Annotated in this window: 41 protein-coding genes and 3 tRNA genes (1 of these 44 only partly in view); 8 read left to right on the forward strand and 36 right to left on the reverse strand. The window is 64.2% G+C overall.

Annotated elements, in window-relative coordinates:
* Nucleotides 1-113: 113 nt before the first annotated feature.
* The 7 genes from HMPREF2874_RS04315 to glnA form a co-directional block, all read right to left on the reverse strand.
* Nucleotides 114-1,481 (reverse strand): hypothetical protein, encoded by a 1,368-nt coding sequence (locus tag HMPREF2874_RS04315; RefSeq protein ID WP_070649062.1) that lies wholly within the window; start codon nt 1,479-1,481, stop codon nt 114-116.
* A gap of 247 nt (nt 1,482-1,728) precedes the next feature.
* Complete coding sequence (locus tag HMPREF2874_RS04320; protein ID WP_070649063.1) at nt 1,729-2,724, reverse strand: HNH endonuclease; 996 nt, start codon at nt 2,722-2,724, stop codon at nt 1,729-1,731.
* 786 nt (nt 2,725-3,510) lie between these two features.
* A tRNA-Val gene (locus HMPREF2874_RS04325) sits at nt 3,511-3,582 on the reverse strand.
* Nucleotides 3,583-3,606: 24 nt separating this feature from the next.
* A tRNA-Cys gene (locus HMPREF2874_RS04330) sits at nt 3,607-3,677 on the reverse strand.
* A 48-nt stretch (nt 3,678-3,725) separates the two neighbouring features.
* Nucleotides 3,726-3,798: transfer RNA gene (locus tag HMPREF2874_RS04335), tRNA-Gly, on the reverse strand.
* A gap of 400 nt (nt 3,799-4,198) precedes the next feature.
* Nucleotides 4,199-7,543, reverse strand: a complete 3,345-nt coding sequence (locus HMPREF2874_RS04340; protein WP_210397971.1) for a bifunctional [glutamine synthetase] adenylyltransferase/[glutamine synthetase]-adenylyl-L-tyrosine phosphorylase — start codon at nt 7,541-7,543, stop codon at nt 4,199-4,201.
* Nucleotides 7,544-7,725: 182 nt separating this feature from the next.
* Nucleotides 7,726-9,066 carry a type I glutamate--ammonia ligase gene (glnA, locus tag HMPREF2874_RS04345; protein WP_070649064.1) on the reverse strand — a complete coding sequence of 447 codons (1,341 nt, stop codon included), beginning with the start codon at nt 9,064-9,066 and terminating at the stop codon, nt 7,726-7,728.
* Nucleotides 9,067-9,368: 302 nt separating this feature from the next.
* Between glnA and HMPREF2874_RS04350 the strand changes: the two genes are divergently transcribed.
* Together HMPREF2874_RS04350 and panB are read left to right on the forward strand one after the other, a co-directional pair.
* Complete coding sequence (locus tag HMPREF2874_RS04350) at nt 9,369-11,186, forward strand: geranylgeranyl pyrophosphate synthase (RefSeq protein WP_070649065.1); 1,818 nt, start codon at nt 9,369-9,371, stop codon at nt 11,184-11,186.
* A 63-nt stretch (nt 11,187-11,249) separates the two neighbouring features.
* Nucleotides 11,250-12,170, forward strand: a complete 921-nt coding sequence (gene panB, locus HMPREF2874_RS04355) for a 3-methyl-2-oxobutanoate hydroxymethyltransferase (RefSeq protein ID WP_070649066.1) — start codon at nt 11,250-11,252, stop codon at nt 12,168-12,170.
* 142 nt (nt 12,171-12,312) lie between these two features.
* Here panB and HMPREF2874_RS04360 read toward each other — a convergent pair whose 3' ends face one another.
* Nucleotides 12,313-12,564 carry a hypothetical protein gene (locus HMPREF2874_RS04360; protein WP_083309839.1) on the reverse strand — a complete coding sequence of 84 codons (252 nt, stop codon included), beginning with the start codon at nt 12,562-12,564 and terminating at the stop codon, nt 12,313-12,315.
* Nucleotides 12,565-12,805: 241 nt separating this feature from the next.
* Between HMPREF2874_RS04360 and map the strand changes: the two genes are divergently transcribed.
* Together map and ppgK are read left to right on the forward strand one after the other, a co-directional pair.
* Complete coding sequence (gene map, locus HMPREF2874_RS04365) at nt 12,806-13,717, forward strand: type I methionyl aminopeptidase (RefSeq protein WP_049332674.1); 912 nt, start codon at nt 12,806-12,808, stop codon at nt 13,715-13,717.
* Nucleotides 13,718-13,816: 99 nt separating this feature from the next.
* On the forward strand, nt 13,817-14,668 hold the full coding sequence (ppgK, locus tag HMPREF2874_RS04370; protein ID WP_049346112.1) for a polyphosphate--glucose phosphotransferase: 852 nt from the start codon (nt 13,817-13,819) through the stop codon (nt 14,666-14,668).
* Nucleotides 14,669-14,791: 123 nt separating this feature from the next.
* Here the strand turns inward: ppgK and nrdR are convergent, their stop codons facing one another.
* The 24 genes from nrdR to dinB all read right to left on the reverse strand — a co-directional run bounded on the left by nrdR (nt 14,792) and on the right by dinB (nt 46,703).
* On the reverse strand, nt 14,792-15,247 hold the full coding sequence (gene nrdR / locus HMPREF2874_RS04375; RefSeq protein WP_049332672.1) for a transcriptional regulator NrdR: 456 nt from the start codon (nt 15,245-15,247) through the stop codon (nt 14,792-14,794).
* A 207-nt stretch (nt 15,248-15,454) separates the two neighbouring features.
* Nucleotides 15,455-18,997, reverse strand: a complete 3,543-nt coding sequence (gene dnaE, locus HMPREF2874_RS04380) for a DNA polymerase III subunit alpha (protein WP_070649067.1) — start codon at nt 18,995-18,997, stop codon at nt 15,455-15,457.
* Nucleotides 18,998-19,148: 151 nt separating this feature from the next.
* The gene (locus HMPREF2874_RS04385; protein WP_070649068.1) at nt 19,149-20,123 is read right to left on the reverse strand and encodes an RluA family pseudouridine synthase; all 975 of its coding nucleotides are present in this window, start codon (nt 20,121-20,123) and stop codon (nt 19,149-19,151) included.
* A 79-nt stretch (nt 20,124-20,202) separates the two neighbouring features.
* On the reverse strand, nt 20,203-20,850 hold the full coding sequence (gene lspA, locus HMPREF2874_RS04390; protein ID WP_070649069.1) for a signal peptidase II: 648 nt from the start codon (nt 20,848-20,850) through the stop codon (nt 20,203-20,205).
* 265 nt (nt 20,851-21,115) lie between these two features.
* A complete protein-coding gene (locus tag HMPREF2874_RS04395; protein WP_049346121.1) occupies nt 21,116-21,649 on the reverse strand; it encodes a DivIVA domain-containing protein in 534 nt (177 codons plus the stop codon).
* A gap of 325 nt (nt 21,650-21,974) precedes the next feature.
* Nucleotides 21,975-22,274 carry a YggT family protein gene (locus tag HMPREF2874_RS04400; RefSeq protein WP_049332665.1) on the reverse strand — a complete coding sequence of 100 codons (300 nt, stop codon included), beginning with the start codon at nt 22,272-22,274 and terminating at the stop codon, nt 21,975-21,977.
* 10 nt (nt 22,275-22,284) lie between these two features.
* Nucleotides 22,285-23,091: a cell division protein SepF gene (locus HMPREF2874_RS09615; protein ID WP_070649070.1), complete on the reverse strand. Its 807-nt coding sequence runs from the start codon at nt 23,089-23,091 to the stop codon at nt 22,285-22,287.
* A gap of 225 nt (nt 23,092-23,316) precedes the next feature.
* Nucleotides 23,317-24,168, reverse strand: a complete 852-nt coding sequence (locus tag HMPREF2874_RS04410) for a YggS family pyridoxal phosphate-dependent enzyme (protein ID WP_070649071.1) — start codon at nt 24,166-24,168, stop codon at nt 23,317-23,319.
* Between the two features lie 20 nt (nt 24,169-24,188).
* Nucleotides 24,189-25,040: a purine nucleoside phosphorylase YfiH/LACC1 family protein gene (locus tag HMPREF2874_RS04415; protein WP_070649115.1), complete on the reverse strand. Its 852-nt coding sequence runs from the start codon at nt 25,038-25,040 to the stop codon at nt 24,189-24,191.
* A gap of 141 nt (nt 25,041-25,181) precedes the next feature.
* Nucleotides 25,182-26,363: a cell division protein FtsZ gene (gene ftsZ, locus HMPREF2874_RS04420; RefSeq protein ID WP_049332658.1), complete on the reverse strand. Its 1,182-nt coding sequence runs from the start codon at nt 26,361-26,363 to the stop codon at nt 25,182-25,184.
* A 198-nt stretch (nt 26,364-26,561) separates the two neighbouring features.
* Nucleotides 26,562-28,073: a cell division protein FtsQ/DivIB gene (locus HMPREF2874_RS04425; protein WP_083309840.1), complete on the reverse strand. Its 1,512-nt coding sequence runs from the start codon at nt 28,071-28,073 to the stop codon at nt 26,562-26,564.
* Nucleotides 28,074-28,082: 9 nt separating this feature from the next.
* Nucleotides 28,083-29,585, reverse strand: a complete 1,503-nt coding sequence (gene murC / locus HMPREF2874_RS04430) for a UDP-N-acetylmuramate--L-alanine ligase (RefSeq protein WP_070649073.1) — start codon at nt 29,583-29,585, stop codon at nt 28,083-28,085.
* Nucleotides 29,585-30,685 carry an undecaprenyldiphospho-muramoylpentapeptide beta-N-acetylglucosaminyltransferase gene (gene murG / locus HMPREF2874_RS04435; RefSeq protein WP_070649074.1) on the reverse strand — a complete coding sequence of 367 codons (1,101 nt, stop codon included), beginning with the start codon at nt 30,683-30,685 and terminating at the stop codon, nt 29,585-29,587. Before murG ends, murC begins: the two co-directional genes overlap by 1 nt.
* 174 nt (nt 30,686-30,859) lie before the next feature.
* Nucleotides 30,860-32,863, reverse strand: coding sequence for a putative lipid II flippase FtsW (ftsW, locus tag HMPREF2874_RS04440; RefSeq protein WP_083309841.1), 2,004 nt, complete (start codon nt 32,861-32,863; stop codon nt 30,860-30,862).
* 175 nt (nt 32,864-33,038) lie between these two features.
* A complete protein-coding gene (gene murD, locus HMPREF2874_RS04445; RefSeq protein WP_070649075.1) occupies nt 33,039-34,628 on the reverse strand; it encodes a UDP-N-acetylmuramoyl-L-alanine--D-glutamate ligase in 1,590 nt (529 codons plus the stop codon).
* Nucleotides 34,628-35,833 carry a phospho-N-acetylmuramoyl-pentapeptide-transferase gene (gene mraY / locus HMPREF2874_RS04450; protein WP_070649076.1) on the reverse strand — a complete coding sequence of 402 codons (1,206 nt, stop codon included), beginning with the start codon at nt 35,831-35,833 and terminating at the stop codon, nt 34,628-34,630. The genes murD and mraY overlap by 1 nt, the downstream gene beginning before the upstream one ends.
* A gap of 6 nt (nt 35,834-35,839) precedes the next feature.
* Nucleotides 35,840-37,450 carry a UDP-N-acetylmuramoyl-tripeptide--D-alanyl-D-alanine ligase gene (murF, locus tag HMPREF2874_RS04455; RefSeq protein WP_070649077.1) on the reverse strand — a complete coding sequence of 537 codons (1,611 nt, stop codon included), beginning with the start codon at nt 37,448-37,450 and terminating at the stop codon, nt 35,840-35,842.
* Nucleotides 37,443-39,188 (reverse strand): Mur ligase family protein, encoded by a 1,746-nt coding sequence (locus tag HMPREF2874_RS04460; RefSeq protein ID WP_070649078.1) that lies wholly within the window; start codon nt 39,186-39,188, stop codon nt 37,443-37,445. The genes murF and HMPREF2874_RS04460 overlap by 8 nt, the downstream gene beginning before the upstream one ends.
* A gap of 168 nt (nt 39,189-39,356) precedes the next feature.
* A complete protein-coding gene (locus HMPREF2874_RS04465) occupies nt 39,357-41,222 on the reverse strand; it encodes a peptidoglycan D,D-transpeptidase FtsI family protein (protein ID WP_070649079.1) in 1,866 nt (621 codons plus the stop codon).
* A 54-nt stretch (nt 41,223-41,276) separates the two neighbouring features.
* Complete coding sequence (locus HMPREF2874_RS04470) at nt 41,277-42,287, reverse strand: cell division protein FtsL (RefSeq protein ID WP_070649080.1); 1,011 nt, start codon at nt 42,285-42,287, stop codon at nt 41,277-41,279.
* Nucleotides 42,288-42,349: 62 nt separating this feature from the next.
* Nucleotides 42,350-43,408 carry a 16S rRNA (cytosine(1402)-N(4))-methyltransferase RsmH gene (gene rsmH, locus HMPREF2874_RS04475; RefSeq protein ID WP_070649081.1) on the reverse strand — a complete coding sequence of 353 codons (1,059 nt, stop codon included), beginning with the start codon at nt 43,406-43,408 and terminating at the stop codon, nt 42,350-42,352.
* 165 nt (nt 43,409-43,573) lie between these two features.
* A complete protein-coding gene (gene mraZ / locus HMPREF2874_RS04480) occupies nt 43,574-44,005 on the reverse strand; it encodes a division/cell wall cluster transcriptional repressor MraZ (protein WP_049332640.1) in 432 nt (143 codons plus the stop codon).
* Nucleotides 44,006-44,645: 640 nt separating this feature from the next.
* Entirely contained in the window at nt 44,646-45,047 is a 402-nt protein-coding gene (locus HMPREF2874_RS04485; protein ID WP_049332637.1) for a DUF3040 domain-containing protein, read from the reverse strand.
* Between the two features lie 267 nt (nt 45,048-45,314).
* Nucleotides 45,315-46,703 (reverse strand): DNA polymerase IV, encoded by a 1,389-nt coding sequence (dinB, locus tag HMPREF2874_RS04490; protein ID WP_246823775.1) that lies wholly within the window; start codon nt 46,701-46,703, stop codon nt 45,315-45,317.
* A 283-nt stretch (nt 46,704-46,986) separates the two neighbouring features.
* Between dinB and HMPREF2874_RS04495 the strand changes: the two genes are divergently transcribed.
* The gene (locus HMPREF2874_RS04495; RefSeq protein ID WP_371440544.1) at nt 46,987-48,069 is read left to right on the forward strand and encodes a polyprenyl synthetase family protein; all 1,083 of its coding nucleotides are present in this window, start codon (nt 46,987-46,989) and stop codon (nt 48,067-48,069) included.
* 225 nt (nt 48,070-48,294) lie between these two features.
* On the opposite strand, the gene HMPREF2874_RS04500 is transcribed toward HMPREF2874_RS04495, so the two are convergent.
* Nucleotides 48,295-48,663: an Rv2175c family DNA-binding protein gene (locus HMPREF2874_RS04500; RefSeq protein WP_049332634.1), complete on the reverse strand. Its 369-nt coding sequence runs from the start codon at nt 48,661-48,663 to the stop codon at nt 48,295-48,297.
* A 166-nt stretch (nt 48,664-48,829) separates the two neighbouring features.
* On the opposite strand from HMPREF2874_RS04500, the gene HMPREF2874_RS04505 reads away from it, so the two are divergent.
* Entirely contained in the window at nt 48,830-50,605 is a 1,776-nt protein-coding gene (locus tag HMPREF2874_RS04505; protein ID WP_083309843.1) for a serine/threonine protein kinase, read from the forward strand.
* Nucleotides 50,606-50,853: 248 nt separating this feature from the next.
* Here HMPREF2874_RS04505 and HMPREF2874_RS04510 read toward each other — a convergent pair whose 3' ends face one another.
* Together HMPREF2874_RS04510 and HMPREF2874_RS04515 are read right to left on the reverse strand one after the other, a co-directional pair.
* Nucleotides 50,854-52,227: a class II 3-deoxy-7-phosphoheptulonate synthase gene (locus HMPREF2874_RS04510; RefSeq protein WP_070649083.1), complete on the reverse strand. Its 1,374-nt coding sequence runs from the start codon at nt 52,225-52,227 to the stop codon at nt 50,854-50,856.
* Nucleotides 52,228-52,400: 173 nt separating this feature from the next.
* The gene (locus HMPREF2874_RS04515) at nt 52,401-53,159 is read right to left on the reverse strand and encodes a lysophospholipid acyltransferase family protein (protein ID WP_070649084.1); all 759 of its coding nucleotides are present in this window, start codon (nt 53,157-53,159) and stop codon (nt 52,401-52,403) included.
* 275 nt (nt 53,160-53,434) lie between these two features.
* Between HMPREF2874_RS04515 and HMPREF2874_RS04520 the strand changes: the two genes are divergently transcribed.
* Both HMPREF2874_RS04520 and HMPREF2874_RS04525 read left to right on the forward strand, forming a co-directional pair.
* Entirely contained in the window at nt 53,435-54,364 is a 930-nt protein-coding gene (locus HMPREF2874_RS04520; RefSeq protein ID WP_070649085.1) for an alpha/beta hydrolase, read from the forward strand.
* A gap of 82 nt (nt 54,365-54,446) precedes the next feature.
* Nucleotides 54,447-56,645, forward strand: coding sequence for an AMP-binding protein (locus HMPREF2874_RS04525; protein ID WP_070649086.1), 2,199 nt, complete (start codon nt 54,447-54,449; stop codon nt 56,643-56,645).
* Nucleotides 56,646-56,788: 143 nt separating this feature from the next.
* Here the strand turns inward: HMPREF2874_RS04525 and HMPREF2874_RS04530 are convergent, their stop codons facing one another.
* Nucleotides 56,789-57,671, reverse strand: the 3' portion of a protein-coding gene (locus tag HMPREF2874_RS04530; protein WP_070649087.1) for a mycothione reductase. It continues 578 nt past the right edge of the window; only the last 883 of its 1,461 coding nucleotides appear in the window; the start codon falls outside the window, past its right edge; the stop codon is at nt 56,789-56,791.

Genomic DNA, 57,671 nt, shown 5'->3' on the forward strand with positions numbered 1-57,671 from the left:
GCGGGGGCGGGTTCCCTGTAGGAACGAGGAGGAACACCGCCCCTCAAGCATTCCAAGCCGCTTGAGGAAATACTCGGCGCACCGCCCTCAAGCGCCTCAGCGGGGAGAAGCGTTTAGGCAGCCGCCTCGCAGAAAGTTACCGTCACCGAACCGTTACCGCGCTCGCGCATCCACTGCGGCGCGTTCTCAGCCGAAACAATCGCACCCTCGCTCACCGACGGTGCAATGTACGAGCCGCCCGCGCCACCGGCGCCGCCCTGCATCGTGTAGCCGAGGCCCTGACGCACACCGGTCGGGCTGTTCAGCCACTTCTGGGTCAGCACAATCGAGGAGACGGACTGGGCCGCGCCGGAACCGCCGCCGCCGTAGCCTGCGCCGCCGCCGCCGGACACCACGGACTGGTAGCCGTTGAAGTTCTGTGCGTACGCACCTTCGTCGTTGTAGACGTCCAGGTCCCAGTTGCGGTCCTCGTAGGTGCCCTTCTCGTGCACGCTGGCGGGGTTCTCGTCGAGCTGGTAGGAGTACGCGCCCGCGCCGTCGCCGCCGTTGCCTGCGAAGCCGCTCGTGCCCGCGTTGCCGGCAACAAACTGGCTGAACAGAACCTGGTTGTTGGTGCTCTCGAAACCGATGACGGGGCCGCTGACCGGCAGGGTACCCGCCGCGCCGCCTGCACCGCCTACGCCCGCTGCGCCGCCGGAACCGGAGTTGTAGGTCAGCACCTTGGAGCGTTCAGCCCTGTAGATTTCGTAGCCGGGGGTACCGTTGGAGCCCGCCGCTGCGGAGGCGCTACCCGCCGCACCGAACTGCGGGGATGCATCCGAGCCGAGGGCCGCCACGCCGGCGTCGATCTGGCCGTCGAGGTTGGAGTACCAGGGGTCCGCGTAGGACACGCCGGAGCTGGTCATGCCCGCGCCGCCACCGCCGCCGGCGACAGCAACCACGGTGCCGTCGATGAGCAGCGCGGAGGAGCCGCCACCGGATGCGGCGTAGACCTGGCTCTTGGAGTTTGCCGGGTCAGCGTACTTGGCGTCGACCTGCGCGGTGACGTTGGCGGGGATGGTGTAGGCGGGCACGGAGCCGCCGTTGCCGTATCCTTCACCACCGGCGGTGGGGGTGAGGGAGCCGTCACCGATACCGCCTGCCGCGGCGATGATCTGCACGGTGGAGCCGGGGGTGACGGGGATGATGCCGCTGACCTTCGCGCCGGATCCGGCGGGGGTCATGCGGTTGTTGGTGCCGCCTGCGCCGCCGACCAGTTCGAAGCGGAGCTTGTAAACATTATTGGGAACGGCGAAGCTCTGCACGGTCTTGGCGCCCTCGTCGGTACCGGAGATGCTGTACGCCGGGTTTGCCGCCAGGATGCAGTCGTTGGTGGCGGCGACGGATGCCGCGTAGGAGGGGATGGTTGCCGAGGCTGCGACGACCGGTGCCGCCCAGGCTGCGCCAGCGACGAGCTTGCGGCGGGTCAGGGAAGTAGACATGGTATGCCCTTTATTCAGGTGGGGTGATGTGTTTGCGGCGCGACTTTATTTGAATCCAGGCAAGCCTCGAATTGCTTGCTTTGGAAAGAAACTCGGCGCCGTTCAAAAGAATACCCTTAACCTCAGCCTTAACATAAATCCCTGGCTTAAGCACGGTATGGGAGCTCTTGGCCGCCTCGCACCGCTCCCTTCCTGCGCTTCTCCTGCGCTCCTGCAGGGGAACCCGCCGCACCCGGAAGGTGCGGCTTTATGCGAGCCGCAGGTTCCGCCCGCGCACGCAACGCCAGCAGAGGGTCTGCAGGTTCTCGGGCTCATTAGTACCGCCGTTAGACAGCGGGACCTTGTGGACGACCTCCAGGACGAGGATTCGTTCACGCATGATGGAGTTGCCGCATCCGGGGTTTTGGCAGGTGTAGTTATCGCGCGCCTTGATGCGTTGACGCAGCTGCGCGGTCATGAGGGTGCGTTCGCCGCCTTCAGGCCATGCCCAGCGTATTTTGCGTTCGAGGGTTTCGGAAAGCGCGTCAAGGGTCGGAGTGTCGAGGGTGACGGTGACGGTACGGTTTTCTTTGCGATCTGCTGAGGTGTATTCGAAGCGGTAGACGGGGTACGGCACGCTCAGCCCCACCTGGTAGACATTGAGTTTTTTCCAGAACTCGTCGGCGTACTGTTTGATGATGAACTGGGGCGGGTTGATGTGTGCAAGTATGTCCTCTTCACGGCGTCGCACGTTGTCGACGGCCGTTTCGAGGCGTGCGATATCGTCGGAGAGGCGCTGCACGTCTTTGAGGGTTTGCAGATCGGCTTCGATGTGGAAGTACTTGGTGAGGCTGCCGATGGGGTCCCGTTCGGCTTCGAGAACGACCTGTTCAGAGGATTTATAGACATGCGGGGGACGTTCGTCAGTTTTCTTCCGCAGCAGCGTCTGCCAGGTTTTAGGTTGCTGAGCCTCGACGGTGGCGAGGTGACCGTACATGCCGTTGGTGGAGGTGCCGAGTTCGTAGATTCCGCGAGTGTAGATGTCGTGCACGTAGCTGGCGATTTCGTTGTATTCACTGGCGAGCGTGGCGGTGCGTTGCCGGTGCATCTGGAATTCGGGGGATGCGAAGTACCGGTTTTTGCGAATGGTTAGGATGATGCCCAGGATGAGCACGATGATAAAGGCGCCGATGACGACGTACCAGAGGGAGAAGACGAAGCATACGGCGAAGAAGATGCTGAGCCCTTTGAGGAAGGATTTCACGGGTGTTCCTTTGTGATACGGCGGTGTATCTGTGAGTGTAGATTTCCTCCATTAGGGTATCGGAGGTAGGGGCGGTGCGCAAAGCTTTTGGTCGTATCGGTGAGCTATTGAAGAGATTCGGCGGCAGACTTACACCTTCCGGAAGCGCACTCAGGGTGCCCGAAGCGAAGCGAGGGCGGGTTCCCTGCGACGGCGCGGAGGAAGTGTGTAAGATGCACGCCCTACAAATGTAGACCCGGCAGAGCCAGCAGAAGACTGAGAAAGGCGACAGCCCCTCCCCCTTAAGTTCGTTATGTCGGTATCGCGTGCACAAGCCCTGCCCTTACTGAACCGGGGTCGAGTGTTTTTCCTACGGGGCGGAGGGATGGTAGCCTCCGCCGCGACATCGAGAACGCTGAGCGGTGCGAGCCTCACGAAACAGACCCGGCGAAGCCAGCAAAAGACTGAAAGGGCGACAGCCCCCTCCCCCTCCAGTTCGTTATGCCGGTATCGCGCACACAAGCCCCGCGCTTACTAGACCAGGGCTGAGTGTTTTACGCAGGGAGCGGGAGGGATGGTGTCCTCCGTCGTGACATCGGGGACACGGAGCGGGGCGAGCGTATTTTCCGGAAGCGCCCTCAGGGTGCCCGAAGCGAAGCGAGGGCGGGTTCCCTGCGACGGCGCGGAGGAAATATACGGAGCACCGCCTCCAGAACAAACACAAGTCAGCTGAGGAGCACCATCCCTCCTTAAAACCAAAAGATTAAACACAAAAGCCCTGATTCCGAAGAATCAGGGCTTCATCTGTGCGCGATACTGGGATCGAACCAGTGACCTCTTCCGTGTCAGGGAAGCGCGCTACCGCTGCGCCAATCGCGCTCACAAAACAGTTGTTTTGTTGCGAGGTGAGGACGGGATTCGAACCCGCGTACACGGCTTTGCAGGCCGCTGCCTAACCACTCGACCACCTCACCGCATACGCTCCCCGAGGGGAACGCGTTCGAACTCTTGGAGTCCTTACGAGCGGTTGACGAGACTTGAACTCGCGACATCCACCTTGGCAAGGTGGTGCTCTACCAACTGAGCTACAACCGCATATCAGCGTATTCAATTTGAATCATTCCGAGGAGTTTTTCGCTCCGTCGTGCTGACAGGTAAATACTATACGGGGTTTTTGAGTGTTTGCCAAATCCTTCGCACAACACCCCGAGTTCCGCGAAATTCCGGGCTAAAACAGGGCATTTTGACTCATTTTCGACGGGGGTCAACAAAATTTATTTTCATGGTGCCAGTCACATTTATGCATTTCGAGGCCGGAGCAGTTCTGCCCTCACCAACACTCGATGCGGAACACTCGCGGAAAATTCTGTCACCTCGAAAGACTTCTGCGGGGCGCGTAAAAGGGGCGAGGAACCAATTTTGATTCCCAGCCCCTCCCCTATGAAAACCGCAGCAACGAAAATATCAGGCTGGTTTTTCTAGGACTCGTTCCTTTCTAGGCTTCGTCAAAGAAGAGCCGCTCGTAGACCTTGCGGGCGTTGCGGGTCTGGCGCAGGTAGTCCTCCTCGAGGGCGCGGGCGCTGCCGGCGGGGTATCCGCACCAGCGCGCGATGGCCTCAAGGTCGGCGCGACCCGAGGGCAGGGTGTCGGATTGGCGCACGCCGCGTAGCACGTTGCCGCCGCGAATCTTCGTGGCGAGCAACCATGCGCCGCTGAGCACCTCGGCGTCCTCGGCGGTGACCAGGCCCGCCTCGACCGCCGCATCCAACGCTTTCAGCGTGGAGGTGGTGCGCAGGCCCGGCACCGCGTGCGCGTGCCGCAGCTGCAGTAGCTGCACGAGCCACTCAACGTCCGACAGGCCGCCGCGGCCCAGCTTGAGCTGACGGGTGCGGTCGGCGCCGTGAGGCATGCGTTCGTTCTCCACGCGCGCCTTCATGCGGCGAATCTGCTGCACCTGCTCGGGCGTGAAGGTTGCCGGGTAGCGGTACGGGTCGATGAGCTCCACGAAGGCCTCGCCGAGCTGTGGGTCGCCGCCGATGGGGCGGGCGCGGGTGAGCGCCTGGAACTCCCAGGTTTCGGCCCAACGCTCGTAGTAGGAGCGGTAGGAGTCCAACGATCGCACGATGGCACCCTGCTTGCCTTCGGGGCGCAGGTCGGCGTCCACTTCGAGGGGGCGTTCGGCGCGAATCGGGGGCTTGACGGGCTGCTTGAGCAGGGCGAGGGTGCGGTTCACGATGCGCGCGGCCTGTTCCTGCGCGGCGTCCTCGTCGACCCCTTCGAGAGGTTCGTGTACGAACATGACGTCCGCGTCGGACCCGAAGCCGTTCTCGGCCCCGCCCAGGCGACCCATGCCGATGATGGCGATGCGAGTGAGTAGTTGCTCCCCCGCCGTCTCCCCGGCTTCGGATTCTTCCGCGGTGCTCTGGAGCTCGCGCAGAGCAATCCGCAGCGCCGCGTCAATCGTGCACTCGTCAATAGCGGCCAGGCCGGCGCAGGTGTCCTCGATGTCGACGATGCCCAGCGTCCAGCCCATGGCCGTACGCAGGGTTTCGCGGCGGCGCAGGTAGCGCACGGCGCGCATCGCCTCGACGGCGTCCTCGTGGCGCGCCAGCAGCGAGGAAATCTCGGATTCAAGGGCCTCCTCCCCCAGCGCTTTGAGGTCGTCGACCTTGTCCAGCCAGGCGATGGAGGCGGAGGCATCCTCCAGCAGGTCGGTCATGAGGCGCGAGCTGGAGAGCAGCTGACTCAGGCGCTCAGCGGCGGCCGGCGAGTCGCGGAGCATACGCAGGTACCAGCTGGTGCTACCGAGCGACTCGGAGACGATGCGGAAGCCGAGCAGGCCGGCGTCCGCATCCACACCGCGGGCGAACCAGCCCAGCAGCACGGGCATGAGATGCCGCTGAATATCTGCGCTGCGGGAAAGCCCCGTGGTGAGGGCCTTGATGTGGCGCATGGCCCCGCGCGGATCGCGGTAACCGAGGGCGGCCAGACGGTCCTGTGCCGCCTGCTCGCTGAGGACCACCTCGTCACGGCTGAGCGTGGAGACGGCGGCGAGTAGCGGGCGGAAGAAGATCCGTTCGTGCAGAGAACGGACGTTTCGTTTAATTTTCTGCCACGCCTTGAGCATCTGCTCGGCAGAGAGCGTGCCGTTGCGTTCCGGAGAGAGAATCGAGCGGGCAAGAGCGCGCTGTTCGGCTTCCTTATCGGGCATCAGGTGGGTGCGGCGCAGCTGCTGCAGCTGGATGCGGTGCTCCAGCACGCGCAGCTTCTTGTAATCGCGGCTGAACGCCTCGGCGTCGGTGCGGCTGATGTAGCTGACCGCCGTCAGCGCTGCGAGAGAGTCCACCGTGGACTTGGTGCGCACCGCGGGGTCGGTGCGGCCGTGCACGAGCTGCAGCAGCTGCACGGTGAACTCGATATCGCGCAGGCCGCCCGGGCCCAGCTTAATCTGGCGGTCCACCTGGTGCGAGGGGATATTGTCGGTCACGCGGGCTCGCATGGCCTGCACGGATTCCACGAAGGATTCACGGGCGGCAGACTCCCAGACGAAGGGGTCAATCGCACGGGCGTAGCGGGCACCCAGCTGCGCCGAACCGGCGATGGGACGCGCCTTGAGAAGCGCCTGGAACTCCCAGTTTTCGGCCCAGCGCTTGTAGTACTGCACGTAGGATTCGACGGTACGCACGAGCGGGCCGTCCTTGCCCTCGGGTCGCAGGTTCGCGTCGACCTCCCAGAGGGCGGGCTCGGGCGCGGGGCCCATGATGGCGCGGGTGAGGGCGTGCACGAGTTCCGTGCCGATGGTGGAACATTCGTTCTCGGTGAGCTTGAGTGGGGCGGACTCCTCGTCTACCCCGGCGCTGGGTGCGGTGCCAGCGGCGGCGGGTTCCACGGGCGCAACCACGTACACCACGTCGACGTCGGAGATGTAGTTCAGCTCGCGGGCGCCGCACTTGCCCATGCCGATAATCGCCAGGTCCAGGGCGTCCACGGCCTCACCGCGGCGAGGAGCCGCCAGGCCCGGGCCCAGCCCCTCCGCCACCTCGGTGCGCGCGATGGCGAGCGCACCCTCCAGCGCGGCGGCGGCCGAATCGGCGAGGTGGCGGCCGATGGTCGGCATCATCTCTACCGGGTCTTCGCAGCACACGTCAATCATGGCGATGCGCGCCAGGGCGGCCCGGTAGGCCACGCGCAGGGTCACGTAGCCGTCCTTGCCGGTCTGTTCGGCGGCCGCGCGCGGACGCTCCGCGTGCGGGTCGGCGCCCAGGGCAGTGAGGATATCGCGGCGGTAGGGGGTGTCCAGCGGCGCGATGGGGGTTAGGAACTCCCCGTCGGTCTCCGGCAGAATCGAGGCCGGATGCTGGGAGCGAATCAGGGCGCTCTCGGCCGGGTACACCTGCGTGTCGAAGAGCGGGTCGATCAGCTCGGGACGGCGGTAGAGGAAATCCCCCACCGCCTGGGAGGCGCCGAGTATGCGGTACATGCCGAATTCTTCCTCACCGCGGTTGGCGCGCTCGGCCACCGCCGGATGCTTCTCGATGAGGCGCACGAGGGCCGGTAGCGCGGTGTCCGGGGAGGGCGAGAGGCGCAGGCCGCTCAGGAGCGCATCCTGCGAAACCGAGGCCAGTTCGGGGGCGTTGAGCCAGCGTTCGGCCTTGGAGGGGTCGTGGAAGCCCGCGGCAATCATGCGGGTGCGCAGGCGCAGCTGGGCCTTGCGTTCGGCTTCGGCGCGCTGGGCTTCGTCGAGTACCTCGGGGGCGATATCGCTGATGGGTTTGGGTTCCTTGGCCGGGTCGACGATGCGAATCAGCCCGGTGGGCGGGTAGTGTGAGCTGTCAGTCATAGCGTGAGAACTGTGGGTAGAAATCCGTGGGTAGAAAACCTTGAGTGGGGAGTAAAGATTCGGCGGTAAAAATCGGTAGTGAAAAGTGAAGCTGATAGGTGCGGCCGATAGGCCTATGGGCGGTACCCGCCGGTATGTCACCGGTAGCGGGTACCGCCCTGTTCCGTCAGCGGTCGTTCAATTTAGAGGATTCCGAGGTTGTACTTGAGCTCGTAGGGGGTCACCTGTGCCTGGTACAGATCCCAGTCGGCACGCTTGTTGCGCAGGAAGTGGTCGAAGACCTGCTCGCCCAGGACCTCCGCCATGAATTCGGATTCCTCGGTGATGTTAATGGCCTCGCGCAGGGATGCGGGCAGCGGGTTGTAGCCCATCGCGCGACGCTCGGCGTTGGTCATGGCGGCGAGGTCTTCGGTCACGGCGGGCATAAGCGGGTACTCGTTTTCGATACCCTTCAGACCGGCAGCCAGGATCACGGCGTAGGCCAGGTAGGGGTTGGAGGCCGAATCGAGACCGCGGTACTCGATGCGGGCGGACTGCATCTTGTTCGGCTTGTACAGGGGCACGCGCACGAGGGCGGAACGGTTGTTATGGCCCCAGGAGACGTAGGAGGGTGCCTCGCCACCGCCCCAGAGGCGCTTGTAGGAGTTGATGAACTGGTTGGTCACCGAGGTGAATTCGGGGGCGTGCTTGAGGATGCCCGCGATAAAGTGGCGCGCGGTCTTGGAGAGCTGGTACTCGGCGCCGGCCTCGAAGAAGGCGTTGGTGTCGCCCTCGAAGAGGGAGAAGTGGGTGTGCATGCCGCTGCCGGCGTACTTGGTGAAGGGCTTGGGCATGAAGGTGGCGTACATGCCCTGCGAGTAGGCGACCTCCTTGATGACGGTGCGGAAGGTCATGACGTTGTCCGCGGTCTGCAGGGCGTCGGCGTGGCGCAGGTCGATTTCGTTCTGGCCGGGGCCGGTTTCGTGGTGGCTGAATTCCACGGAGATGCCGACCTCTTCGAGCATGGTCACGGCCTTGCGGCGGAATTCCTGCACGATGCCGCCGGGGGTGTGGTCGAAGTAGGATTCGTGGTCCACGGGCACGGGGAAGCCGTCGGCGCCGAGTTTGGAGGACTCCAGCAGGTAGAACTCGATTTCGGGCGAGGTGTAGCAGGTGAAGCCCATCTCGGCGGCCTTGTTGAGCACGCGCTTGAGCACGCCGCGGGTGTCGGAGGCGCTGATCTCGCCGTCGGGGGTGAGCACGTCGCAGAACATGCGGGAGGTGATGTCTTCCTCACCACGCCAGGGCAGAATCTGGAAGGTGGAGGGGTCGGGCTGCAGGAGCATGTCGGATTCGTAGACGCGGGAGAAACCCTCGATGGAGGAGCCGTCAAAGCCCAGGCCCTCGTCGAAGGCGCTTTCAACCTCGGCGGGTGCGAGCGCGACGGACTTGAGGGTTCCGACCACGTCGGTGAACCAGAGGCGGATAAAGCGGATGTCGCGTTCTTCGATGGTGCGCAGTACGAATTCCTGTTGGCGGTCCATGGGTGGCCTCTCGCTTGGGGTGCCGGTGCGTCGGGGTGCTTCCTTGCGGGGCGCGAGCACCGGGCGTCTGTTCCTTGTCTCTCTAGCCTATCGGGTTCGGCGGCGTAAGGGGCGGGCGCGAGGTTTCGTTTGTGTAAATTCTCGTAGCGGGGCTCTCCAGTCAAGGCCAGGTGCCTCGTGCGCTCCCCTCCCCCGCTCGGCCCGTCTCTTCCGGTTTTCCCCTTCGAGGCTCGTCCGAAATACCGGCAAATGACCGTCCGCGCGGTGCCCCCCCCCCACGTTCCCCTTGCCATAATGGACGTATGCTACATTCCCTTCCTCTCTCTTCAGCCGCGCAGATTCCGCTGGCGGCCGGCATCGTGGGTGCCGATCCCACCGGTTTAGAGTGGCTGCTGCTGGTCGCGGCACCGATTGTTTTCTTCGTCATCTACCTTGCCTGCCTCATGGTGGTTGCCGCGTTTGGCCCGCTGGTCATGAGGAACAACAAGTCTGGCGGCACGACCTACCTGCTGGATCGGCCCTCCCGCATTGCGTTTAAGACTCGTACCGTGGCGCTGTTTGCACTAATTGGTGCGGCCGTGGAGCTCTATTGGCTCGGTTACACGGGCCGGGTGGGATCGATTGCGGTGATTCCGATTGTTCTCTTCACCTGGTCGTGGAAGTTCGCGTTCTTCTTCCTGCCCCTTCAGCTGATTCGCTCCTGCTACGTGCAGGCGACGCGCGGCAAGTACGACGCGCTCTCGGCCGAGGGTGCTCAGCGCCGTGAGAAGCTGAACGGGAAAAGCGCCTACGCGGTGTCGAAGATGATTCAGCGCAACCCGCAGCAATTCGCGATGAACAAGGAGCTGCATACCCAGGCGCGCGCCCAGAAGATTGCGGCGGTGCGTCCTTTCCAGAATCTTGACGAGGCTGGCAAGAAGCGCCGCACGAACTACACGGTGGAGCTGGCGCTGGCTCAGATGCAGCTGCGCCAGATGAACCCCGGCAATATTCCCTCGGAAGCCTTTGGCGAGAGCATCCTGGGCGTCGGCACCCCTGCCTATTCGCCGAAGTCGGTGGAGCAGACCTGGCTGACGCTGTGCACGGAGCGAGTGAACGCGGTGGATGCTCCGAGCTACCCGGATTCGCTGTACCCGGTGTCGGCTCGTTTTTCGCTGTTTACCACGATGTCGCTGTTGCAACCGCTGATGGGTCGCCCCTATTCGCCGTTTACCGCCGAGGACGCCCGCCGTTTTACCCCGCGCGATTTCTCGGCGAATACCGTGCGCCTGAAGGCTGAGGAGCTGGGCAAGAAAGCTCTGGCGCAGAGCGCGATTTTCCGGCAGATTCACGAGCGTCTTCTGCCTCTGCATCAGCAGCAGCCTCAGCTCGTGGATCGCCGTGCCTTGGCCTATTGCGGTGCTCTACTGCTGAGCGTGGCGAAGGCTGAGGCCGAGAGCCAGCGCTTGACTGCCCAGGTGCTGGCGGCGGTGGCCTCGGAGCGAGGCGTGCTGCCCTACGGCCTGTTCTCGCAGGTAGCCGAAGACTACCAGCGTGTTCAGCGTCTGCTGAATCTGATAGTGAAGGCAACCAATGATGTTCAGCGCTTCGTGAATTCCGTGGACGCCCTCGTGCAGATTTACGCGCAGGCTGCGCAACCCTCCGGTATGGCCCACGAGAAGGCGCAGATGGAGTACATCGCCGCCCTTCTGGACGTTATTGTCTTCTCCTCGCACGCCCCGCTTGCCGGTTCCATCCAGGCGTCCTACGCCCTGCTGAAGGCAGACTATGAGGCGTTTACGTTCAATAGCTCGGATGAGCTGAGCCGCAGCTACTGGTTGCATTACTCGAAGAACGCGGTGAGCGCCTGCGATAAGGGCCTCTCTCAGGGCTACGAGGGATTCTTCGGTCCGGAGGATGAAGCATTAAAGGCATGGGAATCGTACGCCGCGGACGTGGTGCAGGAAGTCTGCAACTACTCGGTCATGCAGGTCTACTGGGATGCCATGGTGCAGCAGGCACTCCTTCAGCGCGATTTGCCGCGCGAGTTCGAGGAGGCCGCCCTCGCCGTTCCGGAGCTTCTGCGCAAGAACACGAATGCGTCGTTCCCGACCTACTACATCAACCTCATCTGGAACTAGGCGTGGTTCCTGTACGGTGAGCGGTGCGCCGGGTTGGAGCCGTGCAGAGTTAGAATAGTCAGCATGACTACTGAGCGTTCTTCCGAGATCTCTTCGCCCTACGCGGCGCAGCCTGCCGCTACCTCCGCGGCTGCTCCCGCGCCCGCTTCTGCTAACGCGTCGAAGCCTTTTGACCTGGATACCGTCAAGAAGGTGCGTACCGTTCACCTGGCGCAGGCTAAAGCGACCGGGCAGAAGTTCTCCATGCTGACCTGCTATGACGCTCTGACCGCGCAGGTCTTTGACCGCGCCGGTATCGACATGCTGCTGGTGGGCGATTCTGCGGCGAATGTGGTGCTCGGTTACGAGTCGACCCTGACCATCACCCTGGATGAGATGATTCCGCTGGTCGCGGCGGTTTCTCGCGGTGCCTCCCGCGCCATGGTGGTCGCCGACCTGCCGTTCGGTTCCTACGAGCAGTCGCCGCAGCAGGCGGTTGCGAGCGCGGTTCGCCTCATGAAGGAGGGTGGCGCGCACGCGATCAAGATTGAGGCCGATGCCTCGATGACCGAGTGGGTTCGCGCCCTGGTGCGTACCGGTATTCCGGTGGTGGCTCACGTCGGTTTCACCCCGCAATCGGAGCATGCCCTGGGCGGCTTCCGCGTGCAGGGTCGCGGTGAGGCCGCCGAGCGCGTCCTTGCGGATGCCGTTGCCCTGGCTGAGGCCGGCGCGTTCTGCGTGCTCATGGAGATGGTGACCGCGGAGGTTGCGCGCCGTGTGGATGAGGCCGTGGGCGCGGTGCCGACCATCGGCATCGGTGCTTCGAACGTGACGACCGGTCAGGTGCTGGTCTGGCAGGACATGATGGGTCTGCGTTCCGGCCGCGTGCCTCGTTTTGTGAAGCAGTTCGCGCAAGTCGGCAAGGTCATGGAGGACGCCGCCCGCGCCTACCGCGAGCAGGTTCGTTCGGGCGAGTTCCCGGCGGCTGAGCACACCTTTGAGTAGGCTTTAGCTTGAGAAGATAGCTTGAGACAAAGCGAAGACCCCCGCATCCGGTATTCCGGGTTCGGGGGTCTTTCTGTATCTGTTTTCTGCCTCTGTTAGAGGGCTCTGTTAGAGGCACGCACGCAGAACGTTCGGCTGGGCTTTAGAGCAGGCCGCCGTCCTTGTCCCACGCCTCGTTGCGTTCGCGGGCGCGGTCCATGGCGTGTGCCGCCTCCTCGTAGGTCTTGAAGGGGCCCCACAGGGAGGTGACGGCGCTCTGCTGGCCACGCTCAACCTCACCGGTGGCAAGGTTGTACCAGTACTCTTCGCCCTGAGGGCTGGTAGCTTCGGTGGCGGCGTTCAGGGTCTTTTCGACTGCCGATTCGATGGCTTCGCCCAGGTGGTTCTTGCTCATGGTGCTCCTTCGACGGTATTGATTCAGTATGTCTAGCATCTCACACGCGTACACGTGTAGCAACGAGGCAGGGGCGGCCCCACGCACCGCGCGTCCACGGCCTCTCCCTAGCTCCCTGTCCCGGCGCCGGCAGCCGTGAAATTTTATTCACAATCTGGGAAAAAGGTACGGGTTTCGGTTCGCCCGATTTTCCGCGTCCCCGCACCGGACAGATACCCCCTAAGCCCGGTAAGATGAAGCTATGTCTTCAACCAAAAAGAATACTTCGCACAACCTACCCGCCGAACCCGGTCACGCACCCGTCGGTTGCCTGACCCCCGGACGCGTCAGCCCGATGCGCCCGGTCCCCTCGCACATCGTTCGCCCCGAGTACGTGGGTAAGCCCACCGCCAACGAGGGTAACGACTCGAACATGTACACCCCCGAGGAAGTTGAGCGGGTCCGCGCCGCCGGCAAGATTGCCGCCGGCGCCATCGTTGAAGCATCCAAGATCTGCGTGCCCGGCACCACCACCGACGAGATTGACGTGCTGGTCCACGAGTACATCTGCGATCACGGCGCCTACCCCTCGACCGTTGACTACCGCGGCTACCCGAAGTCCGTGTGCACCTCCCTGAACGAGGTCATCTGCCACGGTATTCCGGACACCACGGTGCTGGAGGACGGCGATATCCTCAACCTGGACGTGACCGCATACCTGGACGGCATGCACGGCGATACCAACAAGACCCTGCTCATCGGCAACGTGGACGAGGAGTCCCGTCTGCTGGTCGAACGCACCGAGGAGGCCCTCAACCGCGCCATTAAGGCTGTGAAGCCCGGCCGCCAGGTGAACGTCATCGGCCGCGTCATCGAGAAGTACGCCGCCCGCTTCGGTTACGGCGTGGTCCGCGACTACACCGGTCACGGCGTGGGTCGTGAGTTCCACTCGGGCCTCATCATCCCTCACTACGATGCGGCACCCGCCTACGACACCGAGATTCGCGAGGGCATGATCTTCACGATTGAGCCGATGCTGACCCTCGGCACCATCCAGTGGGATCTGTGGGATGACGACTGGACCGTCGTCACCCGCGACCGCAAGCGCACCGCCCAGTTTGAGCACACCCTCGTGGTAACCGCCGACGGCGCGGATATCCTGACCCTCCCCTAGGTCAGCCCAGTTCTTTCGGCGAACGCGCCGAATCGATTCATTATCACTCGTTATCACAGACACGTGCCTCCGCGAGCGCGGAGGACAGAAAGGGAAATCATGGCTAACTACGCCGAGCCCGGCGTCATCACCGAGCTGCCCGCCCCCACCCCCAAGGACCTGCAGATTGGTGTGGACATTGGAGGCACCGGCATTAAGGGCGGCATCGTTGACCTGCGCACCGGCGACCTCGTGTCCGACCGTTTCCGCATCGACACCCCCAAGCCCGCAACCCCCGAGGCTGTGGCTGAGGTCGTACGCCGCGTAGTCGATGAGCTGCAGGGCCGCGACCTGGCTCCGGATCCCGAGTCGGCCGTCGGCATCGACTTCCCCGCCGTGGTGAAGAACGGCATGGTCTTCTCCGCAGCGAACGTGGACGACTCCTGGATTAACACCGACCTGGAGCAGGTCATGAGCGAGGCGCTGGGCGGCCGCACCGTCTACGGCCTCAACGACGCTGACGCAGCCGGTCTGGCTGAGGCAACCTACGGTCAGGGCCGTAACCGTGACGGCCTGATTGCTGTCATCACCCTGGGTACCGGCATCGGCTCCGCCCTCATCAACGACGGCGTGCTGATCCCCAACACCGAGCTGGGTCACCTGGAGCTCGACGGCCACAACGCCGAGTCTCAGGCTTCTGCCCGCGCCCGCGAGGTGCACGAACTGTCCTGGAAGAAGTACGGCAAGCGCCTGTACCGCTACTTCGAGCACGTTCAGATGCTCTTCTCCCCCGACCTGTTCATCATTGGCGGCGGCATCTCCAAGAACCCGGAGAAGTTCATGCCCTACTTTGAGGATCAGATTCGTACCCCCATGGTCATGGCTGCTCTGCGTAATAACGCGGGTATTGTGGGTGCCGCACTGTGGGCCGGCGGTATGCTGCCCGAGCGTAAGCGCCGCGGCGAAGCATAAGAGTTTGCTTCCTGCTATCCGCCTCGGATAGCGCTTCACATACGTACAGAAGGGGCCGCCTTCCGAATGATTCGGAAGGCGGCCCCTTCTGTACGTCTCTTGAAGTCTCGGCGCTACTCTGCGCTACGGGTTAATGCGGTCCTCACGCAGACGGGCAATTGCCTCTTCAAAGTCCTCAAGGTTCTCGAAGGCCTGGTACACGCTCGCGAAACGCAGGTAGGCGACCGCGTCCAGCTTCGACAGCGGCTCCAGAATGGTCAGGCCCACCTCGTGAGCGTTAATTTCCGCCAGGCCGCGGGCACGAATCAGCTCCTCGACCTCCTGGGCCAGCTTGGCGAGGTCGTCCTCCCCCACGGGGCGGCCCTGGCAGGCCTTGCGCACGCCGGCGGCAATCTTGGAGCGGTCGAAGGGCTCGGTCACGCCCGAACGCTTAATCACCGAAATGGTGGTGGTTTCGACCGTGGTAAAGCGGCGAGCGCAGGAGGTGCACTGACGGCGGCGGCGAATGGCGGCGCCGTCATCGGTGGTGCGGGAGTCGACAACGCGCGAATCGGTGTGCTTGCAATAGGGGCAGTACATGCGTTTCTCCTTGGCTGGGCGCTCGGTGTGGCGCCCGTATATACAGCGCTCAAGAATATTTATACCCATTCTAACGCGATAGACGGCGGTTGAGCCGAATAGTGACGTTGAATATACGCAAATATACGCTCAGGGTGGACTCCAACGTTTAAGAACGTTCGGAATCCGCCCTGAGCGTTGCCCGCCCCTCGCGGAGGTCTTCTTCTTTTAGCGACGAATACAGCTCGGGCCGAAAATCGTCTTGATTTCGCCGAAGAGGCTCGGGTTCGGCTCCACGCGCACGCTCGAATCCAGCAGTACCAGCTGTTCCTTATCGCGGGTACGGATGAGCATGCGCACGTCCGCGGTACCCTTGTGGTCGCGCAGGGTCTCCTTCAGCTCGCGCAGCTTCGCCTCGGTCACCAGGTACTCGGGCACCGCAATCGTGATGGGTGCGGCGCGGCCGTCATCGCTGATTTCCAGGATCTGCAGTTCCTGGGCGCTCATGTTCACGCTGCCGTCGTCGCGGCGCTGCACGCGGCCACGAATCGAGCAGATGAGGTCGTCCGCCAGGGCGGCCCCCATCGTCTCGTAGGCGCGGGAGAAGAACATGACCGTGATGGTCGCGCCCGAGGGGTCCTCCAGCTCCACCGAGGCGTACTGGTTACCGCTGGACTTGGCGATGCGGCGCGAAACGCCGGTGAGCATGCCGGCAATCGTGACGGTTTCGCCGTCGCGCACGTGCGAGTCCTCGCTGATGATGTCGTGCACCGAGTGCGAGGCGGCATCCGAGAGGGCGCGCTCCAGGCCGCGCAGCGGGTGGTCCGAAACGTACAGGCCCAGCATATCGCGCTCGAAGTTCAGCTTCTCACGGCGATCCCATTCGGGCACGTCCGGGATGGTCACGGTCAGCTCGTCGCCCAGGGCGTCGTCCATGCCGAGGGAGCCGAAGAGGTCGAACTGGCCCGCCGCCTCCTTGCGCTTGACGGCCACGGCCGCATCCACCGCCGCCTCGTGAATGAGGGACAGCGAACGGCGGGTGTGGCCCAGGTCGTCAAAAGCGCCCGCCTTAATGAGCGATTCGATGGTGCGCTTGTTGCACACCTGTAGCGGCACCTTCTTCAGGAAGTCGTTGAAGGACTCGTAGCGGCCCTTCTCCTCGCGGGCGGCGACCATGCCCTCGACCACGTTCGCGCCCACGTTGCGAATCGCGCCCATGCCGAAGCGGATATCCTCACCCACGGGGGTGAAGGTCAGGGCGGATTCGTTGACGTCCGGGGCGAGCACGGTAATGCCCATGGCGCGGCACTCGTTCAGGTACAGCGCGAGCTTGTCCTTGTTATCGCCCACGCTGGTCAGCAGCGCGGCCATGTACTCCTGCGGGTAGTGCGCCTTCAGGTAGGCCGTCCAGTAAGACACCAGGCCGTATGCGGCGGTGTGCGCCTTGTTGAACGCGTAGTCCGAGAAGGGTAGCAGAATATCCCAGAGGGCCTTCACGGCGCCCTCGGAGTAGCCGTTAGAAATCATGCCGTCGTGGAAGGTGGCGTACTGCTTATCCAGCTCCGCCTTCTTCTTCTTACCCATCGCACGGCGCAGCAGGTCTGCTTCACCGAGCGTGTAGTTCGCGACCTTCTGGGCAATCGCCATCACCTGCTCCTGATACACGATCAGGCCGTAGGTGGTGTCGAGGATGTCCTTGAGCGGCTCGGCCAGCTCGGGGTGAATCGGCTCGATCTCTTGCTTGCCGTTCTTACGCAGCGCGTAGTTGGTGTGCGAGTTCGCACCCATCGGGCCGGGTCGGTAGAGCGCGAGCACTGCCGAAATGTGCTCGAATTCCTCGGGCTCCATGAGCTTGAGCAGCGCGCGCATGGGGCCGCCGTCGAGCTGGAACACGCCGAGGGTGTCGCCTCGGGCCAGCAGACGGTAGGATTCGGGGTCGTCCAGCGAGAGGGACTCCAGCTCCAGGTCAATGCCTCGGTTGTTCTTAATGTTCTCGATGGCATCGGAAATAATCGTGAGGTTACGCAGACCCAGGAAGTCCATCTTGATCAGGCCCAGGCCCTCGCAGGTGGGGTAATCGAACTGGGTGATGACCTGGCCGTCAGCCTCGCGGCGCATCACGGGAATCACGTCCACCAGGTTCTTGCTGGACATAATCACGCCCGCGGCGTGCACGCCCCACTGACGCTTCAGGCCCTCCAAGCCCTTCGCGGTCTCGAACACCTGGCCGTAAATCTTATCGACCGGGTCCTCGATGAGGGCGCGCAGGTCGGCGGCCTCGGCGTAGCGCTTATCTTCCTCGTTGTACACGTTGGCCAGGGCGATGTTCTTGCCCATGACGTCCGGCGGCATCGCCTTGGTGAGGCGCTCGCCCACCGAGTACGGCTGGTCCATCACGCGGGAGGCGTCCTTGAGCGCCTGCTTCGCCTTAATGGTGCCGAAGGTGACGATCTGCGCGACCTTGTCCTCGCCGTACTTATCGGTCACGTAGTCGATGACCTCGCCGCGGCGACGATCGTCGAAGTCCACATCGAAGTCGGGCATGGAGACGCGGTCGGGGTTGAGGAATCGCTCGAAGATCAGGTCGTGGTCGAGCGGGTTCAGCTCGGTGATGCGCATCGCGTAAGCCACCATCGAGCCCGCACCCGAACCACGGCCGGGGCCCACGCGAATACCGTTGCGCTTAGCCCAGTTGATGAAGTCCGCCACGACCAGGAAGTAGCCGGGGAAGCCCATGGAGGTAATGACCCCCACCTCGTACTCGGCCTGCTTGCGCACCCTATCGGGAATACCCTGCGGGAATCGGTAGTGCAGGCCCTTCTCGACCTCCTTCACGAACCAGGATTCCTCGTTCTCGCCCTCGGGCACGGGGAAGTTCGGCATGTAGTTCGCCTTGGTATTGAACTCCACGTTGCAGCGTTCGGCAATCTCGAGGGTGTTCTCGCAGGCGCCGGGAATATCGCCGAAGATCGAGTACATCTCCTCGGGCGAGCGCAGGTAGAAGTTATCCGCGTCGAACTTGAAGCGCTTGGGGTCGGTCAGGGTCGAGCCGGACTGCACGCACAGCAGCGCCGCGTGGGCGGTGTGGTCTTCCTGCCGGGTGTAGTGCAGGTCGTTGGTGGCCACGTAGGGCAGGTTCAGCTGCTTGGCCAGGCGGTGCAGGTCCTCCTGCACGTTGCGTTCGATGTCGAGGCCGTGGTCCATGACCTCGCAGTAGAAGTTGTCCTTGCCGAAGATATCGCGGAAGTCGCTGGCGGCCTGCAGCGCCTCGTCGAACTGGCCCAGGCGCAGGCGGGTCTGAATCTCGCCGGAGGGGCAGCCGGTGGTTGCGATCAGGCCCTTCGAGTAGGTCTGCAGCACCTCGCGGTCCATGCGCGGCTTGTACAGCTGACCCTCGAGCGAGGCGATGGAGGAAGCACGGAAGAGGTTGTGCATGCCCTCGGTGGTCTCGGCCCACATGGTCATGTGGGTGTACGCGCCACCGCCGGACACGTCATCGCGCGAGCCGTCGCCCCAGCGCACGCGGGAGCGGTCGGTGCGGTGCGTGCCGGGGGTCAGGTACGCCTCCACGCCGATGATGGGCTTAATGTCGTGGGCCTTGGCCTGGCGCCAGAAGTCGAAGGCGCCGAAGAGGAAGCCGTGGTCGCTGGTGGCCATGGAGCTCATGCCCAGCTCCTTGGCGTAGCTGAAGAGGTCGCCCAGGCGCGCGGCACCATCCAGCATGGAGTACTCGGTGTGCACGTGCAGGTGCGCAAAGTCTTTGGTTGCCACGGATATCTCCTGAAGGTGTGGGGGGTGTTCCGACCGATTCGTTTGACGGTCGGCGGGGCGGGGCGGTCCCGGGGTAAGCCGTGCGGTACCGGGGTAAGCCGTGCGGTACCGGGGCCCGGACGGCTCTCTGACTGAGCTAGGTATGCGGTACCTACCCGAGCTGCACGCGGCCCTCGCGCAGGGCGTCAAGCGCGTAGGCCAAATCCAGCGGGTACTCGCTGGTGAAGCTCATGCGCTCACCGGTGGCAGGGTGGTCGAAGCTGAGGCGGTGGGCGTGCAACCACTGGCGGGTCAGGCCCAGCTCGGCGCTGAAGCGCGGGTCGGCACCGTAGGTCAGGTCGCCGCAGCAGGGGTGACGCATCGCCGAGAAGTGCACGCGAATCTGGTGGGTTCGTCCGGTCTCCAGGTGCACCTCCACGAGGGAGGCCGGGCCGAAGGCCTCGATGACGTCGTAGTGGGTGATGGAGTTACGGCCGCCCTCAACCACCGCGAACTTCCATTCGTTGCCGGGGTGACGGCCAATCGGCGCGTCAATCGTGCCGCGCAGCGGATCGGGCAGGCCCTGCACCAGCGTGTGGTAAATCTTGTCGACCGTACGTTCCTTGAAGGCGCGCTTGAGCTCGGTGTAGGCGCGCTCGCTGCGGGCCACGACCATCAGGCCGCTCGTGCCCACGTCCAGGCGGTGCACGATGCCCTGGCGTTCGGCCGCGCCAGAGGTGGCCACGGAGATGCCCTCCCCCATCAGCGCGGAAATCACGGTGGGGCCGTGCCAGCCGGGTGAGGGGTGCGCCGCCACGCCGGCGGGCTTGTCCACCACGACGATATCGTCGTCCAGGTACACGATGCCGAAGCCGTCCACCTTCTCGGGTCGAATATCGGCCAGGTCGCGCGGCGCGGGGGCGTCCACGACGACCAAATCTCCGGCGGAGAGCTTGTAGGATTTGCCGACTTTCACGGCACGCCCACCGTTGGTGATGCTCACGTGCCCGTCGCGAATCCACCCGGAGGTGCGGGTGCGGGGCGCGTCGAGGGCTCCGGCGAGGGCAGCGTCCAGGCGCACGCCGGCCAGGGCGTCCTCAACGGTGAATTCGGCGCGGATGCGCTCCGCGGTGGTTTCCTCGCTCATGATTCTCTCCTCGCGCTGCGGTCTGTGCTGTGGTCTATGCTGTGGGTTGGCGGTCTGTGCTGTGCGTCGTGACGTACCGTTAGGAGCCGGTGTTCTCGCCGTCGGCTTCCGCGCTCTTTAGGGTCTTAGCCTTCTTCGAGGCGCTCTCATGCGGAGCCTTCGTGCCGTTGAGGTTCAGGCCCATGAAGTTTAGGAGCACGACGAGTGCCATGCACACGCAAATCGCCGAGTCCGCAACGTTGAAGATGGCGAAGTTCGGTACCGAGATGAAGTCGACCACGTGCCCGGAACCAAAGCCGGGCTCGCGGAAGAGGCGGTCAAAGAGGTTGCCGCAGATGCCGCCGAGCAGGCCACCCAACGCAAGGGTCCAGGCCAGTGAGCGCGTGCGGCGCAGCAGGTAGAGCACCACAATCGCGGCGGCCACCATGACGAGGGTGAAAATCCAGGTTACGTTCTCGCCCATGCTGAACGCGGCCCCCGAGTTGCGAATCGAATACCACCACAGCAGCCCGTCGATCACGGTGATGCGCTCCCCCAGCTGCATCTGGGTGACGACCAGGTACTTGGTGCCCTGGTCGATGGCGAACACGACGGCGGCGAGCACCAGAGCGCTCAGCCAGGCGGTGCGTCCGCTCAGGATGCGCGATGCGCGGCCGGTGCTCTCGGTAGCGGTTTCCGCGGTGCGTACGGGGGCCGAGGATTCAGCGTGATTCGGGGTGGTGGGCAAGGCTCTCCTCGGGTCGTGTGAATAGTGGCGCCGACAGCGGGGCGGTCCCCGCGACGACGCACTACGGTGCCCCTCTAGCTTAGCAAATGAGGGGAAATTCTCGTGCCCCGCTCGTCGCCTCGCGAACGGGGTCCACGGGGTTTCCGAGCCCTCCCGAGAGCGCAAAATACCGCCCGGTTCCTTATCCGCGGCTTAGGCTGAACCCGTCAGAACGGGCCGATAAGAATCCGGACGGTAGCGCCCCTCGGCGGGGTCGCGCGGTGCTTTAGGCGGAAGCCTCGATGGACTTGAGGTTCTTCAGCTCCTCCACCTGGTTGTTCAGGTGGTCCAGCAGCTTGGTGCGGTAACGGCTCTCGAAGCCGCGCAGTGCCTCCACGGCAATCTCCAGCTCTTCCTTCTCGTCGGTCAGGCGGGCCAGGACCTCTTCGCGCTGCTGGCGAGCCTCGCTCACGAGGGCGTCGGCCTTCTTCTCTGCCTCGTCCAACAGCTCGGCCTTGGCCTTTTCGCCCTGGGCCACGTAGTCGTCGTGCACCTTCTGGGCCATGGCCAGCAGGGCTGCGGCGTCCTGGGCGCCGGCGGCGGAGGGAGCCTCCTGGGAGACGGCGGCGGCCGGGGATGCGGGAGCCGAGACGGAGAGCTGCTCCACCTGGCGCTCCAGGGCGTCGCGCTCGGAGTACAGGGCACGCAGCTCAACGACGAGCTCGTCCAGGAAGTCGTCGACCTCGTTGCGGTCGTAACCGGACTCCTCGGTCACGATCTTAAAGCTCTTCGTAATCAGGTCTTCGGGGGTGATGGCCATGTGGCTTCTCCTCTAGTACGGGTTGGGTTCGAAGTTGAGTGCGCCGATGGGGCAACCCGGCGGGAGCGTTCGGCCCCCGCATCGGGCGCGGTGTGCCGCATCGCGCAGACAGTCGTTGGCACCCATTTTACTATCATTGGACCTCGGCTCCGGGGTTTCTGTCGTACAGACAACAAAATATGCGCATGGCGCAACGGCCCCGGCCCCCGCTCCCCCGGAGCGTTTGCGCACGTCCGTGGCCCGTTAAGCGCGTGTATCCCGTTAAACGTGTGCGCCCCGCGGAATGTTGAGTAACATTCCGCGGGGCGCATCCAGGCTCCGGTCGTTAGGAGAATCGGGCGGTCAGGCTCATCATGGGGCCCAACAGCATCGAGACGACCACAATCAGGATCAGAAAACCGGTATCCAGCGCGACGTTGCCCACGCGCACCGGGGGAATCACTCGGCGCAGCTTCTCCATGGGCCAGTCCGTCACAGCGTAAACGGCGCTTGCGCACAGCAGGGCAATCCCCTTGGGACGCCAGCCGGGTGCGAACATGCGTACCCAGTCGAAGAGCATGCGCAACAGCATGAAGACGTAGAACAGGTACAGCGCAATCGTCACGAGAGCGAAAAGATAACCCATTAATCAGTCCTTAGCCCTGGTCGAAGGGGAATTCACCCTCGGAGTTGAAGTCTGCGGTGTTCTCGGAGTTGGCGACGCCCAGCACCTCGAGGTTGGAGGGGGTCAGCAGGAAGACCTTCGAGGTCACGCGCTCGATGCGACCCTCCAGCGCGAAGGCCAGACCGGAGGCGAAGTCCACCAGGCGCTTGGCGTCGGCGTCCGGCATTTCCTCGACGTTCATAATCACGGGGATGTTCTCGCGGAACGCCTCACCGATAATCTTTGCGTCATTGTAGGAGCGGGGGTGGATAGTGGTGATACGACGCAATTCGTCCTCTTCTTCCTCGTAACCGTAGGTGTATCCGTTGGTCTCTTCGGGCTCGTAGCCCTGGTCGTAGTAGCCGTCGTTCGAGTAGGTGTCGGCGTACTGCTCGGTGTATTCGGTGTTCGGCACCGGGGCGTCCTCCCAATGGTCTGCGGGTTCGCTCGCGGGCTCGTGCCGGGGCTCATCGCCTCGGTGATCCTCGCGGGGTTCCTCCGCCTCGTCTGTGGTTTCGGGTGTGTACGGGTGTGCGACTGCGGGCGCACCGTGCTTGGATGCGGTGTGCTCCCCCAGCGAGCGGTCTCGCGCGGCGCGGTCGTCGGCTCGAGGCTCTTCGGCGCGGGCCTCTACACGGTGGGCCTCCGCGCGGTGGTGCTCCCCGCCGCGACCCGACTGCTCGTGGGAGCGGGGCTCCTCGGGCGCGGTATCCGCGGTATTGGAGTCCTGGGCGTCAGAGTCCTTGGCGTTGTAGGGCTCCAGGCCGAGGAAACCCGCCAGGCGGCTTTGCTTCGGCATGTTTCTCTCGCTTCGCTAGGGTACAGGGACAGGCTACTGAACGCGGGCGGCCGCCTGTTGCGGCGGTGCCTCTCGAGGAGCACCGCGGGCGGGCCCCTCGTTCAGAAGGTTCGGTCGCACGTCAAAACGTCGTGCACCGGCATGTATATATTACCAGCGTACGGGCTTTTCCAGCCGGTAGAACAGCGTCCGGCTTCTCACAGCGCGGCATATCCGCCCGCCGCTTTAGCGTGCGGGGCGTCGGCCCATGATGTCGCTGCCCACGCGCACGCAGGTGGAGCCCCAGCGAACAGCCGCCTCCAGGTCGCCGCTCATGCCCGCCGAGATTTCGGTCGCGTGCGGCAGGTGCTCGCGCAGCCGGGCCGCCAGTCCATAAAGCTTCTCGAAAGCGGCGTCCGGGTCCGCGTCCAGGGGTGCCACCGCCATTACGCCGGCGCACCGCAGGTTCGCGTGGTTCTCGATGCGTTCGGCCAGCTCCAGAAGCTCCGAGGCGCTCGTACCGCCTCGCGCTCCCTCTGCGGCGTGGCCGGCCGTCGCCTCCTCGGCCAGGGAGACCTGCACCAGGCAGTCCAGGCCGCCATTTTCCAGGGCCGCGGGGGCCGGCGCCTCCCCCGCCTCATAGCGGGTCAGCTGGTTCGCGTAGGCCTTCGCCAGCGCGTCGGCCAGGGAGGGGCGGTCCACCGAGTGAACGCTGGAGGCGTACTTCACCACGGACTTCGCCTTGTTGGTCTGCAGCTGACCGATAAACGCCCAGTGCGGGGGTTGCACCGCACGCTGCTCGCAGTAGGCGGCCAGCTCGCGGGCCTTCGCGCTGGCCTCCTGGTCGCGGTTCTCGCCGAAGAGGGTCACGCCGCCGTCCAGCAGGGCCGCCGCGTCGGAGGCAGGGAAGAACTTGGTCACCGTCACCAGGCGCACGGGCGCGCTCTGCTCGGTGCGCACCCCGCTGCGGTCCTGCTCCGCCGCTCGAATTCGCTCGAGTACCCGGCGGTAGTTCTGCAGCAGCTGCTCGGCGCGCTCGGGAGTGTACTTCAAATCCTGCGCTTCGACGTTCACGTCAGGTCCCTTCAGTTCAGACATTTTGTTCTCCTTCAGCGACTCTATTCGGCGGGTTCCGCCAGCTTCTCAACCCACACCAGACCCGCGATGCGCCCGGGCTTCTCGCCGCGATTCGTAAACCCGCGGTGCGAGTACACACTCGGTTCCTCGTACGTGCAGCGGGCGCACTCCGTGGATACCTCCACTCCGGCGGCCTCCAGCACCGCGCGAGCGCCGGCCGGCAGGTCCAGACCCGGGGTGTTCGCGCCCGTCACCGAGTGAACCTGCGGGATCAGCTCGGTCGATTCGGCTCGCATCGCCTCGGGCACCTCGTAGCAGGCACCGCAGATGCTGGGGCCCAGCCACGCGGTGATGCGCGCAGCGCCCAGCTCCCGCATGCGCGCCACGGTGGTCTGCAGTACCCCGTCCAGCAGGCCGCGGCGGCCCGCGTGAGCCACCGCCAAAACGGGCACGGTCTTCTCACCCTCGACGGAACCGACCAGCACCACGGGGATGCAATCGGCCACCATAATCGCCAGCGGGCGACCCTCGACGCTCACCGCGGCATCGGCCACGGGGGCCAGCTTCGCGATGGCGCGGGCGCGCTCGACGGTGCGTTCTGCGGGGGTGCCCGGCGCGTAGGAGGCCGGGGCGTAGTCCTCGGGGCGGGCCACCTCAACGCCGTGCACCTGGTTCAGGTAGAAGAACGGCCCCGCACCCAGCGCCTCCTCGAGCGCCGCACGGTGGTTGAGGGTGCGCACCATGGAGGCATCCACGCCACCACCCAGCTCGTCGTCCACGTGCAGGCCCAGGTTCCCCGCCTCGCGGGAGGTAAACCCCACCCGCACGCGCCAGGGACCCAGGATGCGGGTGTCGGCGGTGGCCAGCAGCGGAGTTTCGGGGGCGTTGCTCATCATTATGCCTTTCTCGGATGGCTGTACGGGGTGCTCGGGGCGAAAGCGGGTAGCGCGAAGGGGAGCTGAGAACAGTTGGACTATTCTCAGCTCCCCTCCATCAAAACCCTACGGGGCGGCGTGCTGACGCACGCGGCGCGACTACTTCAGGAAGTCGGGGACGTCCAGGGTGTCGCGGCGAGCCGGTGCTTCCTCAACGACCGGGGGCAGATCAACGTCGAAGCCAGCGGCACCGGTGGAAGCCGGAGCGGCGGCGGGAGCGTTGAAGCCGTAGCCGTTAGAAGCCGGAGCGGCAGCGTTCGAGCCGCCGAAGGAGCCCTGTGCACGCTGGGGCTGAGCGGAAGCCGAAGCGTTCGAGTTGGTCTCGGGGTTCACGGCGTCAAAGCCAGCGGCAATCACGGTCACGCGAGCCTCGTCACCCAGGGCGTCATCAATGACGGCACCGAAGATGATGTTGGCGTCGGGGTGAGCCACTTCCTGAACCAGGCGTGCAGCCTCGTTGATCTCGAACAGACCCAGGTCGGAACCACCCTGAATCGACAGCAGCACGCCGTGCGCACCGTCGATGGATGCTTCCAGCAGCGGGGAGGCGATAGCCAGCTCGGCTGCCTTCACGGCACGGTCCTCACCGGATGCCGAACCGATACCCATCAGAGCCGAACCGGCACCCTGCATCACAGACTTAACGTCAGCGAAGTCAAGGTTGATCAGGCCCGGGGTGGTGATCAGGTCGGTAATGCCCTGAACACCGGAGAGCAGCACCTGGTCGGCGGACTTGAAGGCGTCCAGCATCGACACGTTGCGATCCGAAATCGACAGCAGTCGGTCGTTCGGGATCACGATCAGGGTGTCGACCTCGTCGCGCAGAGCGGCAATACCGGTCTCGGCCTGGTTGGAGCGACGACGACCCTCGAAGGTGAAGGGGCGGGTCACAACACCGATGGTCAGAGCGCCCAGGGAGCGGGCGATGCGTGCCACGACGGGTGCGCCACCGGTACCGGTGCCACCACCCTCACCAGCGGTCACGAAGACCATATCTGCGCCCTTGAGGACTTCCTCAATTTCCTGCGAGTGATCCTCGGCTGCCTGACGGCCAACCTCGGGGTTTGCGCCCGCGCCAAGACCGCGGGTCAGCTCACGACCGACGTCCAGCTTGACGTCTGCATCGGACATGAGCAGAGCCTGGGCGTCAGTGTTAATAGCAATGAACTCAACGCCGCGCAGGCCAACCTCAATCATTCGGTTGACTGCGTTGACGCCACCGCCGCCGATACCAACGACCTTGATGACTGCCAAGTAGTTCTGGGGAGTTCCAGCGTCCATGTAATCCTCGATTGTTCCGTGTTCCAGCTTCGGAAGACCCCCAGCTCGATCTAAGCCTAAAGGTTTCCTCTAAAGAATGACTTTATCTGTTAGGATACCAAACTGTTTTTGGTGGTTCCTAGCTACACAGCGCAATTACCCCCTCTTTTTGCGTAATTCACACAAAAAGGGGAGGAAAAGCGCCCATGAGTAGTTCCCCTAACGGGTCACCGGTACGCGCGGGGCCGACACGTCATAGACGGTCACCTTCTGCGCCTGGGCACCTGAAGAGGCTTCTTCCTGAGCCCGTTGAGCTACCGCCTGTCGGAGCGACAGAAGCACCTTAGCCTTCAGCTCGCTCTCCTGGGCGGTACCCCACTGCACCGTCGTATTATCCCGCAGCGTGAGGGTAATACTCGAGGTTGAGGTCGCGCTCGCTTCCTTTACCTGAGCCAGAAGCTCAGCCGGCATCGCTGACAAGGCCGTCGAAATCGTGCGGAACTCATCCGAATGCTGCGGGTCATCACCATTCAATCGTACCAGGGGAACCGAGGTGCTCGGCTCGGAGGAAGACTCCATCAGGCTCACCCCGTCGGTGTCCACTGTATGGTAGGTCTCCCCCACCTTGACGATTGCAATGGCGGCGCGTTCCTTCAGGGTCACCACCAGCTCGTGCGGCGGGCGGCTCTCCACCTGAACGCTGCGAAGCACATTGTCCTGACCAATCAGCTCGCGCACGCGCTTCTCGTCGATGCGTGTCAGCGGAACCCCGCGCAGGGGCTCCAGCTTCTGCTCCACCTGGGTGGTTTCCAGCAGGGAGGCACCGCGTACCGTGATGGTCTGAGTGGCCAGCAGGGGCGAGAAGAAGACCAGCACCACGTACAGCACCGCCACGAGGGCCAGCGCAATCGCCGTGTACAGCAGCTTGCGGGCCCGGGTGAGCGGGGTGCGCTCCTTGCGCGGACGCTCCTCGGCACGCAGGCCGTCCAAGCCGGGATCCTTCAGGATGCGCTCGTGCTGCGCCTCCCGGCGCTCGCGCTCGCGTTCCTTCTCGATCTCGGCGGCGCGCTGTCGTTCTCGCTCCACGCGCCAGCGGCCGAAGCGGCTTGCGGGGCGGGCCTGCTCGGCGGGCTCTGCGGGCTCGGTCTCAGCGGAATCGTCCCCCGCCGACGGGGAGTCGGCGGAAGTCTTCCGCTCGGAAGAAGCATCACCGTCGCCGGTCTTTTCGGCCCGGTCGGCGCCCTTTTCGGTCTTCTCGCCGTGCTTCTCCCCCGCCGCGTCCTTCGCATTTTCAGTCCGCGCGCTTTCAACCTGCGCCGACCGGCCGGATACCTTCTCGGTCTCCTTGGGAGAATCTTCGAAGGCCTCCACGTCGAAGAGCTCCTGCGGACCGGAGGTAGCCGCGGGCACGCGACGAATCGCGCCGTCCACAAGGGCCACGCTCTCGGCACGAGCCGGGCTGGTGGGGCGAATCGTAGCCCCCGAGGGGCGACGACCCACGGTGGAGGCGGTGCCCGAGTGAGAACCAGAGGTCTGAGACTCAGACCCGTGAGATTTCTTCTGCTCGGGGGCACCGGCCGCGGGGGTCTGCGCGTCAGCGGTGGGCTGCGCCTCCGCCGCGTGCTGAACCGCAGGCTGTTCCTGCGCAAGCTCCTGGGCGCGCCGACGAGCACGCGAGCGCGGGGCCTTCGGCGCGCGCGAATGCCCCTCCGACGGGGGCATGGGACTCATCGGCACAGCCTAAGCCTCCGACTTCTTGGTCAGGTCGCCGTCGTGACGAATCTGCAGGGCCTCCAGCAGGCGCGGGCCCAGAGCCGTCACGTCGCCGGCGCCAACGGTCATCACAATGTCGCCGTTCTGAGCGTACGAGGCGATGTCCTCGATAGCGCTCTCCGCGGTCGCGTAGCGCACCTCGGAGAAGCCGGCGCCCGTAATCAGCTCGCTGGTCACGCCCTCAATGGGCTGCTCGCGAGCCGGGTAGATATCCAGCACGTAGGCGCGATCGGCCATCGACAGGGACTCCGCAAACTCCTTCGCGAACTCGCGGGTGCGCGAGAACAGGTGCGGCTGGAAAATCACGTACAGGTTGTGACCATCGGCCACGGTGCGGCCGGTCTGCAGGGCACGGAACACCTCGGTCGGGTGGTGTGCGTAGTCGTCGAAGACCTTCACACCCGCGACCTCGCCGCGCAGCGTAAAGCGACGGTCAGCGCCCACAAACTCGCCCAGGGCGGCGGCGATTTCGGGGCCCTGAGCACCGGTCAGCAGCGCGGTGATGAAGGCGGCCGCGGCGTTCAGCTGATTGTGGATGCCGGGAACCTTCAGCGCCAGCTCCTGCTTGCCCTCGAAGCGCTCACCGCGACATTCGAAGGACCACTCCACCGTCGACGAGGAGGAGGAACCCGCGCTCGTAATCTCGCGGATGCGCAGGTCGGCATCCTCAGACTCGCCGTAGGTCACGACCGGCACGCCAGCCGCGCGGGAACGGGCGGCCAGGGAGGCTGCACCGGCGTCATCTGCGCAGGTTACCAGCACACCGCCGGGAGCCAGCGAACCCACGAAGCGGTTGAACGCCTCAAAGACGCGCTCATCGGTCTCGTAGAAGTCCAGGTGGTCGGGCTCAACGTTCGTCACCACGGCAATAGCCGGGCGGTAACGCACAAAGGAGCCGTCCGATTCGTCGGCCTCGGCCACAAAAATCGAGTCGGGGCCCTGCGCGCCCAGGTGCGCGTTCGTGCCGCGACCGGCGATTACGGTGCCCACGGCGAAGGAGGGGTTGCGGCCCAGCTGATCGAACATCACGGAAATCATGGAGCTGGTCGTGCTCTTACCGTGGGTACCGGCCACCGCCACCACCTGCGAAAGCCCCATCACGGCGGCCAGCGCCTCGGAGCGGTGCAGAACCGGAAGGCCCTGCGCGCGGGCAGCGGCCAGCTCGGGGTTATCCTCGCGAATCGCGGTGGAAATCACCACGGTATCGACGTCAACGATGTTCTCGGCGGACTGGGGCACACTCACGTGGGCACCGGCGGCGCGCAGCGACTCAACGGCCGAAGATTCCGCACGGTCCGAGCCACTCACGGTCACGCCGGCCTGCAGCATCAGCGCGGCGATAGCGCTCATACCCGCGCCGCCGATGCCGATGAAGTGCACACGGCCCAGCGCGTCCATCGCGTGGCGCTCGGGGAACGGCGGGGTCAGGGGTGCCGGCAGCACCATCTCAAGATTCATCAGTTCAGTCATTAGTTCTCAGCTGCCTTCAATACTGCTTCGGCCATAACGCGAGCCGCGTCACGGATACCAAGTTTATAGGCTGCAGCGCCCATGCGCTCCAGTTCCTCGGGGTTTGCCATCAGCTCCGGAATCTCACGGGCAAACCACTCACCGGTGACTTCTGCGTCCTTCACCAGCAGGGCCGCGGAGGCCTCCACCAGGGAACGAGCGTTCAGGGCCTGCTCACCGTTACCAATGGGGAGCGGCACAAAAATAGCGGGCACACCCACCGCGGCAACCTCGCTCACCGTGGCCGCACCGGCGCGCACCAGCAGCAGATCGGCGGCGGCGTATACGTCCTGCATGCCGTTGCTGAACTCGATCTGACGATAGTTCGGGGCGCTCAGGGGCTCGCCGTTCTCGTCCAGAACGGTCTTGCCCTTACCGGTGATGTGCAGAATCTGGAAGTCCCACTCTGCGAAGCGATCACGGCAGGCCGACACGGCGTTGTTCAGGCTCAGCGCGCCCAGCGAACCACCGGTCACGATAACGGTGGGCTTTTCCGGGTCCAGGCCCAGGTTGCGGCGGGCCTTCGAACGGTGCGCGTCGCGGTTCAGGTAGGCAATCTCGTCCTTCATGGGCATGCCCACCAGGGTCGCGTGCGGGAAGGGGGTATTGGGGAAGGCCACACCCGTAAACTTCGCGAAGCGGCCGCCCAGACGGTTAGCCAGGCCGGGCTTCGCGTTCGCCTCGTGAATGACCACGGGAATCTTCGAGAAGAAGGCAGACAGGTACGCCGGCGGGCACACGTAACCGCCCACGCCCACCACGACGTCGGCCTCGGCGTCCTTAAGGATGCGGCGGGTCTTCGACAGGCCGCCCAGGAACTTCGCGGGGAAGGCAAGTGCCGCGCGATTAATGCTGCGGGGGAAGGCCGCGCGGGGAATGAACTCGATATCGAAGCCGGCCGCCGGAACCAGCTCGGCTTCCATCTTGTCGGCGGTGCCCAGCATCAGAATCTTGGCGTTCGGTTCAAGGTCGCGAACGGCGCGGGCAATCGCAAGCATCGGATTAATGTGACCGGCGGTGCCACCACCGGCGAAGACTATAGAGGGTGCCTTCTTCGTCATAGGTCTCTCTCCCAATACATCGGTACAGCATCATTTTACGCTATCGCCCCGCACCGCAGAGCTCGGCGGAACGCCCCCGACCTCGAGCTGTAGCTCAGGTCGGGGGCGTTTTGGAGGAACGCGGGGCCGAGAGGTAGAGCCGTTCTCGACCGCTGTCCACCTCGGAAAATCTCTCTACCGCTCTCCCCCACCGGGCTGACGGCGCGGCGACTGACCGTGCTGACGCTGCTGACGCTGAGCTCGGCGGGCGCGGTCCTCGGGATGTAGGGGTTGCAGGCCGGCGGGTAGACCACCGCGCTGATTCTGCGGACGACGACGCTCCCCCTGCCCGGGACGCCGGCCTCGGGCCTGCTGCTCCTTCGAGCCCTGCTCGGCCGGACGCTGAACCGGACGAGCGGGTCGGGGCTGCTCGGCCTTGCCGGGTGCAGCCTTGCGGGGTGCAGCCTTGCCGGGGGCTCGGCGCTCTCGGGCCTTCTGCTCTCGGGTTTCCCTCGTGCGGGCCGCCTTCTCGCGGTCCGTCTTCTGCCGCTCGGCCTCCTCCCGGGCCTTCTGGCGCTCGGCCTCCTCCCGGGCACGGCGAGCCAGCTTCTGCCTCTCAGCCTTCTCGCGGGCCGCTTCCTCACGAGCCAGGCGCGCCTCCTCACGAGCCGCACGGGCCTCTTCGCGGGCGCGCTCCGCCTCACGCTGCTGCTCGATGCGCTTCAACTCGCGACGCTGCTCCGGTTCAAAGCCCAGCCAGCGCCGGACAAAACCGCTCAGGCTGCCCAGCTTCGACAGCGGATGCTGTTCCGGCATCAGGTGGCCACCGGCCTCGGCACGCTCCGCGGCCTCCTGCTCCACCACAGCCTGCAGGGGCAGGCGGCGCTTCCAATCGGCGTTTGCGCGGCGAATCTCGCGAGCGCTCTGGTTCTCAACGCTCGACGGGGCTGTCGCGCCTCGCAGGGGCGTCTGCCGGGCAAAGGCCAGCAGCAGGCCCGCCGCGCACAGCGAAGACAGCAACGAGGAACCACCGTAGGAGACAAAGGGCAGCGGCACGCCAATCACCGGCAGAATACGGGACACCATGCCCATGTTGATGATGGCCTGCGAGGTCAGCCACACCATAATGCCGCCCGTCGCCAGGCGCACCAGTGGATCGGCGGTGCGCAGCATGATACGCACCGCACAGTACACCAGACCCACGTACAGCAGTAGAACCGCCATCGTGCCCAGAAGGCCCAGCTCCTCGCCAATAATCGCGAAAATGTAGTCGTTGTGGGCCTCTGCCAGGTAGTTGTACTTCTGTCGCGACTGGCCCAGGCCAACGCCCAGGAAGCCACCGGTCGCCAACGCCACCTCACCCGAGTTCGCCTGATCGCAGTTAGCGTTCGTGCACGCACCCCAGATGCCGAAGATACGGGCCACGCGGTTCGGGCTACTCAACACGCCCAACAGGGCCAGTGCGGCAACCGCGCCGCCAATCTGCAACATTGACCGGCGTGAGGCACCGGCCATCCACATCATGCCCAGGAAAATGAAGCCGTATACCAGGGCCGTACCCATATCGCCGCCGACCATAATCAGCAGAATCAGGGCGCCCACGCCGTAGATGGAGGGGAACAGGGTACGCCAGAGGCTCCGTGAAATATCGCCCTGGCGGTTATACACCCACGCCAACCACATCACGATTGCAAGCTTCGAGAACTCCGAAGGCTGCATCTGCACGGGGCCCAGCTTAATCCAGTTACGGTTACCGTTCACCTCGACGCCGATAACCACCACCGCCAGCTGCAGCACCAGGGCCACAGCAAGCATCGCGTTTACCACGGCCTGCTTGTGATACCACCCCACCGGAATATTCGTAATGACGGCCATCGCCACCACACCGAGCACTAGGAAGAGAATCTGCGAGGACACCTGAGAAAACGGCGACTGGCCCTGCGAAATCATGGTGACGCTCGAAGCCGAGAGCACCATGATACAGCCGAAAATCGCCAAGCCCAGGGTCGTCACCAGTAGCATGACCGGCACATCCCACAGGTCAGCCTTCAGACCGCGGCGGTACAGGCGCTTGCCGAACGAACGGGCCGGTGCCGTCATCTCCTTCAGGGCAGTCCACGGGGACGAGGCGTGCCCGGTCTGTTCGGAACGGCCAGCCCGCGAAGACGCAGAACGCTTCGAGGATGCGCTGGTACTCACATGCCCTCCTAAGGCTTGGAACGCCACAACCCACAGCGATGAATCGCGGCGGCGATAACAATTGGGAAAAGAGGCGGGGGTGGAACCCAAAACGTCCCACCCCCGAGAGCGCGGCTTAGGCGGCACGGGCCGCGAACGCCGCTACGCGCTAGGGTACCGGCCGGGGCCGAATAGGCTACGACTGGGCCAGCTGATCGGCCACGGCGTTCGCAAACGCCTCGCCGCGCACCGCGTAGTTCTTGAACTGGTCCATCGATGCCGCGGCCGGTGCCATCAGCACCGTATCACCCGGCTGAGCGATCTCGGCGGCCTTCGCCACCGCGGCGTTCATGACGGCGATGCCGTCCGAGGGGTCGGCCACCGAGGCGGTCAGGTTATAGGTCGGAACCTGCGGGGCGTGGTTGGCCAGGGCAGCCTTGAGGCCTGCGGTATCCGTGCCGATGATGAGCACGGCCTTCAGGCGCTTAGCGTGATCGGTAATCAGCTCGTCGTACTCCACGCCCTTCGACAGGCCACCGGCAATCCACACCAGCGAGGGGTAACCGCTCATCGAGGCGTTGGCCGCGTGCGGGTTCGTGGCTTTCGAGTCGTTCACCCACATGATGTCATCAGCGTACCCCACCAGCTGGTTGCGGTGCGCACCGGTCTTGAAGGAACGCAGACCCGCACCCACGGCCTTCGGATCGACGTCGGCGGCACGGCACAGGGCGGCCGCGGCCAGGGCGTTCTCGACCGTGTACTGGGCCGGCATCTTGCCCGGCGCGGGGGCCAAATCCTGCACGACGCCCAGCTCGAGCGCCTCGTTGTAGCGGTTCTTCAGGAAGGCCCGGTCCACGATGATGCTCTCGGCCAGGCCGAGCATCGACACGGCAGGCATCTGGGTGGCGCTGAAGCCAATCGCGCGGGCGCCCTCCACCACGTCGGCCTCCTCCACCATGCGCAGGGTGTCGGCGTGGTCGGTGTTGAAGATGCAGGCCACCTGGGTGTTCTCGTACACGCGGGCCTTATCGGCCTTGTAACGCTCGAAGGAACCGTGCCAATCCACGTGATCCTCGGCAATGTTCAGCACGACCGAGGCGTAGGGCGACAGGGAGAAGGTCCAGTGCAGCTGGAAGCTCGACAGCTCCACCGCGAAAAACTCGTAGGGCTCGTCGTCGGCAATCGCGTACACGATCGGCATGCCCACGTTGCCCACCTGAATGGACTTCTTGCCCGCGGCCTTCAGAATCGAATCCGTCATGCCCACGGTCGTGGTCTTGCCGTTCGTGCCGGTCAGGCACAGCCACTTGGGGCTGGGGCGGCCGGCACGGTCGTTGAGGCGCCAGGCCAGCTCCACGTCACCCCACACCTGGATACCGCGCTCGTAGGCATCCAGCATCACGGGGTGGTCGGGGCGAATACCCGGAGAGGTCACGACCAGCTCGGGGTCCTCCCCCTCAATCTGCGGCAGGGCGAGCATGTGCTCGGGGCCGAACAGGCCGCTCACCGGTCCGTACGCGTTACGGTAAACCTCGATGCGCTCACGCTTCTCGGGGGTGTCTGCCCCGTCGATAACCGTGATGCGCGCACCCAGCTGCGCGAGCACATCCGCGGCGGCGTCACCGCTGGTGCCCATCCCCACGACCACGACGCGCAGACCGGCCCAGGGGGCGTCCCAGCTGGTCAGCTGCGCGAGGCGCTCGTTCTCGTACACCGGGTTGACGGCAATCGCCTGGGCGTTTGCCTCGCGGCGGGCGCGCAGTGCGTCCTGTTCCATAGTTGACATTAGTGAATCACTCCAGAAGTCTGAGAGAACCAGTCGCCGAAGAAGAGAGCCAGGGCCACCAGCACGCACAGGGCGTTGACAACCCAGAGGCGGAACACGGAGTTCACCTCGCCGCTGCTGACGGTGCCGGGCTCCAGGCCCTTCTTATCGATTGAGTACTTGCCGTTCAGACCGGTCTTCTCCATGTGGTGGTGGAAGGGGGTCATACGGAAGTAACGGTGCGCGTGCAGGGGCTTCTCCCCCGCCGCAACCGAGCGCTTGCGGCTGACCTTGAAGACAAACTTCTGAACGATTACGGAGAAGACCTCCAGCACCGGAATCAGTGCCATGACCAGCAGCAGGAGCTCGGTGCGGGTGAACAGGGCGAAGGCAACCATCGCACCGCCCAGGGCCAGGGAGCCGGAGTCGCCCATGAAAATCTGCGCCTTCGAGACGTTCCACCAGAGGAAGCCGGCCAGGGAACCGATCAAGGATGCGGCAATCAGCGCCAGTGAACCCGGGTCGCGCACGTCGTAGCAGGCGGTGCCGGCGCCCGCGGTGCAGGCGTGCACGTACTGCCAGATGCTGATGGTCAGGTAGCCCGAGAAGATCGTCATCATCACGCCACCGGCCAGGCCGTCCAGGCCGTCGGTGAAGTTCACGGCGTTCGTGCCCGACAGGGAGATGAGGGTAATCCACACGGCCACCAGGATGGACCCAAACACCGCACCGGCGGCAAAGAGGTCAATCGGCAGGTCGCGCACGAAGGAAATCGCGGTGGATGCGGGGCGCGCGCCGGACTCGTTGGGGAACTGGAAAGCCAGGAAGGCGAAGGGAACGGTCACCGCGAGCAGGCCGATGGTCTTCTGACGCTCGGTCAGGCCCTCGTTGCCCTTGTGGCGGAACTTCATGATGTCATCCGCAGCACCCACGCCAAGCATGCCCAGGGTAAAGGCGATGGTCAGCCACGCGGTGGCGCTCGGCAGCGGCGAGGTGCCGAAGGAGACGGCGCTAATGCCCATGGTCAGCAGGTACGCAAGAATCGCCGCCGGGATGAAAATCAGGCCGGCCATGGTGGGGGTGCCCGCCTTGTACTGGTGGGCGGCGGGGCCCTCATCGCGAATCAGCTGACCGAGCTTGAGGGACTTCATCTTCTTGATGAACACCGGAAGCGCGGTCAGGGAGATAAGGAACCCGAGGATTCCTGCAATCAACACGGTAATCATGAAGCGTTACCCTTCGTTGGTGGTCTGTGCGGAGGTGCTGGACTCGGTACCGTCCAGGTGGGCGGCCAGGTGCTCGCTCAGGTCGGTAGCCTCAACAAAGTCGCCGGCGGAAAGCCAGGTCGGGGCCTCGTCCTCGGCGGAGCCGAAGCTCTCCTCGGCGAAGGCGAATTCGTCGCCCAGCAGGCCCAGCTTCGCGCCGTTCGAGGACTTGAAGAGCACGATATCGCCGGGACGCAGCTCGGCACGCAGGATCTGGGCGGCCTCCTGCGGGGTCTGAACCCAGGTCGCCTCATTGCCCCAGGAGCCTTCCAGGTGCGCGGCGTTGTAGATGGGCTTAGCGATGTCACCGACCGCGATGAGCTTCGAAATGTTCATGCGCACCACGAGGCGGCCGAGGTGATCGTGTTCCTGAACGGACACATCGCCCAGCTCCAGCATGGCGCCCAGCACGGCCCAGGTGCGGTGCGGCTGACCGGTCGCCGGGTCAACGGTGCGGCCCAGCTGCGCCAGAGTGCGCAGTGCCGCTGCCATCGACTCGGGGTTCGCGTTGTATGCGTCGTTAATGACGGTCACGCCATCAGCACGGTCGGTGCGAGCCATACGCCACTTCGAAGCCGCCGCCGCCTTGTTGAGCGCGCGAGCGATTTTCTCACCCGAAATACCGCTGTTGTAGGCAATCGTCGCCGCAGCCAGCAGGTTGTGCACGTGGTGCTCACCGATCAGCTGCGAGGAGATCTCGTACTCGCTACCGTCGGGCAGGCGCAGAGTGAACTCGGGGCAACCAGCGTCGGTGGTGCGCAGGTTCAGCGCCGCCACGTAGCGTTCGTAGGGCTGACCGTTCGCGCCGGTCTTCTCACCCACGCCGAAGTAAGTAATGGGGGCAACCGAACGCGACGCCATGCGCAGCACGCGCTCATCGTCAGCGTTCAGAGCCAGGGAGCCGGTCGGCTGAACGCCCTCAGCCAGCTCACCCTTAGTACGCTCAATATTGTCCACGCCGCCGAACTCGCCAGCGTGCGCGGTACCAACCTTCAGGATTGCGCCGTGATCGGGGTGCGCAATATTCGCCAGGTACTCGATGTTGCCCACACGGTCCGCACCCATCTCAATGACCAGGTAGCGGGTGGACTCATCCGCACGGAAAACGGTCAGGGGCACGCCCACCTCACTGTTGTAGGAGCCGACCGGGGCAACGGTCGGGCCCTCCGGGGTGAAAATGGCGGCAAGAAGGTCCTTGGTGGTGGTCTTACCGGCAGAACCGGTAATACCGATAACGGTCAGCTCACCCTGAGCGCGCATCTGCTCAATGGAATAGCGCGCCAAATCGCCCATCGCCAGCACCACATCGGGCACCTGGATGCTCGGGTAGGGCACGCCCTGCTCGTCGAGTACTTCACGCTCGACCAGCGCCAGGGTCGCGCCCCTCTCAAACGCCATGGGGATGAACCTGTGGCCGTCAGTGACCGCGCCGGGCTTCGCCACGAACAGGGTACCGGTCTGCACCTCGCGGGAGTCGGTGGTGGCGAAGTCTGCGTACACCTGCTCCTCACGGCCCTCCAGGCCGATAGCGGTGCCGCCGGTTGCCTCAATAATCTGGGCGGCGCTGAGCTTAATCATTCTTCACCATACCTTCAGCGGTCTTAGAGTCACTTTCATCGAGCATGCGCTGGTAATCAGGCAGAATCTCGAAACCGTGCGCACGCAGGGCACGGGCGGTTTCAACGCGGTCGTCCAGGGCGATATCCACGCCGTCAACATCCTGTTCGGTTTCGTGGCCGCGGCCAGCAATCAGGATGGCGTCGTGCTCGCCCGCCAGGGCAATTGCCGCATCAATAGCGGCGGCACGCGGAGAAATATTCAGGATCTGGGTGGCTCGGCGGTTCTCAGCCTTCTGCGCGCCCTCCTCAACGGCGGCACGAATCGGCTCGGGCGCCTCACCGTGCGGGTCGTCATCAGTCACAACCACAATATCTGCATACTGTGCCGCAATCGCACCCATAATCGGGCGCTTGAGCTGGTCACGCTCACCGGTCGCACCGAAAACAATCATGACCTTACCCCCACCGGGGCGGTCCATCGCCTCCAGGGCACGGGTCAGACCGTCCGGGTTGTGTGCAAAGTCCACAATCGCGTGCGGAGCCAAAGAAATCAGCTGCATACGGCCCGGTACCACCGGAGTCAGAGCCGAACCGGACGCCAGCTCAGGGAGCAGATGCGCACGCTCAGCGGAGTCAGTGTCCAGGTACGCCATGAGAGCCGCCAGTGCAGCATTCGAAACGTTAAAGTCAGCGGGCAGACCGGTGTAGCATTCAACGCTCTCACCGGCGCCATTAGCCACGTGGAATCGGTGGCCCAGACCCTCACGCTGAACCTTCACCACAGCCCAGTCGCGGGCACCAAACTCTGCGGGCACCTCAGCCAGACCGGCACCGCGCGCAGTCACCAGGCGGTGCACCTGCTCAGCGCCCATCTGCTCGCAAGCGGCGGAGAACATCTTCTCGCCCCACTCATCATCAGCAGTAATCACAGCCAGCTCGGCGCGTTCGGGAGTGAACAGCTGAGCCTTCGATTCGAAATAATGCTCCATGGTGCCGTGCAGATCCAGGTGGTCTTGGGTCAGGTTCGTGAAGCCAGCAACCGCATACTTCACGCCGTCCACACGGTGGTAATCAATCGCGTGCGATGACACCTCCATTGCGGCGCAACGCACCTGATGCTGACCCATAATCGTCAGCAGAGAATGCACGTGAGGAGACTCCGGGGTGGTCATCTTCGAAGGAACCGACACACCATCAATCAGAATCTGAATAGTGCCAATCAGACCCGTCTTCACACCCAGGCCGGTGCGGAACACCGACTCCAACATGTAGGTGGAGGTGGTCTTACCGTTCGTACCGGTCACCGCGTAACGGTGAGTAGCGGGGAACGAAGCCGAACCATAAATCAGCGCAGCCAACGGACCGACATACTCGCGCAGGTTCTCAGTCACCAGGACAGGCACCGGCGCCTCACCCAGCAGCTGCGCACCGGCAGCATCCGTCAAAATAGCGGAAGCACCCAGATTCAACGCGGCCTCAGCAAACTGCGCACCGTGCACCTTCGCACCGGGCAGAGCCACGTACAGGTCCTGCGGGCGAACACCTCGGGAGTCCATGCTAATACCGGTAACCTCAACAGAATCACCGGATTCAGAACCCTGAACGCCACTAGCCAGCTGGGAACTCACCTGAGCACCCAATCCCTGCAGATGTTCGCGAAGGTGCGCCAAACTCACCGGGCGCACAGAATTCGGGCGCAGAGTCTGAGCGTCGCCGCCCAGCAGGTTCTGGCCGGGTGCGTGAGATGCGGTATCCATCGTCCTTCTTTCCTCTCCGCTGTCCGAAGCGGTGAGCTCTGTATGGTCAATGCGCTCAAGGCACACAGGGTCATTCAATATTCTACGGTCTTTAGGCTTCGACAGGTGTTCAGTCCCGGGGCTTCTTCATCACGAATCAGCTACCGGGAACCTCTCCCCCGCTCGCCTTTAGCTCGTCTTATTGGGGCTATCCTCAGCAAAAAGCGGAATCAACTCCGGTTCACCGGTAGAACGCGGCACATTATAGGTGTGCAGGGTCTTCTCCATAATCTTGGAGAACTCAGCCGTCGTACCGTTCGCACCCACGCTACCCTCAGGACGCTGCATGGTCACCGCCACCAAGAACTGCGGGTTCTCAATCGGCGCCACACCAATAAAGGACGTCGTGTTGCCGTCGTAGCCGCCCTTCTCACTCGGAGTTTCCGCAGTACCGGTCTTACCGCCCACGCGGTAGCCGGTCACCTTCGCCGGACGGGCGTGGCCTTGCTCCACCACATTCTCCATGAGAGTCAGGCAGGAAGCGGCAGTCTCCTCGCTGACCATGCGTTCGCCAGGCTCTACGGCACGCTTATGTTCGGTACCGTCGGCGTCAATGATCGCGTCCACAATGCGCGGCTTCAGACGAACGCCCTTATTGCCCAGCGCCTGGAAAATCATGGCGGTCTGCAAAGGAGTCTGCGCAACACCCTGACCGAACAGCACAGTGTACTGCTGACGGCCATCCCAATCACGCCAATCAGCGATTATACCCTGCTCCTCACCGGTCAGCTCAATGCCGGTAAACTCGCCGACGCCGTACTTCTTCAACCAGTTGTAGCGCTCTTCCTTGCTGAGCTTCTGACCGACCAGCACCGTACCGGTGTTCATCGAGTCATGAATAATGCCCGAGAAAGTACGCCGCTGCGCCCCGTGCTCAAACGCATCCTTGAAAGTCTGGCCGTCAATCGTGAGGGTCGCGGGCACGTCATACACGCTCGTCGGGGTGGTCAGGCCCTGCTCAATCAGCGCCGAAGCAGTTAGCATCTTCTCGGTCGAACCGGGCTCCACGCTCTGCGAAATAGCGCGCGGGGTCATGTCCGCCGCGTCCTCAATGGTTGCCGCGCCCGGGTCCATCGTGGAGGAATCAGCAAGAGCCAAAATGGAGCCGTCACGCACATCCATAACAATGGCGGTACACCATTCAGCTTTCAGCTCCTCGGCGCGGGCACGCACCACCTGCTGCGCAAAATACTGCACATCACGGTTAATGGTTAGGCGAATATTCTTACCGTCCACCGCCAGGCGCTGCTCTTCCTTCGCTACGGGGATACGCACGCCATCAGCGCTAATCTCGTAGGTGCGCTCACCGGGGGTACCGGCAAGCTCCTTCTCAAAGACACGCTCAATGCCCACGGAGTAGTTACGGGACACCGTACCGCCCGTACCGTTGCCGTCTGCCTCTTCAACAATGTTGTACTTACCGACCACGGAACCGCCCACACTACCGTTGGGGTACAGGCGCTGAGAGAACGCCTCACCGTAGATGAAGGGCGCACCCAGGGCATCAATCTTATTGAAAATTTCCGGGGTGATATTTGCTTTGATCACCGAGTACTTTGAGGTGCCGTCCAGCTTGGACTTGATGAACTCGTCGGTAATGCCCGGGTCAACGGTCTTGAGAATATCGACCATCTCGTACACCAGCTGGTTGGGGGTGACCTCAATCTTCTGGGTGCGGTCCTCGTTGTAACGCTTGAAGGTGGCGACGGCCGTCTGGTCCGCGGTGAGGTTGTAGCGCTGCACCGAGCGGGCCATGACGTTGCCGTTAACGTCGAGAATCTGCCCGCGCGCTGCGGGAAGCACCTGCGAGCGCAGGCGCTTCTGGCGCGAGGCGTTGGCAACCCCGCCGGGGTCGAAGCCCTGGCGCACGAAAAGGTTTACGCCGATGACGCCCAGGGCACCGGTGGCGGCCGCGCCGGCCAGGAAGCCTCGGCGGGTCAGGTCCGGCTTCCCGGATGCCGGTTCGTTCGCGTGATGGCGCGCGTCGAAGCTCATTCGGGGATATCCTTTCGCGGTTCTCGTGCTGTGTGGGGTGTCGGTTGGGGGCGGCTAGCGGGTGGCCTGGCCGTTCTGTGCGGTGCCGTTAGCGGCACCGTTATTCGTGTTCGCGGCGTTCGCAGCGGCGGAGGCGCTCGGCTGGGCGGACTGCTGCGCCGCGCCGTTGTTTGTAGCGCTGTTCTGCGAGGTCCCGCTGTTCGCGGCGTTATTGGCCGCGGCGGGGCTAGCCGTTGCGCTCGCCGAGGCGCTCGCGGTCGCGCTTGCGTGACGTTGCTGGGTGGTCTTATCCGCATCCACCACGCTCTTGGCGTAGCTCTCCTCGGAGCCTGCGGCCGGGGGCGCAATCAGGTTTTGTTCCTTGGTCGCGGCCTTGCCGGTGGGGCTGGCCACGGGGGCGGGGGTTCCCTCAATCTTGGAGGTCTGCAGGTTCAGGGTGGCCTGCGAGGAGCTGGCGAACATGCCCAGGGCGCTCGCGCGCACCGCCAGGTCCTGGGGCGCCTCCTTGAAACCGATCTCCTGCTGCAGGGCCTGGTTCTCCTGCACGAGACGCTGTTCCTGCGCGCGCAGGTCCACCATGTCATACTGTCGGGTCACGATCAGCACGTTGAGCAGCAGGATAAAAATCAGGGTCAGCGGGATAGCGGCAAAAACGGCCAGCATGGTCGGCGGGCTCAATCGGCGGGCGCGGCGGGTCACCGCGGACAGCGGCGTGCGTCGGGTGACGACCTCTTCCTCGCGCGGTTCCTCGGTTCGGGCCGCGGCACGTACCGGTCCGGGAACGTGGCCCGCGGTGCGCTTACCCCCGTGGGAGGCGGCGGTGCTTGCCGGGCGAACCACGGGCTGAGAAGCGGTAACCGGATCCACCCGCGCGCTACGGGTACGGCCGGAATGTACGCCCTTGGAGGTGCGGGTCACGCCCGCGCTGTGCGAGGCGTTCGAGGAGCCCAGGCTCGAGCTCAGAGCGCCGGATGCACCCGCCGAGGGGCGCGAAGAACCGGCGCGTCGAGTCCGCGGGGTACCCTGGGCGCGGGTGGGGCGCTGGGATGCGTGCTGGGTGCTCATTCGCTCTCTAATCTTCGTCTTAGGTGGTTACTAGCGTCTGTCGTCTGCGGGCGAGCAAATCGCTACTGGGCGGGGATTCGAATCTTCTCGGCTGCGCGCAGTTTGGCGCTGGCCGCACGAGAGTTTTGCGCAATCTCTTCCTCAGTGGGCGGCTCCGCGCCGCGGGTAATAATCTTGATCGTGGGCTTGTGCTCCTCGAGTTCCACGGGGAATCCCTTCGGCGCCTTGGAGGTCGCCTCGGCTGTGAGGGCGCGCTTCACGATTTTGTCTTCCAGGCTGTGGTAGCTCATCGCAACGAATCGGCCGCCCAGGTTCAGCGCATCCAGGGCCGCGGGAACGGCCCGTTCGAGCGCCTCCAGCTCGTGGTTGACCTCGATGCGCAGCGCCTGGAAGGTGCGCTTGGCGGGGTGGCCGCCGGTACGCTGGGCCGCGACGGGAACCGCCTTCTGAATAATGCGCACGAGCTCGCCGGTAGTCTCCAGGGGCGCGTTGGCGCGGGCAGCGCAGATGGCGCGGGCGATGCGCGAGGCGAACTTCTCCTCGCCCCAATTGCGGATAATGCGGCGCAGCTGGTCCTCGCTGTACTCGTTGACCACGATGCGCGCGGTGAGCTCGTCCTCGGAGTTCATGCGCATGTCCAGGGGTGCGTCGTAGGAGTACGCGAAGCCACGGGCGCGTTCGTCCAGCTGCATGGAGGAGACGCCCAGGTCCAGCAGGACGCCGTCAATTTCCTGCACCCCGGCGGTTTCCATGGCGCGGTCGATTTCGTCGTAGACCGCGTGTACAGGCACAAAACGCTCGCCGAAGCGTGCCAGACGCTCCCCCGCGATGGAGTGGGCCTGCAGGTCCCGGTCGATACCGATGAGCACCAGGTTCTCGAACCGCTCCAGCAGCGCCTCGGAGTGGCCGCCCATGCCCAGGGTTCCGTCAATCACGTAGGCGGTTCCGCGTTCCTCCACGGCACGCTCAATGCCGGGTGCCAGCAGGTTGATGCAGCGGTCCAGCATGACGGGCACGTGGCGCTCGCTGGCGTCACGCTCGGAAAGATTGTCGATGGAGGCGCCGGTGACCTTCACCGAGGAGCCGGAGGTGCCGGCTTCGGGGGCGCGTTCTACGCTCATGGGTGCTCCTGTGTGAGGTAATCCTGCGTGGTGGTGAGTGGTGTGTCGATAAAGCGTGTGGGGGGGGCGCAGACCGCGCATCGGGTCCGCACCGATTTATCGCCCTGCCGAATCGGCGTTCCTGTAGACTCCGTGTCTCTGCCGATTCGACGAGTTGTCGAGTCGTTAGAGCAGGGGGCTGAAGGGGTCTTCATCCAGGGCCGCGAACTCGGCTTCCGTGCGGGCCAGGTACTCCTCCCAGGCGGAGGCGTCCCAGATTTCCGCCCGGGTTCCGGACCCGATGACCACAAGCTGGTCGCCAAGCCCGGCGTACTGCCGAAGAATCGGAGGGATGGTGATGCGCCCCTGTTTATCGGGTAGCTCATCCGAGGCTCCCGAGAGGAATACTCGCAGGAAGTCGCGGGCGGCTCGCCCCGGCAGGGGTGCGCTGCGCATCCGCTCGTGGATGCGCTCGAATTCCGCGGAGGGGAAAACGTACAGGCATCGTTCCTGACCGCGGGTCAGAACGAGGCCTGCTGAGAGTTCCTCACGGAATTTGGCGGGGAGGATGATGCGCCCTTTGGCGTCCATTCGTGGCGAATAGGTTCCCAGGAACATTCGCGTCACCTCCCCCGTGTGTGCCTGATGCTGAGCCTGTCGTGCGCCCTCGCCTCACGTCCCTTCCGATGGCGCTTGCGGAGCGAACGGAAGAATACGACGTGCGCCCTGCACCACAGTGGAAACGGGTGCGGGGCACGGCTGAGGGAGGGGGCTTCAGCCTTCTCCTCCACTTTACCCCACTTTCCACCACCTCCCCCACCTCGAGGAAGGTCTTTTAGGGTTTTTATTCCTTCTTTTGCATTTTTTATCTCAGCGCACAGCTTCTACACAGGTTAGAGCCATTTAGCGGCAGAACTTAGATACACAACAGCAGAGTGGCGCGAGGCACACACAAAAGGAGTTAGCGCCTATTCCGGGCGGGCTATATATGCCTTCACCCGGGGCAACCAGCCTGCTGTACGCAGAAGGATTGAAAGCGAAGCCCACAAGCCCCCAAGCAAGAAAAGGCCACTTGGAGAAAGACACCGGGCACGAAAAAGCGGAGGCGAGACATACGTCTCGCCTCCGCTTGGGAAAGTCATTATGAGTTCCGGCTTGACCCCTTCAACTCGGCATCCTTAGCCAGGTATTTTCACCTCGGTATTTTCACCTCGGTATCTTCGGTCCGAAACCTGCTGTCCCGGGCCATCAGCGGGTTTTAGTTCTGACCGTTGTTGCGCTCGTCCCAGCGCTCCTCCAGGCGGTTCATAAAGGCCGAGCGCTCCTTCTGCTCGCGGGAGCGGGCGCGGGCGGCACCGCCGGCTTTGCCTCCCAGGAAGGAATCCACGGGGGTCTTCTTGCTGGTGCTGGCGAAGTACACGCCGAAGGCTGCAAAGAGGAAGCCGAGCACGCCCAGCCAGATGAGGTGAGAGGCGACGGCACCAATGATAATGCCCAGACCGATTAGCACGCAGAGAATTCCGAGCGCCAACTGTCGAGCACTGAATACGGGAGCAGTATTGCCGGTGGAGGACATGGACGAGGCAAAGTTCGGATCCTCATTGCTCATGAGTTCTTCGAGCTGCTCAAGAACTTTCTGTTCACGCTCGGACAGTGCCATCGTGTTCTCCTTTGTCTTTCTGACAACGCGTTCGCGCCGGTATCCACAGCGGGTTGAAACGCACCCCGTGGCGCGTGCGCACTCTTTGGTTCCATCCTACCGCGCAAGGCGCGAGCAACGCACTATTTTTAGCCCATCAGCTACTTATTTTACGAACCGTTTTGGGGCTATTTCGACACGTGGAGGCGACGGGGCCGGGGAACTCACCAGCCGCCCATTTCTTTCAGCCTTCGCCGCTACGATGGTCCACCGATTCCCCCTGTCCCTCTATCCGTCACGAGCCTCTTCTGCAGAGCCCGCCTCGGCCCCTCCCGAGCGGCCGTCGGTCTTCCGGTCGGGTAGCGCAACCCTCGAGGCCGGTTTGATGCTCTCGGCCGAGTACTTCCGCTGAATCGCGTCCATGACGTGCTCAACCTCGGACCAGCGACCGGCCTTCACGAGCACCGCCTCGGTAGCCTCCGGCGCGAGCTTCGACGATCGGGAGTTCAGATCCCCGAGGTTCACCGCGCCTCCGCTCCCCCGGTTCCTAGACCCCCGCCCGGCGGGCTTGTACTCGATGGATTCGAAGAGAGCCTGCTGCACCCCGTCCTCGGCGCGAGCCAGCTTCTCGGCCCGCACGCCAACCAGGCGGATGGGTCGCGGTGCCTCGTCCCCGGTCAGGATTCCGTCGGCCCGCAGCGCCTCCAGCGCCAGCTCGGCGATGCGCATCCCCGAATCCAGGGGCGAGCTGAGGGGCACGGATCGAGTGTGGGTCTCGAAACCCGCATAGCGAATTTTCAGGCTCAGCCGCCCCGCGAGGCGACCGGATTCGCGCAGACGCCGCCCGAGCTTGAGACTCAGCTCGCGCACAACCCCGCTGATGGCGGCGGCATCGGCGGTATCTTCGGAGAAGGTATGCTCGCCACCCATGCTCTTCTCATCGCGTTCGGTCAGGACGGGCCGGTCATCAATGCCCCTCGCAACAGTCCAGAGGTATTCCCCGTGGGAGGTGCCGAAACGGTCCCGAAGCCACTCGATGCTCATGGACCGCAATTGCGCAATGGTCTGGATTCCGTAGCCGGCCAAAAGCTTTGTGCTTTTCGAGCCCACGCCCCACAGCGCCGAGACCGGGCGCGGGTCGAGGAATTCCTGCACGCGGCCGGGCGGCACGACCCATAGGCCGTTGGGCTTACTGCCGGTCGAGGCCATCTTGGCCAGCAGTTTATTGGGAGCCACCCCCGCCGAGGAGGGCAGGGAGAGTTCCCCCGCGATGCGCTCACGCGCCCGCTGCGCCAATTGCACGGGGTCCTGCCCGTGCCGGTGGGCGCCCGTAAGATCCACGAAGGCCTCGTCCACGCTCACCTGCTCTACCAGCGGGCTAAGGTCACGCAGAATATCCATGACGGCTCGGGAATAGTACCGGTAATCCGCGCGCAGGGGAAGGACCGTAGCGTGCGGAACCTCGGAGAGGGCACAGCTGAGAGGCATGCCCGAATGAACCCCGTGGGCGCGCGCCTCATAGGAGGCCGAGCATACCACTGAGCGAGGGCCCGTCGGCGCAACGATAATGGGCTTACCCCGAAGCGAGGGGTTCTCGAGGAGTTCGACGTTGACAAAGAAGGCATCCATATCGAGATGCATAATGACGCGCGCATTATCGCGGCCCGGCTTACTCACCCCTCAACCTCCCTTCGACAGCTTTCACCACACCCCAAATATAGCACACGTCTACGAATTAAGCTCCCAAATATTAGTAAACATATTCGCAAATACCCCGTGTGACGCGTTTCTCCACTAAGCTAGAGGGGTGCACACCGCACCCATGCCCATCGTCCCCACGTACACCGAGGATAGTATGACGACCCCTTCCCCCGCCGGAGGCTCCGCAGAGCTGCCCGCAGGCATCGCCGAGGCTCTCGAAAATGAGCAGAGCGCCTACCTGAACGCCTTCAATACCCTGATGGCCGAGTTCTTTGCCGCGCAGCGCGAACTATTGGAGGGCATCTCCCCCGAGACCCTCCCCCTGCTGGAGGCCATCGAATCCCTTTCTACCGGCGGCAAGCGTCTGCGTGCCCTGCTGAGCTATTGGGGTTGGCGCGGGGCGGGAGGCGCACCCGTGACCGAGAACCGCGGCACCTGGTCCATCGTGAAGGCCGGCATGGCGGTGGAGCTATTCCAGACCTCCGCGCTCATTCACGACGACATCATCGACCGCTCCGACACCCGCCGCGGCGCCCCCTCCGTGCACAAGCGTTTCGAGGCCGCGCACGAGCAGAATAACTGGCGCGGCGACGCCTTCAACTACGGTCTGACCGGCGGTATTCTTGCCGGCGACCTGACCCTCGCCTGGTCTGCCGAGGTTTTCGCGTCCCTGGGTGAGGGAGCGATTTATGGCGCCCCTGCGCGCATTATTTTTGACCGTATGCGTTCTGAGGTTCTGGCCGGGCAGTACCTGGACGTCTACTCCGAGGTGCTCGACACCGAAGATGCCAGTTCGGCCCTGCAACGAGCGCTCAACGTGATCCGCTTCAAGTCCGCCAAGTACTCGTGCGAGCACCCCTTCACGATCGGTGGGGCCCTGGCCCTGCAGGCGCGGGCTTTGGAGAGCGGGGCCGGCGCAATCAGCGAGGAGCATCCGGTGCTGGCAGGCTACCGGGCCTTCGGTCTGCCGCTCGGTGAGGGCTTCCAGCTGCGCGACGACGAGCTGGGCGTTTTCGGTCATCCCGAGGTGACCGGCAAGCCCGCCGGTGACGACCTGCGCGAGGGTAAGCGCACCGTCCTGGTGGCGCTGACCTCCGCGGCCCTCAGCGAGCAGGAGGCAGCGCTCCTGCACGACAGCCTGGGCAACCCCAACCTGAGCGATGAGCAGGTGGAGCGCATCCGTGAGCTCATGGTGTCCTCGGGTGCTTTCGCCGAGCACGAGCGGCTGATTGAGCAGAAGTCCCATGCGGTCTTTGAGGCTCTGGATGCGCTGGAGCTCGACGAGCTCGTGCGCGCGGCGCTGAGCGATATCGTGGACCGCGCGCTACGTCGCAAGTCCTAAACGGGCGTGTTTTCAGCCCGCGGGGCCTTCACCGCGGGGCGTGAAAAAGACGTAGGAATAGCGGCGAGGCGCAGCGAAGAGACCGTTAAACGACAGCGGATGGGGTAGCGTTCACGCTACCCCATCCGCTGTTTTATCAGTTGAGTTCCCGCCGTGCGAAGAGCACCCGGGCCGGAGTGTTTACCGGCCCCCTGCGCCTCCGCGTTGCGGCGCTACCCTCCGGTGCTACCAGGCCAGGGCCTGGGCGCGGCGACGAATCTCGGTCTTGCGGCCGTCAATCAGTGCGTCGATCGGGCGGCCGGGCAGGGATTCGTCCTCGGTGTACAGCCAGACGATGGCTTCCTCATCGCTGAAGCCGGAGTCCTTCAGCACCACGAGGGTGCCCTTGAGGGATTCCAGCACGCGCGAACCGTTCAGGAACAGCGCGGGAACCTTGCGCACGTTGGTTTCGGGGTCGCGCAGGGCGATGAGCGTACCGTCAGAAATCAGGTTGTGCACGCGGGTCACCTTCAGATCGAGGGCCTGCGCAATATCGGGAATAGTGACCCAATCGCCGACGAGGGCGAAGGTCTGAGCAATATTTTCGTTAGTCACCTTTTAAGAGTGCCAGAGCCGACTCATATTTACCACTTTCGACCCGCTCAGCCGCGCGGAGCGTCACAATCCGCTCAGGCGGTTGCCTTAGAATCAGCTGAGTATTGCCCTCCCGATGACCTTTTCCCCGCTGCGCGATTGGGCCGAGCGATAAGATAGAGGCCGTATGAATATTCCCCTCCCGCGCCCCCGTTCTTCCGCGCACACTCACTCATCGCCCTCGCATCCTCCCGCCTCTTCTACTGTTCCTCCGGCCACCACCGCGCCCGCACAGGGTGCCACGGTCGGCTCTTCGGAGTGGCTGAGTGGCGCCATTATCGAGGGACACTACCAGGTGGGCTCGCTCATTGGGCGGGGTGGCATGAGCGAGGTCTACTACGCGCTGGATCTGTGGTCGAACAATCCTGTGGCGCTCAAAATCCTCTCCCCTTCCCTGGCGCAGGACGCCGCCAACCGGCAGAAATTCCACCGCGAGGAACGCTCGATGCGCCAGGTGGGCGGCGGACACACGGTGGGTGTCATCTCTTCGGGCACCGAGTACGTGGCCGGGCAGATGGTCATGTATATCGTGCTCGAATATGTGCACGGATGCACGCTCAGCCAGCTATTGCGCACGCGGCGCGCCCTGAGCCTGGGCGAGGCGCTGGATGTTCTGCTGCCGGTGGTGGATGCCCTCTCGGAGGTGCACGCCAACCGCTACCTGCACGGTGATATTAAGCCGGGCAATATTCTTCTGGACGCCAACGGCCAGGTGAAGCTGACGGACTTCGGTCTGTCACGCCGCGACGATCAGGTGGATTCCGGCGCCCCCATGGGTACTCCCGCCTACGTGGCGCCGGAGGTCCTGGACCCGCAGGTGAAGGTGGGCGCGCAGGCCGATATCTTCGCGCTCGGCGTCATGATGTACCGCATGCTGGCGGGACGCCTGCCCTTCGTGGGTTTGGAGAACGACCAGCAGGTGCTGTACCACAACGCCAATATTGAGATGCCCCCGCTCGGCGATATCGCCCCGGGCATCGACCGCGACGTGGCTGGAATTATCGCCTGGTGCACCCGCAAGCAGCCGCAGGCCCGCCCCGAGGACGCCACCGAGCTTTTCGCCTCCCTCAAGGAGGTTGCCGAAGCTCTCGGCGAGTCCGAGCTGTCCTGGCGCGCTCCGAGCGTCCCGGAGCCTACCTCAACCCTGTGGGAGGCGGTGGCCGAGATCGCCGAGCGCAGCGGCGCGGGACAGATGGTGCGCAACACCCCCATCAGCGCGTTTAGCGATGCCGGGGACCTGCTCGCCTACGACGTTTATTCTCCGGATAGCCTGCTCACCGGTTCTCGGGAGGAGGTGCACCTGGCCGATGTGGACGCGGAGGACTCGGTGCTCAACCCCGAGGGTATTCCCCCGCTCAAGAGTTCGGCCCCCGAGGCTTCGGTTGCCTCTAATACCGGCGAGCCCAATGAGTCCGATGATTCGCGGGGGTCGGAGGTGGCCCAAAGCTCCGGTGCCTCACCCGATGCGCCCGCCGCGCCGTCCGCCGGCGGCGGAGGCTCCGTCGGCATCGGCCCGCAGACCGAGCAGGAGTTTATCTCGACCTTCGGCGAGTACGCCCCCATCTACGCCGAGCGCGCGCTCAACGCCTACCCCGACTACTCCAAAGGCACCGAGGAATCGGACGGGGCGCACACCCCTGATACTTCTCGGCGGGATTCCGGCGGGAGCACCGGTTCCGCCGATTCCTCCGGCTTCACGTCGCGGGATGCTCTCCACCGCGACCGCCGACTGCCGGTACGTGAGCTCACCCCTCCCCCCTCAGGCGCGGCGATGGGTGTGTGGGCGCTGATGGTGATTCTGCTGGGCATGAGCGCCAGCTTCAGTGGGTGGTGGCTTGCGACCTCCATCCTACAGTCGGAGTGGTGGAAGAACTTCGCGAGCTTCTTCGGCCTGAGCTACTAGACGCTCAGCCGCCGGGATTCATCGGGTTTTATCGGGAATCGGGGTTCACGGGATCCCGCCGGGGACCAAACCCTTAGCCCAGAATCTCTCCTCACCCCGGGGCATTCCAAGCACCCTCGCCGCTAAACGCTGTCTTCGCTAAGCGCCGTCTTCACCAAACGATACGGGCCCGGCCCCTCAACTCTTGAGGGGCCGGGCCCGTTAGTACGTCGCAAGGGCGTACGAGAAGCGATGAGACGCAAGCGTCCTTAGCCGCGGTTACCGCGGTTCTTGAGGTACTCGGAGACCAGGAACGCGATTTCCAGGGACTGCGAGTGGTTCAGACGCGGGTCGCACAGGGACTCGTAGCGGTCAGCCAGTGCTGCCTCGTCGATAGCGTCGGAGCCGCCCAAGCACTCGGTCACGTCGTCGCCGGTCATCTCCACGTGAATACCGCCGGGGAACGAGCCCAGGGCCTCGTGCACCTCGAAGAAGCCGCGAACCTCGTCGAGCACGTCGTCGAAGCGGCGGGTCTTGTAGCCGGAGGGCACGGAGATAGTGTTGCCGTGCATCGGGTCGGTCACCCACACGACCTTCGCGCCCTCGGCCTGTACGCCCTCGACGATGGAGGGCAGCTTCTCGCGAATGTTCTTCGCGCCCATGCGGGTGATGAAGGTCAGGCGGCCGGGCTCGCGGTTCGGGTCGAGCTTGTCAATCAGTGCAAGTGCGTCCTCGGCGGTGGTGGTCGGGCCCAGCTTCACGCCGATGGGGTTGCGGACCTTGGAGAGGAAGTCCACGTGTGCGTCGTCGACGCCGCGGGTGCGCTCACCAATCCACAGGAAGTGTGCGGAGGTGTCGTAGGGCAGCTGGGTGCGCGAATCGATGCGGGTGAGGGCACGCTCGTAGTCCAGAACCAGGGCCTCGTGGCCAACGTACATGTCGGTGGTCTTGAGGGCCTCGAAGTTCACGCCGCAGGCCTCCATGAACTTGAGGGCGCGGCCGATTTCGTTAGCGGTCTTCTCGTAGCGCTCGTGGGCGGGGTTGGAGGTGAAGCCGCGGTTCCACTGGTGCACGGCGCGCAGGTCGGCGAAGCCGCCCTTGGTGAAGGCACGCACCAGGTTCAGGGTGGAAGCGCTGGTGTGGTAGCCGCGCAGCATGCGCTTGGGGTCGTGCACGCGGGCCTCGGGGGTGAAGTCGAAACCGTTGACGGTCTCGCCGCGGAAGGAGGGCAGGGTGACGTCGCCGCGGGTTTCCATGTCTGCGGAGCGCGGCTTGGAGAACTGGCCGGCCATGCGGCCCATCTTCACCACGGGCATGGACGCACCGTAGGTGAGCACCGCGGACATCTGCAGGATGGTCTTCACGCGGCCGGAAATCTTGTCGGCGGTTGCGCCGGCGAAGGTCTCGGCGCAGTCGCCGCCCTGCAGTAGGAAGGCGCGGCCTTCGGCCACCTCGCCGAGCGCCTGGCGCATAGCGTCGACCTCACCGGCGAAGACGAGCGGGGGCACCGAGTTCAGCTCGGCGATGGTGCTTTCAAAATCTTCGTGCTCACTCCAGGTGGGCTGCTGGTCAATGTGCAGCTCGCGCCAGTTGTCCAGACCGTGGTCGTCGGTCTGCGCGGTGTTGAGGTTCTGGGTGCTCATCATTCACTCCGTCGGGATGGTCTTGTGCGTCGTCTCTCGACCCCGCGCGGACGGGGAAGAGATGGGTATATTGTACTCTTGCGGTGTTTACGAACGCCCCGGGCCGGGGCTTCATCTCAGGATTCAGATAACCCCTAGTCGGCCCGCGTGGCCGTGCCGTCTACCTACGCCCTCTAGCGTTTCTCGTTCTGCAGTCGGGACACGGCCTCGTCAGCACTCATGCTCTTATCAGCCATGAGCTTCTTGACGCGATCCGCGTAGACGTCCACGTACTCCTGCCCACTCAGGGCGCGAATCGCCGCGCCGATGGTATCGGCAACCTCGCGCTGGGATCGGTAGCTGATCTCGACGTCGGCGGTGTACTCCTCGAAGGTGAGGGGCTTGCCGATGACGGTGCGCACACGAATCGGCTCGCCATCGTGGCGCAGACGAATACGGTTCGAACCGGAGGGCTGAATCAGGTCGGTGCCAATCTGCCCGATGGGAACGACGGGAACCCGTGACTCGAGGGCCAGGCGGGCCACGCCCACCTTGGGACGGTAGCCGCGGCCGTCGGGGCTACGCGTTCCCTCGGGATAAATGCCGATGATGCCGCCCTCGGCAAGAACCCGCGCGCCGGCGTCGAGGGATTCCTGGCTCTTCTGCCCGCCGGAACGGTCCATGGGTAGCTGACCCACCCCGCGGAAGAAAGCAGCCATGGCTCGGCCCTTGATCCCCGGGGTCGTAAAGTAGTCGCTCTTGGCGAGGAAGTTCACGGTGCGGGGTAGCGCAAGCGGAATAAAAATGGAATCACAGAACGCCAGGTGATTGCTGGCGACGATGAAGGGGCCCTCGGGCAGGTTCTCTAGCCCCACCACCTCGTGGTGGTACAGGCCCGTCAGCAGTGGCGAGCCAATAATCTTGAGGCTTCGGTACAGGGCGGTGGTCGGCATGGGGATCTCCTCTCTGAATATTCCCGGCTCAATTCTAGCCTGTCCCTGCGGTTCTCCCCGACCACCTCCGTATTCCGCGTTCGCATTACGGCGAATGTGCGGCACGAGTCGGCTACCTGCTCCGCCCTCCGCTGAATCCGTCGTCCTCCTCCGCCGGCAGGCTCACCTCACAGGTGTCGTCGAGGCGGGCGAGGTATTCTAGGGCCGAGGGGCGATGCGCGTCTCTCCCCGCGCCGGCCGTTAGCCCGCGCCCCCGGCATTGTCTAAGGAGGGCCATGAGTATTTTTGATAGCTCGCTTGAGCCGATTAAGCGTATGCGGCGCAAGGCCCGCGAGCGCCGCCTCCTGGCCACCCGGGAGGTGCGAGAGATGCTGGAGCACCGTTTCGGGGGCGCCCCCAATGTCTTCGATCATTCCCCGCTATCCTTCCGTCCGGAGCCTCAGAGTGCCGAAGGTTCCCGCGGGGTTGGGGCTTCTGAGCCCGGCGTGGGCATCCTTATCGTGCACGGTTTCACCGGTTCCCCGCACAGCATGCGCCCCATCGCCGAGCGTTTCGCGGCGCTGGGCTACCCCGTGGAGATGCCGCTACTCGCGGGGCACGGTACCCGCTGGCAGGATATGCGCCTGACGGATTACCGCGACTGGCTGGACTCGGTCGAGTCCGCCTACCGTCGCCTCACCGACGAGGGCCTTCGGGTCGTCGTCATCGGCATGTCGATGGGTGGCACGCTGGCCGTGAACCTCTCCGCGCGTCTGCCGGTGCTCGGCACCGCAATCATTAACCCCTACATGGTGGATGTGAACCCGCTGATGCGCCACGCCGGGGTCGTCTCGAAGCTTCTGCCGGCGCTCAAATCGGTGGGCTCGGACATCGCCGTTCCGGGCGTGAGCGAGGGCGCGTACCGGCTGACGCCCACCGCCTCGGTGTATCAGTTACACCTGCTGGGGGCCGAGACCCGCGAGCTGTTGCCGCGCCTGAAGGCACCGGTGCTGTACCTTCGCTCGCTGGGCGATCACACTGTGTCCGATAGCTCCCATAAATATTTTCTCGAACATTGTTCAGCTCCTGTAGAATTTAGATGGCTAACCCGTAGCTACCACGTGGCGACGCTCGACTACGACGCCGAATATGTGCTCGCCTCGCTCCAGGATTTTGTCACCGAGATAGCCCACCGCTCTGCTCCCGCGGACCGCATCACCCCGTAGGCGCAGTACCGTATTCCACCCCGCGACTCCCGTAGAGCCGCACCGGGACCGTGCAGAGGCCGCCCCAACCGAAAGGCGCATCATGAAAGTCTTTTCTTCCCCCGCAGAGGTCATTGTCGACCCCTCGTTGAACCTCACGAGCCTCGTTGAGCGTCACCGCGCCAACAGCGCGGACCCCGTGCTGTACCGTCGCCAGATGTCCCCGGGCAATTGGCAGCCGGTACGCGCCAGCGAGTTTTACCGCATGGTGGCCGACCTGGCGAAGGGCATGATTGCCGCGGGTATCCACCCGGGTGACCGCGTGGGCATTATGAGCCGTACCCGTTTCGAGTGGACCGTAATCGACTTCGCCATCTGGTACGCCGGCGCTATCTCCGTGCCGGTCTACGAAACGAATGCACCCGCCCAGGCCGCCTGGGCGCTCTCCCACTCCGAGGCCACCGCGGTCTTCGTCGAGGACGAGAAGCTGCTGGGCCGCATCAAGGAGGCCGAGGAGCTCTCTGCATCCACCGAAGAACCCATGCAGCTGAAGCACCGCTGGGTCATCGAGAACGGCGACCTGGATGAGCTGAGCGCCCGTGCTTCCGAGGTCAGCGACGAGCAGCTTGAGCAGGCACGTACCCGCGCCACCTGCGATGACATTGCGACCATTGTGTACACCTCCGGCACGACCGGCCGTCCCAAGGGTTGCCCGCTCACCCACGGCAATTTCCTGAACCTGAGCGCCAACACGCGCTTCGTGGAAAGCGAGATTGCAAACCCCCGCAACTCGTCAATTCTCTTCCTGCCTCTGGCCCACGTGCTGGCTCGCCTGATTCAGGTGCTGGCCCTGGACGCCGGTGTGGTTATCGGCCACTCCCCGAACATTAAGAACCTCGCTGCTGACCTTGATAGCTTCAAGCCGACCATGCTGCTCGTGGTCCCCCGAGTCTTCGAGAAGGTGTACGAGGGGGCCAAGGCCAAGGCAGAGAAGGGCGGTTCTCTCAACAAAGCTCTTTTCGACCGCTCGGTGGACATCGCGATCGCATGGTCGAAGGCGAAAGTCGCCGGACATGTATCTTTCAAGCTCGCGGCGCAGTACGCCCTGTACGACCGTCTCGTGTACTCCAAGCTGCGTGCGGCCCTGGGCGGGCAGCTACACTACGCGGTCTCCGGAGGCGGCCCGCTGGGCGAGCGCCTCGCGCACTTCTTCCACGCGGTGGGCGTGCAGGTCATCGAGGGCTACGGCCTGACCGAGACCTGCGCCCCCATCGCGGCCGGGCGTATCAACCCGTATCAGATTGGTAGGATTGGCCCGCTTCTTCCGGGTGCCGAGGGTGCCATCGCCGAGGACGGCGAGCTGCTGGTGCGCGGTGTGGGCGTCATGAAGGGGTACTACAAGAACCCCGAGGAGGACGCCCAGGCGTTCACCGAGGATGGTTGGTTCCGCACCGGCGACCTGGCCGAGTTCGACGAGGCCGGGTTGCTGAAGATTGTGGGACGCAAGAAGGAAATCATTGTCACTGCCGGCGGCAAGAACGTCATTCCGGGCATTGCGGAGAACCATCTGCGCACCTCTCCCCTGGTCTCCCAGGCCATGCTGGTGGGGGATGAGAAGCCCTTCATCGCGGCCCTCGTGACCCTGGATCCGGATACCCTGCCCGAGCAGCTCGAGCACCTGGGGCTGCCGCGTTCACTGTCCATCCCGGAGGCGGCCGTGCATCCGGCGGTACGCGCCGCCGTGCAGCGGATTGTGGACGAGGCGAACCAGCTGGTCTCGCGCGCCGAGGGTATCCGCGAGTTCCGCATCATGAACCGCGACCTGACCGAAGAGGACGGCTACCTGACCCCCTCGCACAAGATTCGTCGCGCGAAGGTGCTACAGGATTTCTCCTCCTACGTGGATGAAATGTACGGCCGGGTTACCGCCACCACGTCGGATTCGCTGTCCCGACTGCAGGACTACGCCGCCGAGCAGACAGAGCGACTCGTGGAGCTGCGCGACCAAGCGACCGAGCGCCTGGCCGAGTACGCCGATCAGCAGGCCGAGCGTCTGGCCGAGTTCCGTGACCAGGCAACCGAACGCCTGGGCGAGCTTCGTGAGCAGGCCGTCGAGATGATTCAGGAATACCAGGAGAACCGTGCGGTAGCCGCCGGGGATTCTGAAGAGGCTGAGGAATCCGCGGAAGGCGCGGACAACGCGAAGAGCGCCGACACGTCTGCCGAGACCGCCGAAGAGCCGGGTTCGAAGGAAGCTCCGCGGGCAGCAGAAGCTCAGCACGCAGAAAAGAAGCCCGAGTAGCGGAGCTAGGGCCGCGCCGCTCTAGCTCTGGCCAAAGCAATAAACGCAAGTAGGAGGGGGTCGTACCGATTCGGTGCGACCCCCTCCTTTGGTGTTTACCCCCCGGGAACCGGGGCTTCAGAGGTGTTCCGCGTGCCCGGGCGTTAGGCCTGCGCGGGTTCGTCGAACTCCAAGCCGAGCAGGGCGTTCTCCACAACTTCGGTCAGGGCCGGGTGAATCCAGTACTGACCGCGGGCCAGGGTGCGGGCATCCTGGTTGAAGCTCATGGCCTGAATCAGCGGCTGGATGAGCACGGAGGATTCCTCACCCACCAGGTGCGCACCGAGCAGCTCGCCGTTGTCCTTGCGCGCGATGAGCTTGCACAGGCCGATCTGATCTTCCATGGCCCAGCCGTAGGCGGTATCACCGAAGTTCTGGGCCTTGACGGTAATCTCGAATCCTTCGCGAGCGGCAGCCTCGCGGGCCTGCTCCTCGGTCATGCCAACAATGGCGATCTGCGGGTTGCTGAAGATTGCGCCCGGCACGTAGCGGTGATCGCTCGCGCGCAAATCCTCGGGGTGGCTGAGGTTGTACTGCACAACGCGCGCCTCGTGGTTGGCCACGTGCTTGAGCTGGTAGCGGCTGGAGACATCGCCCAGGGCGAAGACGCCGGGGACGGGCGCGCCGTTGTAGAGCACGCGCTGGTACTTGTCGACGCTGAGCAGGCCGCCGTCCTGCACGTCGAAGTAGTTCTTGGCGTTCAGCACGTCGGTGTTGGGGCGGCGACCGGTTGCTACGAGCACAGCGTCTGCCGGGATTTCGAGCAGCTCTTCACCGTTCTCGGAAGCACGCTTCGCCACGACGGTCACGCTGCCGTCGGCGTTCTCACGGATTTCGGCGAGGGAGGCTTCCTTGACGATGTTCCACTGCTTGCTTGCGGCTTTCTCGAAGCGTTCCACGACCTCCGCGTCCACCCCGCGCAGCAGGCGGGAGGAGCGGTTGAGCTGGGTTACTTCGGTGCCGAGGGCGGAGAAAACGTGGGAGAAT

The sequence above is a fragment of the Rothia sp. HMSC068F09 genome, from assembly GCF_001812775.1.
Classification (GTDB): Bacteria; Actinomycetota; Actinomycetes; order Actinomycetales; family Micrococcaceae; genus Rothia; species Rothia mucilaginosa_A.

Excerpts from the sequence above, each read along its gene's own strand:
- HMPREF2874_RS04315 (WP_070649062.1), bottom strand. The coding sequence starts at position 1,481 with ATGTCTACTTCCCTGACCCGCCGCAAGCTCGTCGCTGGCGCAGCCTGG.
- HMPREF2874_RS04340 (WP_210397971.1), bottom strand. The coding sequence starts at position 7,543 with ATGACTGACAGCTCACACTACCCGCCCACCGGGCTGATTCGCATCGTC.
- glnA (WP_070649064.1), bottom strand. The coding sequence starts at position 9,066 with ATGGACCGCCAACAGGAATTCGTACTGCGCACCATCGAAGAACGCGAC.
- HMPREF2874_RS04350 (WP_070649065.1), top strand. The coding sequence starts at position 9,369 with ATGCTACATTCCCTTCCTCTCTCTTCAGCCGCGCAGATTCCGCTGGCG.
- panB (WP_070649066.1), top strand. The coding sequence starts at position 11,250 with ATGACTACTGAGCGTTCTTCCGAGATCTCTTCGCCCTACGCGGCGCAG.
- HMPREF2874_RS04360 (WP_083309839.1), bottom strand. The coding sequence starts at position 12,564 with ATGAGCAAGAACCACCTGGGCGAAGCCATCGAATCGGCAGTCGAAAAG.
- map (WP_049332674.1), top strand. The coding sequence starts at position 12,806 with ATGTCTTCAACCAAAAAGAATACTTCGCACAACCTACCCGCCGAACCC.
- ppgK (WP_049346112.1), top strand. The coding sequence starts at position 13,817 with ATGGCTAACTACGCCGAGCCCGGCGTCATCACCGAGCTGCCCGCCCCC.
- nrdR (WP_049332672.1), bottom strand. The coding sequence starts at position 15,247 with ATGTACTGCCCCTATTGCAAGCACACCGATTCGCGCGTTGTCGACTCC.
- HMPREF2874_RS04385 (WP_070649068.1), bottom strand. The coding sequence starts at position 20,123 with ATGAGCGAGGAAACCACCGCGGAGCGCATCCGCGCCGAATTCACCGTT.
- HMPREF2874_RS04395 (WP_049346121.1), bottom strand. The coding sequence starts at position 21,649 with ATGGCCATCACCCCCGAAGACCTGATTACGAAGAGCTTTAAGATCGTG.
- HMPREF2874_RS04400 (WP_049332665.1), bottom strand. The coding sequence starts at position 22,274 with ATGGGTTATCTTTTCGCTCTCGTGACGATTGCGCTGTACCTGTTCTAC.
- HMPREF2874_RS09615 (WP_070649070.1), bottom strand. The coding sequence starts at position 23,091 with ATGCCGAAGCAAAGCCGCCTGGCGGGTTTCCTCGGCCTGGAGCCCTAC.
- HMPREF2874_RS04410 (WP_070649071.1), bottom strand. The coding sequence starts at position 24,168 with ATGTCTGAACTGAAGGGACCTGACGTGAACGTCGAAGCGCAGGATTTG.
- HMPREF2874_RS04415 (WP_070649115.1), bottom strand. The coding sequence starts at position 25,040 with ATGAGCAACGCCCCCGAAACTCCGCTGCTGGCCACCGCCGACACCCGC.
- ftsZ (WP_049332658.1), bottom strand. The coding sequence starts at position 26,363 with ATGGACGCTGGAACTCCCCAGAACTACTTGGCAGTCATCAAGGTCGTT.
- HMPREF2874_RS04425 (WP_083309840.1), bottom strand. The coding sequence starts at position 28,073 with ATGAGTCCCATGCCCCCGTCGGAGGGGCATTCGCGCGCGCCGAAGGCC.
- murC (WP_070649073.1), bottom strand. The coding sequence starts at position 29,585 with ATGACTGAACTGATGAATCTTGAGATGGTGCTGCCGGCACCCCTGACC.
- murG (WP_070649074.1), bottom strand. The coding sequence starts at position 30,685 with ATGACGAAGAAGGCACCCTCTATAGTCTTCGCCGGTGGTGGCACCGCC.
- murD (WP_070649075.1), bottom strand. The coding sequence starts at position 34,628 with ATGTCAACTATGGAACAGGACGCACTGCGCGCCCGCCGCGAGGCAAAC.
- mraY (WP_070649076.1), bottom strand. The coding sequence starts at position 35,833 with ATGATTACCGTGTTGATTGCAGGAATCCTCGGGTTCCTTATCTCCCTG.
- murF (WP_070649077.1), bottom strand. The coding sequence starts at position 37,450 with ATGATTAAGCTCAGCGCCGCCCAGATTATTGAGGCAACCGGCGGCACC.
- HMPREF2874_RS04460 (WP_070649078.1), bottom strand. The coding sequence starts at position 39,188 with ATGGATACCGCATCTCACGCACCCGGCCAGAACCTGCTGGGCGGCGAC.
- HMPREF2874_RS04465 (WP_070649079.1), bottom strand. The coding sequence starts at position 41,222 with ATGAGCTTCGACGCGCGCCATCACGCGAACGAACCGGCATCCGGGAAG.
- HMPREF2874_RS04470 (WP_070649080.1), bottom strand. The coding sequence starts at position 42,287 with ATGAGCACCCAGCACGCATCCCAGCGCCCCACCCGCGCCCAGGGTACC.
- rsmH (WP_070649081.1), bottom strand. The coding sequence starts at position 43,408 with ATGAGCGTAGAACGCGCCCCCGAAGCCGGCACCTCCGGCTCCTCGGTG.
- mraZ (WP_049332640.1), bottom strand. The coding sequence starts at position 44,005 with ATGTTCCTGGGAACCTATTCGCCACGAATGGACGCCAAAGGGCGCATC.
- HMPREF2874_RS04485 (WP_049332637.1), bottom strand. The coding sequence starts at position 45,047 with ATGGCACTGTCCGAGCGTGAACAGAAAGTTCTTGAGCAGCTCGAAGAA.
- HMPREF2874_RS04495 (WP_371440544.1), top strand. The coding sequence starts at position 46,987 with ATGGCCGAGTTCTTTGCCGCGCAGCGCGAACTATTGGAGGGCATCTCC.
- HMPREF2874_RS04505 (WP_083309843.1), top strand. The coding sequence starts at position 48,830 with ATGAATATTCCCCTCCCGCGCCCCCGTTCTTCCGCGCACACTCACTCA.
- HMPREF2874_RS04510 (WP_070649083.1), bottom strand. The coding sequence starts at position 52,227 with ATGAGCACCCAGAACCTCAACACCGCGCAGACCGACGACCACGGTCTG.
- HMPREF2874_RS04515 (WP_070649084.1), bottom strand. The coding sequence starts at position 53,159 with ATGCCGACCACCGCCCTGTACCGAAGCCTCAAGATTATTGGCTCGCCA.
- HMPREF2874_RS04520 (WP_070649085.1), top strand. The coding sequence starts at position 53,435 with ATGAGTATTTTTGATAGCTCGCTTGAGCCGATTAAGCGTATGCGGCGC.
- HMPREF2874_RS04525 (WP_070649086.1), top strand. The coding sequence starts at position 54,447 with ATGAAAGTCTTTTCTTCCCCCGCAGAGGTCATTGTCGACCCCTCGTTG.